This is a genomic window from Acinetobacter sp. ANC 5600 (assembly GCF_002018395.1).
Taxonomy (GTDB): domain Bacteria; phylum Pseudomonadota; class Gammaproteobacteria; order Pseudomonadales; family Moraxellaceae; genus Acinetobacter; species Acinetobacter amyesii.
Genome location: NZ_MVKW01000003.1, coordinates 230,685 through 288,355 on the forward strand (window position 1 = coordinate 230,685; position 57,671 = coordinate 288,355).

The 57,671-nt window shown below is 40.7% G+C and carries 51 protein-coding genes, 1 tRNA gene, 1 other RNA gene and 1 pseudogene (2 of these 54 cut by a window edge); 19 read left to right on the top strand and 35 right to left on the bottom strand.

All coding sequences use genetic code 11. The features are described from left to right. The 5 genes from B1201_RS07950 to B1201_RS07970 all read left to right on the top strand — a co-directional run. A protein-coding gene (locus B1201_RS07950; protein WP_078189974.1) for an amino acid permease crosses the window boundary here: on the top strand, positions 1-217 show its 3' portion. It extends 1,172 nt beyond the left edge of the window; only the last 217 of its 1,389 coding nucleotides appear in the window; the start codon falls outside the window, past its left edge; the stop codon is at positions 215-217. A 73-nt stretch (positions 218-290) separates the two neighbouring features. After that, positions 291-363, top strand: a tRNA-Arg gene (locus B1201_RS07955). Positions 364-913: 550 nt separating this feature from the next. Continuing rightward, positions 914-2,173 (top strand): OmpP1/FadL family transporter, encoded by a 1,260-nt coding sequence (locus tag B1201_RS07960; protein WP_078193051.1) that lies wholly within the window; start codon positions 914-916, stop codon positions 2,171-2,173. A 304-nt stretch (positions 2,174-2,477) separates the two neighbouring features. Continuing rightward, a complete protein-coding gene (locus tag B1201_RS07965; protein WP_078193052.1) occupies positions 2,478-3,698 on the top strand; it encodes an OmpP1/FadL family transporter in 1,221 nt (406 codons plus the stop codon). A 374-nt stretch (positions 3,699-4,072) separates the two neighbouring features. Beyond that, entirely contained in the window at positions 4,073-5,449 is a 1,377-nt protein-coding gene (locus B1201_RS07970; RefSeq protein WP_078193053.1) for an OmpP1/FadL family transporter, read from the top strand. A gap of 73 nt (positions 5,450-5,522) precedes the next feature. On the opposite strand, the gene thrH is transcribed toward B1201_RS07970, so the two are convergent. Continuing rightward, positions 5,523-6,140, bottom strand: a complete 618-nt coding sequence (thrH, locus tag B1201_RS07975) for a bifunctional phosphoserine phosphatase/homoserine phosphotransferase ThrH (RefSeq protein ID WP_078189978.1) — start codon at positions 6,138-6,140, stop codon at positions 5,523-5,525. A gap of 199 nt (positions 6,141-6,339) precedes the next feature. Between thrH and B1201_RS07980 the strand changes: the two genes are divergently transcribed. After that, on the top strand, positions 6,340-7,074 hold the full coding sequence (locus B1201_RS07980; protein ID WP_078193054.1) for a phosphoadenylyl-sulfate reductase: 735 nt from the start codon (positions 6,340-6,342) through the stop codon (positions 7,072-7,074). A 167-nt stretch (positions 7,075-7,241) separates the two neighbouring features. Beyond that, entirely contained in the window at positions 7,242-8,621 is a 1,380-nt protein-coding gene (locus B1201_RS07985) for a WS/DGAT/MGAT family O-acyltransferase (protein ID WP_078193055.1), read from the top strand. Positions 8,622-8,937: 316 nt separating this feature from the next. On the opposite strand, the gene B1201_RS16960 is transcribed toward B1201_RS07985, so the two are convergent. The 6 genes from B1201_RS16960 to B1201_RS08010 all read right to left on the bottom strand — a co-directional run bounded on the left by B1201_RS16960 (position 8,938) and on the right by B1201_RS08010 (position 13,703). Further along, positions 8,938-9,111, bottom strand: a complete 174-nt coding sequence (locus B1201_RS16960) for a PA1571 family protein (protein WP_168379036.1) — start codon at positions 9,109-9,111, stop codon at positions 8,938-8,940. A 142-nt stretch (positions 9,112-9,253) separates the two neighbouring features. Further along, positions 9,254-10,708 carry a ribonuclease G gene (gene rng, locus B1201_RS07990; RefSeq protein WP_078189981.1) on the bottom strand — a complete coding sequence of 485 codons (1,455 nt, stop codon included), beginning with the start codon at positions 10,706-10,708 and terminating at the stop codon, positions 9,254-9,256. A gap of 42 nt (positions 10,709-10,750) precedes the next feature. Continuing rightward, on the bottom strand, positions 10,751-11,317 hold the full coding sequence (locus B1201_RS07995) for a Maf-like protein (protein ID WP_078193056.1): 567 nt from the start codon (positions 11,315-11,317) through the stop codon (positions 10,751-10,753). Next, a complete protein-coding gene (gene mreD, locus B1201_RS08000) occupies positions 11,305-11,796 on the bottom strand; it encodes a rod shape-determining protein MreD (protein WP_078193057.1) in 492 nt (163 codons plus the stop codon). The genes B1201_RS07995 and mreD overlap by 13 nt, the downstream gene beginning before the upstream one ends. Next, positions 11,783-12,640: a rod shape-determining protein MreC gene (mreC, locus tag B1201_RS08005; protein WP_078193058.1), complete on the bottom strand. Its 858-nt coding sequence runs from the start codon at positions 12,638-12,640 to the stop codon at positions 11,783-11,785. Before mreC ends, mreD begins: the two co-directional genes overlap by 14 nt. A 16-nt stretch (positions 12,641-12,656) precedes the next feature. Further along, positions 12,657-13,703, bottom strand: a complete 1,047-nt coding sequence (locus tag B1201_RS08010; RefSeq protein ID WP_078193300.1) for a rod shape-determining protein — start codon at positions 13,701-13,703, stop codon at positions 12,657-12,659. Positions 13,704-13,836: 133 nt separating this feature from the next. Between B1201_RS08010 and gatC the strand changes: the two genes are divergently transcribed. The 3 genes from gatC to gatB are packed head-to-tail and all read left to right on the top strand — an operon-like array spanning position 13,837 to position 17,156. Beyond that, the gene (gatC, locus tag B1201_RS08015) at positions 13,837-14,151 is read left to right on the top strand and encodes an Asp-tRNA(Asn)/Glu-tRNA(Gln) amidotransferase subunit GatC (RefSeq protein WP_078189985.1); all 315 of its coding nucleotides are present in this window, start codon (positions 13,837-13,839) and stop codon (positions 14,149-14,151) included. Positions 14,152-14,202: 51 nt separating this feature from the next. Beyond that, a complete protein-coding gene (gene gatA / locus B1201_RS08020) occupies positions 14,203-15,681 on the top strand; it encodes an Asp-tRNA(Asn)/Glu-tRNA(Gln) amidotransferase subunit GatA (protein ID WP_078193059.1) in 1,479 nt (492 codons plus the stop codon). Further along, on the top strand, positions 15,681-17,156 hold the full coding sequence (gatB, locus tag B1201_RS08025; RefSeq protein ID WP_078193060.1) for an Asp-tRNA(Asn)/Glu-tRNA(Gln) amidotransferase subunit GatB: 1,476 nt from the start codon (positions 15,681-15,683) through the stop codon (positions 17,154-17,156). Before gatA ends, gatB begins: the two co-directional genes overlap by 1 nt. A gap of 27 nt (positions 17,157-17,183) precedes the next feature. Here the strand turns inward: gatB and B1201_RS08030 are convergent, their stop codons facing one another. After that, the gene (locus B1201_RS08030) at positions 17,184-18,041 is read right to left on the bottom strand and encodes a GIY-YIG nuclease family protein (protein WP_078193061.1); all 858 of its coding nucleotides are present in this window, start codon (positions 18,039-18,041) and stop codon (positions 17,184-17,186) included. A gap of 230 nt (positions 18,042-18,271) precedes the next feature. Between B1201_RS08030 and B1201_RS08035 the strand changes: the two genes are divergently transcribed. Together B1201_RS08035 and B1201_RS08040 are read left to right on the top strand one after the other, a co-directional pair. Then, on the top strand, positions 18,272-18,802 hold the full coding sequence (locus B1201_RS08035) for a hypothetical protein (protein WP_228144766.1): 531 nt from the start codon (positions 18,272-18,274) through the stop codon (positions 18,800-18,802). 347 nt (positions 18,803-19,149) lie between these two features. Continuing rightward, complete coding sequence (locus B1201_RS08040) at positions 19,150-19,728, top strand: DJ-1/PfpI family protein (protein WP_078193062.1); 579 nt, start codon at positions 19,150-19,152, stop codon at positions 19,726-19,728. Positions 19,729-19,836: 108 nt separating this feature from the next. Here B1201_RS08040 and B1201_RS08045 read toward each other — a convergent pair whose 3' ends face one another. From B1201_RS08045 to sbmA, 5 genes are all read right to left on the bottom strand, one after another. Further along, a complete protein-coding gene (locus B1201_RS08045; RefSeq protein ID WP_227591924.1) occupies positions 19,837-20,283 on the bottom strand; it encodes a hypothetical protein in 447 nt (148 codons plus the stop codon). Between the two features lie 147 nt (positions 20,284-20,430). Then, positions 20,431-21,225, bottom strand: coding sequence for a hypothetical protein (locus B1201_RS08050; protein WP_078193064.1), 795 nt, complete (start codon positions 21,223-21,225; stop codon positions 20,431-20,433). A gap of 145 nt (positions 21,226-21,370) precedes the next feature. Further along, positions 21,371-22,360, bottom strand: coding sequence for a hypothetical protein (locus B1201_RS08055; protein WP_143221680.1), 990 nt, complete (start codon positions 22,358-22,360; stop codon positions 21,371-21,373). A 250-nt stretch (positions 22,361-22,610) separates the two neighbouring features. Continuing rightward, positions 22,611-27,563, bottom strand: coding sequence for a BapA/Bap/LapF family large adhesin (locus B1201_RS16785; protein ID WP_143221681.1), 4,953 nt, complete (start codon positions 27,561-27,563; stop codon positions 22,611-22,613). Positions 27,564-28,062: 499 nt separating this feature from the next. Further along, positions 28,063-29,259: a peptide antibiotic transporter SbmA gene (gene sbmA, locus B1201_RS08065; RefSeq protein ID WP_078193066.1), complete on the bottom strand. Its 1,197-nt coding sequence runs from the start codon at positions 29,257-29,259 to the stop codon at positions 28,063-28,065. 459 nt (positions 29,260-29,718) lie between these two features. Here sbmA and B1201_RS08070 point away from each other — a divergent pair, with 459 nt between their 5' ends. Beyond that, positions 29,719-29,913 carry a hypothetical protein gene (locus B1201_RS08070; protein WP_078193067.1) on the top strand — a complete coding sequence of 65 codons (195 nt, stop codon included), beginning with the start codon at positions 29,719-29,721 and terminating at the stop codon, positions 29,911-29,913. A 294-nt stretch (positions 29,914-30,207) separates the two neighbouring features. Here the strand turns inward: B1201_RS08070 and B1201_RS08075 are convergent, their stop codons facing one another. From B1201_RS08075 to B1201_RS08140, 14 genes are all read right to left on the bottom strand, one after another. Next, positions 30,208-31,260, bottom strand: coding sequence for an AbrB family transcriptional regulator (locus B1201_RS08075; protein WP_078193068.1), 1,053 nt, complete (start codon positions 31,258-31,260; stop codon positions 30,208-30,210). Positions 31,261-31,306: 46 nt separating this feature from the next. Beyond that, positions 31,307-32,806 (bottom strand): tripartite tricarboxylate transporter permease, encoded by a 1,500-nt coding sequence (locus tag B1201_RS08080; protein WP_078193069.1) that lies wholly within the window; start codon positions 32,804-32,806, stop codon positions 31,307-31,309. A 13-nt stretch (positions 32,807-32,819) separates the two neighbouring features. Then, the gene (locus B1201_RS08085) at positions 32,820-33,266 is read right to left on the bottom strand and encodes a tripartite tricarboxylate transporter TctB family protein (RefSeq protein ID WP_143221682.1); all 447 of its coding nucleotides are present in this window, start codon (positions 33,264-33,266) and stop codon (positions 32,820-32,822) included. Between the two features lie 54 nt (positions 33,267-33,320). Beyond that, positions 33,321-34,376 carry a Bug family tripartite tricarboxylate transporter substrate binding protein gene (locus B1201_RS08090; RefSeq protein WP_078193071.1) on the bottom strand — a complete coding sequence of 352 codons (1,056 nt, stop codon included), beginning with the start codon at positions 34,374-34,376 and terminating at the stop codon, positions 33,321-33,323. A gap of 35 nt (positions 34,377-34,411) precedes the next feature. Further along, a complete protein-coding gene (gene tcuB / locus B1201_RS08095) occupies positions 34,412-35,563 on the bottom strand; it encodes a tricarballylate utilization 4Fe-4S protein TcuB (protein WP_078193072.1) in 1,152 nt (383 codons plus the stop codon). 3 nt (positions 35,564-35,566) lie between these two features. Beyond that, the gene (gene tcuA / locus B1201_RS08100; protein ID WP_078193073.1) at positions 35,567-36,961 is read right to left on the bottom strand and encodes an FAD-dependent tricarballylate dehydrogenase TcuA; all 1,395 of its coding nucleotides are present in this window, start codon (positions 36,959-36,961) and stop codon (positions 35,567-35,569) included. A 99-nt stretch (positions 36,962-37,060) separates the two neighbouring features. Next, on the bottom strand, positions 37,061-37,993 hold the full coding sequence (locus B1201_RS08105; protein WP_078193074.1) for a LysR family transcriptional regulator: 933 nt from the start codon (positions 37,991-37,993) through the stop codon (positions 37,061-37,063). 226 nt (positions 37,994-38,219) lie between these two features. Beyond that, the gene (locus B1201_RS16790; RefSeq protein WP_111886050.1) at positions 38,220-38,327 is read right to left on the bottom strand and encodes a DUF2474 family protein; all 108 of its coding nucleotides are present in this window, start codon (positions 38,325-38,327) and stop codon (positions 38,220-38,222) included. An 11-nt stretch (positions 38,328-38,338) separates the two neighbouring features. Continuing rightward, complete coding sequence (cydB, locus tag B1201_RS08115) at positions 38,339-39,343, bottom strand: cytochrome d ubiquinol oxidase subunit II (RefSeq protein ID WP_078193076.1); 1,005 nt, start codon at positions 39,341-39,343, stop codon at positions 38,339-38,341. Continuing rightward, complete coding sequence (locus tag B1201_RS08120; protein WP_078193077.1) at positions 39,336-40,766, bottom strand: cytochrome ubiquinol oxidase subunit I; 1,431 nt, start codon at positions 40,764-40,766, stop codon at positions 39,336-39,338. Before B1201_RS08120 ends, cydB begins: the two co-directional genes overlap by 8 nt. A gap of 259 nt (positions 40,767-41,025) precedes the next feature. Beyond that, the gene (locus B1201_RS17175) at positions 41,026-41,439 is read right to left on the bottom strand and encodes a DUF2946 domain-containing protein (RefSeq protein WP_078193302.1); all 414 of its coding nucleotides are present in this window, start codon (positions 41,437-41,439) and stop codon (positions 41,026-41,028) included. 205 nt (positions 41,440-41,644) lie between these two features. Further along, positions 41,645-42,517, bottom strand: coding sequence for an MBL fold metallo-hydrolase (locus tag B1201_RS08130; RefSeq protein WP_078193078.1), 873 nt, complete (start codon positions 42,515-42,517; stop codon positions 41,645-41,647). Between the two features lie 2 nt (positions 42,518-42,519). Beyond that, entirely contained in the window at positions 42,520-42,936 is a 417-nt protein-coding gene (locus B1201_RS08135; protein WP_078193079.1) for a DUF6691 family protein, read from the bottom strand. Between the two features lies 1 nt (position 42,937). Continuing rightward, complete coding sequence (locus tag B1201_RS08140; RefSeq protein WP_078193080.1) at positions 42,938-43,354, bottom strand: YeeE/YedE family protein; 417 nt, start codon at positions 43,352-43,354, stop codon at positions 42,938-42,940. Between the two features lie 126 nt (positions 43,355-43,480). Between B1201_RS08140 and B1201_RS08145 the strand changes: the two genes are divergently transcribed. Continuing rightward, complete coding sequence (locus tag B1201_RS08145; protein WP_078193081.1) at positions 43,481-43,792, top strand: ArsR/SmtB family transcription factor; 312 nt, start codon at positions 43,481-43,483, stop codon at positions 43,790-43,792. A gap of 40 nt (positions 43,793-43,832) precedes the next feature. On the opposite strand, the pseudogene B1201_RS08150 reads toward B1201_RS08145, so the two are convergent. From B1201_RS08150 to dsbD, 4 genes and pseudogenes are all read right to left on the bottom strand, one after another. Further along, a pseudogene (locus tag B1201_RS08150) lies at positions 43,833-44,195 on the bottom strand (YidH family protein). Between the two features lie 88 nt (positions 44,196-44,283). Next, positions 44,284-45,036 (bottom strand): thiol:disulfide interchange protein DsbG, encoded by a 753-nt coding sequence (gene dsbG, locus B1201_RS08155; RefSeq protein ID WP_078193082.1) that lies wholly within the window; start codon positions 45,034-45,036, stop codon positions 44,284-44,286. A 21-nt stretch (positions 45,037-45,057) separates the two neighbouring features. Continuing rightward, positions 45,058-45,900 carry a TlpA disulfide reductase family protein gene (locus B1201_RS08160; protein ID WP_078193083.1) on the bottom strand — a complete coding sequence of 281 codons (843 nt, stop codon included), beginning with the start codon at positions 45,898-45,900 and terminating at the stop codon, positions 45,058-45,060. Beyond that, on the bottom strand, positions 45,897-47,828 hold the full coding sequence (gene dsbD / locus B1201_RS08165) for a protein-disulfide reductase DsbD (RefSeq protein ID WP_228144767.1): 1,932 nt from the start codon (positions 47,826-47,828) through the stop codon (positions 45,897-45,899). The genes B1201_RS08160 and dsbD overlap by 4 nt, the downstream gene beginning before the upstream one ends. Positions 47,829-47,994: 166 nt before the next feature. On the opposite strand from dsbD, the gene B1201_RS08170 reads away from it, so the two are divergent. Next, a complete protein-coding gene (locus B1201_RS08170) occupies positions 47,995-48,684 on the top strand; it encodes a response regulator transcription factor (RefSeq protein WP_078193085.1) in 690 nt (229 codons plus the stop codon). After that, the gene (locus tag B1201_RS08175) at positions 48,663-50,024 is read left to right on the top strand and encodes an ATP-binding protein (protein ID WP_078193086.1); all 1,362 of its coding nucleotides are present in this window, start codon (positions 48,663-48,665) and stop codon (positions 50,022-50,024) included. The genes B1201_RS08170 and B1201_RS08175 overlap by 22 nt, the downstream gene beginning before the upstream one ends. Positions 50,025-50,520: 496 nt before the next feature. Here B1201_RS08175 and ssrA read toward each other — a convergent pair. After that, positions 50,521-50,880, bottom strand: a transfer-messenger RNA (tmRNA) gene (gene ssrA, locus B1201_RS08185). Between the two features lie 128 nt (positions 50,881-51,008). Here ssrA and glpK point away from each other — a divergent pair. Continuing rightward, on the top strand, positions 51,009-52,493 hold the full coding sequence (gene glpK / locus B1201_RS08190) for a glycerol kinase GlpK (RefSeq protein WP_078193087.1): 1,485 nt from the start codon (positions 51,009-51,011) through the stop codon (positions 52,491-52,493). A gap of 69 nt (positions 52,494-52,562) precedes the next feature. On the opposite strand, the gene B1201_RS08195 is transcribed toward glpK, so the two are convergent. From B1201_RS08195 to B1201_RS08205, 3 genes are all read right to left on the bottom strand, one after another. Further along, positions 52,563-54,089 carry a DHA2 family efflux MFS transporter permease subunit gene (locus B1201_RS08195; RefSeq protein ID WP_078193088.1) on the bottom strand — a complete coding sequence of 509 codons (1,527 nt, stop codon included), beginning with the start codon at positions 54,087-54,089 and terminating at the stop codon, positions 52,563-52,565. Between the two features lie 6 nt (positions 54,090-54,095). Next, positions 54,096-55,247: an efflux RND transporter periplasmic adaptor subunit gene (locus B1201_RS08200; protein WP_078193089.1), complete on the bottom strand. Its 1,152-nt coding sequence runs from the start codon at positions 55,245-55,247 to the stop codon at positions 54,096-54,098. Between the two features lie 262 nt (positions 55,248-55,509). Further along, positions 55,510-56,007, bottom strand: coding sequence for a thioesterase family protein (locus B1201_RS08205; protein WP_078193090.1), 498 nt, complete (start codon positions 56,005-56,007; stop codon positions 55,510-55,512). A gap of 107 nt (positions 56,008-56,114) precedes the next feature. Between B1201_RS08205 and hemB the strand changes: the two genes are divergently transcribed. Further along, entirely contained in the window at positions 56,115-57,128 is a 1,014-nt protein-coding gene (gene hemB / locus B1201_RS08210) for a porphobilinogen synthase (RefSeq protein WP_078193091.1), read from the top strand. Positions 57,129-57,265: 137 nt separating this feature from the next. Further along, on the top strand, positions 57,266-57,671 hold the beginning of the coding sequence (gene thiO, locus B1201_RS08215) for a glycine oxidase ThiO (protein ID WP_078193092.1). Its footprint extends 719 nt past the window's final position; the window shows 406 of its 1,125 coding nt (coding positions 1-406); it begins with the start codon at positions 57,266-57,268; its stop codon lies off the right edge, out of view.

Sequence of the window (57,671 nt, forward strand, 5' to 3'; positions counted from 1 at the left end):
GAATTTTACAACGTCTTATCCTGCACTTTGGGCACCAGTCAGCAACTACATCGTTCTGATCTTTATTGCTTTAGTTCTATTTATTATGTGGACTCAGGGCTTTATGGAATCAGTTCTAATGATCCCTGTTTGGATTACAGTCATGTTATTAATGTTTAACTATCTTAATCCTAAAGATTTGAGCGACATTGACCCCAATGAAGTTCATAAAGACTAAGTAATTTAAAAAGTTATTGTTTCGGCAATAACTTTTTTTTTAGCTAAAATAGGAGTACATTAGCCTCCGTCTTGCGCTCTTAGCTTAACCGGATAGAGCAGTTGCCTCCTAAGCGACCGACGTGGGTTCGAGTCCCGCAGAGCGCACAATTTTTTAGACACCTCACCTCTCTGATTTGTTCAACTCACATTTATCAATAAAACTAAATTCAGAATTCTTAAATCTAAATTACAAATTCAAAATTCATCTCTGAATTTTTTAACTTAATCTTTGTTTTTACTGATATTACTCTTGAGAGTTTGTTTTTTAAGAAGAATTGAATAGCACTTTTAAATTCCCTAATCATCTATTTGTCAATGCAAAAAACGACACATGGCGTGGTCTATAAGGCCAAAAAAATCAATTTATGACTGCCCATATCAAAATATTTTCAATTATTTTTAGGTTTAGAAAATAATGCAGTAACTAAAAATATTAAATAATAATCAAAATGTTATATGTATTAATTAGTACATTTACTCTAAATAGTTCGTTTTTCAATCATATTTTTTAATCTAGAGCATTTACTCTTATTTTAATTGTGCTATTTTTGTCACATGGAGTAACAATTAAGCCCAAGAGTATTAAAAAGTTTTCCATAACGAATATATGCAGTAACCATAAAAATCAAATTCGTATCTCAAGGAATGACGAAGAATGAAATTAAAAACTTTAGCTACAGCCATGATTCTTGCTTCAGTTCCAATGACAGGTGCTTTTGCAGCAGCACTAGATCGTTCAGGGCAATCTATTTCTGCATTTTTACAACCAGGGAACTATTTTGAAGCAGGTATTTCAGTTTTAGATCCGAATGTTTCTGGGAAGATGAACAGCACTGCTCCTGCAAGCAATCCAACATTAGGAGCTCTTGCTAATACATCACTAGATGACATGGCGGGTGATTACTATTTTCCACAAGCAGCATTAAAATTACAGCTAACTGATAATTTTTCTTTTGGTTTACTATATGATCAACCTTTTGGTGCAGAAGCTAAATATAGTGCAACAGATCAAACACTACCAGTTGCAGGTAACCCTGGCGCATTCCAATTAATGGGCGAAACAACGGAAGTCGAAGTTAACACTCAAAATATCTCGATGATATTAGGTTTTCAACCAATTGAAAATTTTAACATATACGGCGGTGGTGTTTATCAAACAGTAAAAGGTGATGTTCAACTACGCGGTATTGCATATGGAGCAAACCAAGCTCTCGGTTTATATAATGCAAATATGAAAGAAGATAGTGCCGTTGGTTGGTTAGCAGGATTAGCGTACCAAATCCCAGAAATTGCTTTAAAAGCATCTATTACTTACCGTTCTGAGATTGATCACGAAGCTGCAACCACTGAAACTGGAAGCAGTGCTCTACTAGGCGGTGCTTTTTCAACGCGTGCTGACACTAAGATCACCACACCGCAGTCTGTTAACCTTGATTTTCAAACTGGTATCATGGCCGACACTGTCGCATTTGCAAATGTACGTTGGGTAGATTGGTCAAATTTTGCAATTCGCCCAACCGCTTTTGGTAAAGCATCTGAAACATTAGGTGCCCTTGGTCGTGGTCCTGTTGGTGGATTTGACCTTGTTGCTTATTCTGACGATCAAATCAATGCTACAGTTGGTATAGGTCGTAAATTGAGTGAACAATGGGCTGGTAACGTTTCTGTAGGTTGGGATTCTGGTGCAGGCAACCCTGTATCAACACTTGGTCCTACTGAAGGCTACTGGAACGTTGGCTTAGGTTTACAATTCAGCCCAGCGCCTAACTACTTTATCGCAGGTGGTGTTAAATACTTCATGTTAGGTGATGCTGAAGCACAACCTGCATCAATGTTTGGTACAAATGAATCAGTAGCATCATTTGAAGATAACGATGCATGGGCTTACGGTCTAAAAATCGGTTACCGCTTCTAATTCTCGGTATTAGTAGATTGGAAATATATCCAATCTACTATTGTAAAAATAATTTAATTCAAATGTTCATAGATTGAGCATTTGAATTTTTTAAGTTCAAAGTTAAACATTAAGTTAAATACTCTATTTTTTTATTTATAAATCATAAACATAAATAACACCTTCTAGAATAATTACTCTAGCATTGCTTATTTTTTAACTTATACAGTTCATTTTTAGAGTAGCAACTCTTATTTACTGTTTTTCTATTTATGTTACTTTCACTCACCGAATTAACATCAAAAGTTACAAACAGGGATAATGTATGCAACTTAACAGTCTTACAAAAGCCATCATCATCAGTTTAATGCCTGCAACTACAGCGATTGCTGGTGGTTTAGACCGTTCAGGCCAATCAATTTCTGCATTCTTACAACCTGGTAACTATGCAGAAGCTGGTATTTCAATTCTAGATCCAAATGTATCAGGACAAGACACTGATAAAAACAGTGCTTCAGATATGGCGGGTGATTATTATTTTCCTCATGCAGCACTTAAAATCCAAGCGACAGATAAAATTTCAGTAGGTTTAATCTACGACCAACCCTTTGGTGCAGATGCAGAATATTCTGGCCAAAATAACTTTGTTGAAAACCGTCCATTGCCTTTTCAAGGAAATACATCTGTTGTTGTAGATACACAAAATCTAAGTTTATTGGTTGGCTATCAACCCAATGAGAACTGGAACGTATATGCAGGTGCTGTATATCAAACAGTAGATGGCACAGTACTTCTACGTGGTAAAACATATTCTGCTTTTAATGGATATGATTTTAGAACAGGTGAAGATGAATCCGTTGGTTGGTTAGCGGGTGTTGCATATCAAATTCCAGAAATTGCGCTTAAAGCCTCTGTAACTTATCGCTCTGAAATTGATCATGAAATGAATGCCTATGAGCGTTTTAATGCTGTAGGAATGACTGGAAATGACGCTTTAAATGGTGCAATGACTGTTATAAACTCTGCAAAAGGTGAAACTGAGCTAACGACTCCACAGTCTGTAAATATTGATTTCCAAACAGGTATTATGGAAAACACTGTTGCATTTGCAAATGTACGTTGGGTAGATTGGTCAAAATTTAAAGTACAACCTTACAAGTTTGGAAAACTTAGTGAAACACTCGGTCAATCTGGTATGGTTCCAACTAAGCCAAATGGTTTTAACTTAATTGATTATAAAGATGATCAAATTTCTGCAAACATTGGTGTTGGTCGTAAATTTACAGATCGTTGGGCTGCAAATGTATCTATCGGTTGGGACTCTGGAGCAGGCAACCCTGTGACAACATTAGGTCCAACTGAAGGTTATTGGAATATTGGTACAGGTGTACGCTTCTCTCCTGCTACAAATTACTTCATCGGTGCTGGTATAAAATATTTCTGGTTGGGTGATGCTGATGCTGTAACGGGCGCACATACCCCTGCAGGCAGATTCGCAGATAACCACGCAATTGCTTATGGTTTAAATGTCGGGTACAGCTTCTAATACAAGTTATATTTTGTAATATAAAAAAGCCCCATTTTGGGGCTTTTTTATATTCAACATGTGATGTATTTCACAATTTATTATATTTATTAAGCAATATATAGAGCGTTTTTTAGCCAAACAAACTATAAAAACTTTAATATTTAATTTAAAAGTATTTATTTGCATAACAGTAACTTAAATAAATATTTTAAAGTTTTAACTCTAAAATAAATAAAAACAATGACTTTTTTATACTATTAGTTCAATTTTAGAGTCTTTACTCTTTTTTTATTTATGATATTTTTCGCACATGGATATGATTAAAAATAATTTACATATCTCATATTTTTATTAACGCATTGACGCGTTTTTTATACTAGGAAAGTAGAAAAATGAACTTAAAAGCATTAACAAGTGCCATTTTATTTGCCAGCGTACCAATGACAGGGGCTTTTGCAGCAGCAATGGATCGCTCTGGGCAGTCAATTTCTGCATTTTTACAACCGGGTAATTATTTTGAAGCAGGGATTTCAGTTTTAGATGCCGATGTTTCTGGCAAATTAAAAGATAATTATACAGTTACAGGTGGTGGTGCAAATACAGCAAAATCAATTCAAGGTACTGAACTTGGTGATATGGCAGAGAGCTATCATTTCTACAATGCTGCATTAAAAGTACAAATGACAGATAATGTTTCATTTGGATTAATTTACGACCAGCCTTTTGGTGCTAAAGCAAAATATTCAACGAATGATAAACGTCAAACCGATAGTGTTTCACTCAAAACCAATGAAGTTGGCGCATTTACTGTCGGAGATGAAGCAACATCCGTTGATGTAAATACACAAAATTTATCATTTATTTTTGGATATCAACCAAATGAAAATTGGAATATTTATGCAGGTCCAGTTTATCAGACAGTTAAAGGTGATGTGACTTTACGTGGTTCTGCTTATGGTCCATTTGGAGGAGTTAATTGTCCGATTAGCGCTTGCAGTTTGAATTCCACAATTCAAGGTACTAAAGATAAATTTAATGGTTATGAAGCTCGTATAGCAGAAGATTCTTCTGTTGGTTGGCTTGCTGGCTTTGCTTTTCAAATACCGGAAATTGCACTTAAAGCATCTGTTACTTACCGCTCGGAGATTGAGCATAGTGTAACTCCTGATGAAGTTATGCCAGCTAACTCCCTGATGGGCGGCTTAGGTGGTATTAAACCTATGGTAGATGGTTATGAATTTAAAGAGGGTAAAACTGATGTAACCACACCACAGTCTGTAAATTTAGATTTTCAAACAGGGATTATGGCCAATACAGTAGCATTTGCTCAATTGCGTTGGGTAGATTGGTCGGAATTTAAAATACGCCCAAATAAATTTGGTCAATTAGCATCTGCTCTAACAAACAAAGTAATTGGTGACCCACGTGGCTTTGATTTAGTTGCCTACGAGAAGGATCAAATTTCGGCGAATGTGGGTGTCGGACGTAAGTTTAATGAACAATGGGCTGGCACAGTCATGGTCGGTTGGGACTCTGGGGCTGGTAACCCTGTATCGACTCTTGGCCCAACAGAGGGTTATTGGAGCCTCGGTTTAGGTGGACAATTTAGTCCAACACCACAAACATTTGTACAAGCCGGTGTTAAGTACTTCTGGCTAGGTGATGCAAAATCACAAGTTGCAAGTCATTTCGGTACAGATGAATATGCTGCAAACTTTAAAGATAACGATGCAATTGGTTATAGCTTGAAAATTGGTTACCGTTTCTAAGTTGCTTTAAAAACTTTGGATTAAACAAGAAAGGGCGCTATAAGCGCCCTTTTCTATAATTTGCTATTCAGAATTAAGCTGGAATATCACGCACTGAAGCATTACGAATGGCTTCTTTTAGTGCTGCATAGCCATGAATTGGTGGGAACTGTGGAAACTCCGCAATCACATTGTCAGGCGCATCAAATAAGAAACCCGCATCTGCTTCACCGAGCATCGTCGTATCGTTATAAGAATCACCTGCTGCAATCACTCGGAAGTTCAATCCATGTAATGCTTGAACGGCTTTACGTTTTTGATCAGGTTGACGAAGCTTATAAGCGCTAATCATGCCATTTTCATCAGTTTCTAACTTGTGACAGAAAATCGTTGGCCAACCAAGTTGTTGCATTAATGGATGTGCAAACTCATAGAAGGTATCTGAAAGAATAATCAATTGAAAATGAGTACGTACCCACTCCACAAACTCTTTTGCACCTTCAAATGGCCCCATATCTGCGATTACGTCTTGAATATCGTTTAAACCCAAACCGTGTTGTTTTAGGATATTTAAACGCTGAGTCATCAACACATCGTAATCTGGAATGTCACGAGTCGTTGCTTCAAGTTCTTTAATGCCTGTTTTTTTCGCAAAATTAATCCAAATTTCAGGTACTAAAACCCCTTCTAGATCTAAACAAACGACTTCCATGCACTCTACCCTCTGTTAAGTGAAAAAAATTTTCAATATCATAGCGGAAGAATAAAAAAATGCATTGTTCTTTTTTAAATCTATTTTTTTCATAAGTATCTATTTTTTAGTGATAAGTGTGTTTTAGCATTTCCATTAAAATAGTTCTGAAATAAATTAATATAGGTTTTAACGTTCCAAGCCTATAGCCAGGACATTCATGACTACCATCCCTACTATTGACCTTGTCGATGCACTTGCATCCGAATATGCAGATAAATCACCTTCTGAGATTATGAAACTTGCGCTAAGCCAGCAAGGTGAAGTTGCGATTTCCTTTTCTGGTGCAGAAGATGTTGTACTGATAGATCTTGCATCGAACTTAGGGATTCCATTTCGTGTATTTAGTTTAGATACCGGTCGCTTACACCCTGAAACTTACCAATTTTTAGATACTGTCCGTAAACATTATAAAATTGATATCGAAATCTGTTTCCCAGAAAGTGATGCCGTACAAAAACTGGTGACAGAAAAGGGCTTTTTTAGCTTTTATCAAGATGAACATAAAGAATGCTGTGGTATCCGCAAAGTACAACCTTTGCGTAAAAAACTAGCCACTTTAGATGGCTGGATCACTGGTCAACGTAAGGACCAAAGCCCTGGTACACGTAATGAAATTCCTGTAGTACAAGCTGACCCAGGTTTTTCAGGTCCGGGCAAGCATTTAATTAAATACAATCCTTTGGCAAACTGGTCTAGTGCTGATGTATGGAACTATATCCGTCTAATGGAAATTCCATATAATCCACTACACGAACGTGGCTTTATTTCGATAGGCTGTGAACCATGTACTCGACCTGTTTTACCGAATCAACACGAACGTGAAGGTCGCTGGTGGTGGGAAGATGCAACCCATAAAGAATGCGGCTTACACGCAGGCAACATGAAAAAATAAAGAGCACAAAACCACTGCATAGCAGTGGTTTTTTTCAACGCATCGATACACATAATTCCGTATCATTTCAACGTAAAAACGCTATACTGCAAATGACAATTTAATAATTCTAACAATGCTACTCATACATGAGCAGCTGTAGAAATTGCAGTGAGGCAATCAACGCTATGCGTCCATTACATCCTATTGATTTCATATTCTTAAATTTAGAGAAACGGCAACAACCGATGCACGTAGGTGGTCTATTTTTATTTCAGATCCCTGACAATGCACCAGATACTTTTATTCAAGATTTAGTCGCAGATATTCGTAATTCAAAATCCATTCCTATTCCTCCTTTTAACAATAAACTCAACGGCTTCTTTTGGGATGAAGACGAAGAGTTTGATTTAGATCATCACTTCCGCCATATCGCACTGCCGCATCCCGGTCGTATTCGTGAACTTTTGACTTATATTTCTCAAGAACACAGTGCGCTGATTGACCGTGCAAAACCGCTTTGGACTTGCCATATTATTGAAGGCATTGAAGGCAATCGTTTTGCCATGTACTTCAAAATCCACCACGCGATGGTCGATGGCATTGCAGGTATGCGTTTAGTTGAAAAATCACTTTCGCATGACCCAGATGCTAAAAGTATTGTGCCACCCTGGTGTGTTGAGGGCCCTCGTGCAAAACGCCTGAAGCAGCCTAAAGTCAGTCGCATGAAAGGTCTCCTATCGACCATTAAGGGACAACTTGACTCAACACCACGAGTTTTATATGAACTGTCACAAACTGTAATGAAAGATATGGGCCGTAACCCAGATTATGTATCTAGTTTCCAAGCGCCGAGTTCAATATTAAACCAACGGGTTAGTTCTTCACGTCGTTTCGCTGCTCAGTCTTTTGAATTTTCACGTTTGTCACATATTGCCAAGTCACTTGGTGTAACAATTAACGATATTGTGCTCGCAATTTGTTCAGGTGCATTACGTGAGTATTTAATTACACAAAATGCTTTACCTAAAAAGCCATTGATTGCCATGGTGCCTGCATCTGTTCGTACCGATGATTCAGATATGTCTAACCGTATTACCATGATTTTGGCAAACCTAGGGACCCATAAAGAAGATCCGCTAGAACGCTTGAAGATTGTGCGTCGTAGTGTGCTCAATGCCAAAGAACGCTTTAAGCGGATGAACTCGAATCAAATTTTAAACTACAGTGCCTTTGTCTACAGTGCAGCAGGTTTAAATATTGCATCAGGCTTTATGCCAAAACGTCAGGCCTTTAACTTGGTCATCTCAAATGTTCCCGGCCCACAAGAGCCGTTATATTGGAATGGCGCACGCTTAGAAGCGCTCTACCCTGCGTCCATAGTGTTAGATGGTCAAGCGCTTAATATCACTATGACTAGCTATTTAGATAAGCTTGAAGTGGGTCTAACTGCATGTCGTAATGCACTGCCAAAAATGCAAAATTTACTGTCGCATTTGGAAGAAGAAATTCAACAATTTGAAGCTATTGTGAATCAAGATTCCCCAAAGTTACAGGCGGTTAGCTAACCGCCTACTTCATATTTTTGTATCAATTCATAAGCATATTGAACCATACAAAAAAGATAAAAAAACCGTCTAAATTAAACAATCTAGACGGGTTTTTAGTATTTGAACTTTGATTAATTTTTTGGAGTAATTTATGTGTATAAGCTAAAATTTCGGTGAACAAATCCGTTGTTATTGTTTAATTACGACTTGTAGATACACACTGATAATTAAATTTATTTTCCATTCTTTATAAAATTTTAGCGCAATAAAAAATTTAGAATCGCGCGTTAGCACCTTAACCCTCTGGATTACATTATTATTTATATTTCAATATTTAAGCTTTAATTGCTCGGCACTGTTTAAGTAACTGATGACAAGCAGAGCGAATCATAGACGCTGTAATTTGAACTTCATTACCACGCTCATCCACGATATAACCTGAATGGATCGCTTTTGCTTCAACAACAGTTTTAAGACCACTTTTCATTACTGTTTTACTAACACCCATAATACACCTCTTTTTGCTAAGCCATTTTCAAGTTCATTACGGGAAAATGGCTTTGGCTATTTGATGTGTCTAGTATTCAAAATAACAGTTCAAAAGTAAAATCTCAGTTGTAACAAGTGTTTAACGATATTCTGTTACAATTTCAGCTCAGAATGATATCGTATTGCTCTTGCGTATATAAATTTTCCACTTGGAACTTGATCACACGGCTAATAAAGTGCTCTAAATCAGCTACCGCAGGTGCTTCAGCAGTTAACAATCGGTCAATCACCGACGGATGTGCCACCACAGTGAAACCACTTTGTGATTCATAAGCACGTGCATATCTCAAGATTTCACGGAAAATTTCATAGCAAACTGTTTCAGCCGTTTTCACATAACCACGCCCCTGACAGGTCGGGCAAGAATCACAAAGGAGATGCTCCAGAGATTCACGGGTGCGTTTACGCGTCATTTCCACCAAACCCAGCTCAGACACTTGAGTGATCTTTGTTTTTGCATGATCGCGCTCAAGCATTTTCTCAAACTGGCTCATCACTTCTTCACGATGATGTGCTTCTTGCATATCAATAAAGTCAATAATGATAATCCCGCCCAAGTTACGTAGACGGAGCTGACGTGCAATGACCTGTGTGGCTTCCATATTGGTTTTAAATACAGTGTCTTCAAGTGAACGACCACCAACATAGGAGCCAGTATTGACATCAATCGTGGTCATTGCTTCAGTTTGATCGATCATCAGATAACCGCCAGACTTAAGTGCTACACGTGTCTGTAAGGCTTTCTGAATATCTTCTTCGACATTGTACAAGTCAAAAATTGGACGCTCACCCGGATAATGCAGTAAGCGATTTTGCATACTCGGTACAAATTCTTGAACAAATTCTTGCAATTTACCATGCACTTCACGTGAGTCGACCTGAATTTTAGACGTATCTTCATTGGCCAAATCACGGATGACGCGTTGCGGTAAAGGTAGCTCTTCAAAAATCAATGAAGGCACAACAATACTGCGTTGTTTACGTTGAATGTATTCCCACAGTTTTGCTAAATAAGCCATGTCCTGCGCAATTTCACATTCAGGAATACCTTCGGCGGCAGTACGAACGATGACTGAACCCGGTAAGTTGTGTTCCTTTTGAATGCGTTCAATCATGCTACGCAAGCGATCACGTTCTTCTTCAGACTCAATGCGCTGTGAAACACCGGTATGACTGCCATATGGCATTAAAACGAGGTAACGGGAAGGAATAGAAAGATCAGTAGAAAGTCGTGCACCTTTGGTACCCAACATATCTTTCATGACTTGTACGGTGAGCACTTGTCCCGGTTGTAACAGCTCAAAAACGTTCGGGGTCGGTTGATTACGCTGCCAGACCATATCATTGATATGTAAAAAAGCCGTTCTCGACAATCCAATATCAATAAAAGCAGCCTGCATACCCGGAAGCACGCGAACAACTTTCCCTTTATAAATATTGCCCACTAACCCACGCTTCACGGTGCGCTCAACAAATAATTCATTGACCGTACCGTTTTGAATCAACGCCACCCGACATTCCATCGGTGTGACGTTAATCAACAACTCGTCAGACATATCAAAACTCAAAACATTATAAAAATTCTTGTGTTGCAGCAGTTAATTTAATGCCTTAACTGTCTGTAATAACTGTACGGTTTCATGCAAAGGCAGCCCAACTACATTGCTGTAGCTCCCTTCAATACAAGGAATATAGCGCGCAGCAATTCCTTGAATAGCATAGGCTCCCGCCTTGCCAATTGGTTCACCTGTTGCCCAATAGCTTTCCATGTCAGTTAGACTCAGCGTTTGAAATTCAACCTGTGTACGCACTACTATACTGTATATTTGATCTTTTGTACTGACACAAACACCTGAAAACACGTCATGTTTTCTCCCAGAGATCATTTCCCACATAGAAAAAGCATGTGCTTTCGATGCTGGCTTTCCTAAAATGTGCTCATCTACGCCTAAACTGGTATCGGCGGCAATAACGATAGCATCAGGGAATTGTTGTTGTACTGCGCAAGCTTTAGCACGTGCTAAACGCTCTACATAATCCGCCACAGGTTCTCCTTCCAACACGGACTCATCAATATCTGGACTGAAAATTTCAAATTCCAGACCTAATTGTTGCAAAAGTTCGCGTCGTCGAGGAGAACTCGAAGCTAAAATTATATGCGCCATTTTCTCAGGAAGTAATACATGATTGGCCAAATGAGTAAGCTAGTTACAATTGGCTGCCAATGGCGAGCAAACGAAAACTGTGCCCCACCCATCACTTGAACAATCCACACAAACAGTAAATGCGCGAAAATTGCCATTGCAGCAATAATCCATAAATTACCAAATGTGAGAATACGACGTTCACGGGTCAAAAAGCGTGTCACAAATGCAATGACCACAAAACTCAGTGCGTTCATGCCAAATGGCGCATCAGTCAATAAGTCGGTAAATAGACCTGTGGCAAATGCAAACCAAACACCGCACCATGTCGGCTGACAGAGTACCCAAAATAGCATGATCATCATCATGAATAATGGGCGCCAACCCGATAGGTCATAAGAAAGCGGATACACCATCAGCACGGATGCCAAAATGATGGAAATAATAATCGGAAATAATGGGTCGCGCTCTGTATGACGACTAAGCTTAGCGAGTGACATGCGGTTGCTCCATCGCTAAAGAATCGGAAAATAGCACAACCACATGATGACCACCTGCCAATTGGGCAGCAGGATTGATATCAATTTGGGCAAATTCACCACTATTGTGACGACTGACTTTCGACACGGTACCCACCAAATATCCTGCTGGGAAATGTGCCCCTAGACCTGAGCTATAGACTTTTTCACCGACTTTGATATTCGCACTGGTTGGAACATATTCCATCTTAAGTCGACCTAAGTCACCTGTACCCGTAACGATTGCGCGCATACCGGTATGCTCCATCCGCACGGATAAAGAGTGCTCTTTGTCTGAGAGCAACATGACACGGCTACTATGCGGGTAAACATTGATAATTTGCCCCATAATACCCTTGTCATCGAGTACAGTTTGTCCCACTTTAAGCTGACTGCTGGCTCCACGGTTAATCACAATAATATGACGTAAGGGATTAGCATCGGTACCAATGACTTCAGCAATCTCCATACGGCCATCAATAATGAGTGGTGTATCGAGCAGTCCACGCAGTCGAGTATTTTCAGCAGAAAGTTCAGAAAGTTTCTGTAAACGGACTTGAGCCTGAATTAACTCTGCTTGCATCGCGGTATTTTCACGACGTAATTGAGCTTCAGACTTGGTTTGTTGATTCAGCCATTCTCGCGATAACACTGGATAGCTTGCAAGTGCATAAATTGGATTATATGCCGCATACAAGACGTCTCTGGCCGGTTGAATTACATGCGGCATGCGCCAATCAAAGAAAAGCACCACCAAGCATGTAATCACCGCAATGATAAATGAGCGAAAAGATGGCGGTTGTCTTGAAAACAGTTGCGTTTGCACCCGCCGAGTCCTTTTCTTAGCCTACAAATAACATGTCATGATTAGGGTTATCGAAGAATTCGAGAACCTTACCGCCACCACGTGTAACACATGATAGTGGATCTTCTGCAACCACGACAGGAAGACCCGTTTCTTTTGCAAGAAGCTTATCAAGATTGCGAAGTAATGCACCGCCACCAGTCAACACAATACCGCGTTCTGCGATGTCTGAAGACAACTCAGGTGGCGTTTGCTCTAGTGCAGATTTAACCGCAGACACAATGTTTTGTAGTGGATCAGAAATCGCTTGAGTAACTTCGTCAGAAGTTACGGTAATCGCACGAGGTACACCTTCAGCCAAGTTACGACCACGGACTTCGATTTCCAAAGGTTTTGCACCTTCTTCTGGAAGCGCCATACCAACTTCTTTTTTGATGTTTTCTGCAGTGGTTTCACCAATCACACAACCATGTGCTTTACGCACGTAATTAATGATTTGTTCATCAAATACATCACCACCGATACGTAGTGAGTCTGCATAGACACAACCTTGAAGTGAAATGATCGCGATTTCAGTTGTACCACCACCAACATCGACAACCATCGAACCACAAGCTTGCTCAACAGGCATACCTGCACCAATTGCAGCAGCCATTGGCTCTTCAATTAAGCGAACTTCACGTGCACCTGCATTGTATACAGCTTCACGGATTGCACGGCGTTCCACCAACGTCGATTTACATGGCACACACACCACGACACGCGGTGCAGGTGGGAACAAACGTTTTTCGTGCACTTTGCCAATGAATTGATTCAACATCGTTTCAGTGACTTCAAAATCTGCAATCACACCATCTTTCATTGGGCGAATCGCAGAAATATTTGCAGGTGTACGACCTAGCATTTGCTTCGCGTCAAGACCTACTGCGGCAACGATTTTTTGTGAACCACTGTGGCGAATTGCCACCACCGTCGGTTCATTTAATATAATGCCTCGTCCTGGCGCATAGATAAGTGTATTTGCAGTGCCTAAATCAATGGCAAGATCCGGCGAAAACAAGCCAATTAGTCGTTTTAGAATCACGGGGACGTTCTCAGTTAAACTTTTATATGGACGCAAGGTGGCAACTTTAACTAAATGTGATGATTTGAACAAGTCAATCGCTTATTATAAGCCACGATATTTTGAATTTTTTTAATACTGATTAGGTAATGTTATGTCTACATCGGATGCACAGCATTCTGCAGATCTAAATGCACAAACAGTTTCAGCGATTGCCCATCTGGCTCGATTGTCGCTAGATGAAGCGCAATCTGCTGACTATGCTCAAAGTTTAAATAAAATTTTAGGCATGATGGAAACCCTGAAAGGCATCGATACTGACGGTGTTGAACCACTAAAAAGTCCATTCGACAATCCACAGCCCTTACGTGAAGACGTGGTATCTGAGACCAATCATCGCGAAGCATATCAAGCAGTTGCTCCTGCCGTACAGGATGGCTTGTACCTTGTTCCGCGTGTGATTGAATAATTTTTATTCAGATCAACATTTTTTCAAATTAAACGTAAAGAAATATTTCTCATGACAGATTTACATCGCTTATCAATTCGTGAATTGTCTGAAGGTTTGGCTGGCGCTAAATTTTCTTCACGCGAATTGACTGAACACTATTTAAAACGCATTGAAAAAATCGATGCTCAAGTCAAGTCATACGTGACCGTGACAGCTGAACAAGCACTTGCGCAAGCAGATGCAGCTGATTCTGCAATTAAAGCAGGCAATGCAACTGCGTTGACCGGTGTACCAATTGCACATAAAGATATTTTCTGTACCCAAGGCATTAAAACCACGGCTGGTTCTAAAATGCTGGACAATTTTATCTCTCCTTACGACGCGACCGTTGTAGCGAAAGGTAAAGCTGCGGGCCTTGTCACTTTAGGTAAAGTGAACATGGATGAATTCGCCATGGGTTCGACCTCTGAAAATTCATTTTATGGCGCGACTGCGAACCCGTGGAACTTAAACCATGTTCCCGGTGGTTCTTCAGGCGGTTCTGCTGCTGCGGTAGCGGCTGATCTTGCTCCGTTCGCAACAGGTACAGATACAGGCGGTTCAATCCGTCAGCCGGCGTCTTTTTGTGGTTTGACTGGTCTTAAACCGACTTACGGCCGTGTATCGCGCTTCGGTATGATCGCGTATGCATCATCTTTAGACCAAGGTGGCCCAATGGCACGTTCTGCTGAAGATTGTGCTTACCTCATGAACGTGATGGCAGGTCATGACGCGAAAGATTCAACTTCGGTTGAAAAAGACGTAGACAACTATGTTGCTAACCTAAACGGCACTTCTGTAAAAGGCTTACGCATCGGTATTCCGAAACAGTACTTTAATGTTGCTGGTTTAAATGCAGATGTGAAAGCACGTGTTGAAGAATCGTTGAAAAAGCTTGAAGAAATGGGCGCAATCTTGGTTGAGATTGACCTGAACATGACTGAAAGCTACGTACCAACGTATTACTTGATCGCACCTGCTGAAGCATCGTCTAACTTATCTCGTTTCGACGGTGTACGTTATGGTTACCGCTGTGAAAATCCTGTGGACTTAATGGACTTGTACAAACGTTCACGTTCAGAAGGTTTTGGTAAAGAAGTTCAACAACGTATTTTGATTGGTACTTACGCGCTTTCTGCGGGTTACTACGATGCTTATTATGTGAAAGCACAAAAAGTACGTCGTTTAATTCAACAAGATTTCTTAAAAGCATTTGAATCTGTAGACGTGATTGCTGCTCCTGCTGCACCAACGACTGCATATAAAATTGGTGCAAACCTGTCTCCTGTAGAAATGTACTTAGGCGACATCTACACCATCGCAGTGAACTTGGCAGGTCTGCCTGCGATTAACGCGCCTGTTGGTTTTGACAAAGACAACTTGCCTGTTGGCTTACAGCTGATTGGTAACTACTGGTCAGAATCTCAATTGTTGTCTGTGGTGCATCAGTACCAACAAGCAACCGATTGGCATACACAACGCGCTGCGATTGCTGAGGAGAATGCATAATGGCTAAGAACGCTGCTAAACCAAAATCTAACCTAATTGATGGTTGGGAAGTGGTGATTGGTATCGAGATTCACACTCAGCTTGCAACCAATACCAAAATTTTCTCAGGTTCATCTACTACATTTGGTCAATACCCAAATACACAAGCGAGCCTTGTAGATTTGGCAATGCCGGGCGTATTGCCAGTATTGAACAAAGAAGTGGTTGATCTAGCAATTCGCTTTGGTTTGGGTATCGATGCGTACATCGACCAAGCTTCTGTATTTGCACGTAAAAACTATTTCTATCCTGACTCGCCAAAAGGCTACCAAATCAGCCAAATGGACAACCCGATTGTGGGCTTGGGTCATATCGACATTCAACTTGAAGATGGTACGGTTAAGCGCATTGGCGTAACCCGTGCTCACCTTGAGGAAGATGCAGGTAAATCGATCCATGACCAATTTGAAGGTCAGTCTGGTATCGATTTAAACCGTGCAGGTACACCTTTACTTGAGATTGTCTCTGAACCGGATATGCGTTCGGTTGAAGAAGCAGTTGCCTACATTAAAGCGATTCACACTTTAGTGCGTTGGTTAGGCATTTCTGACGGTAACATGGCAGAAGGTTCGTTCCGTGCGGACTGTAACGTGTCACTTCGTCGTCCGGGCCAACCATTTGGTACGCGTTGTGAGTTGAAAAACTTGAACTCTTTCCGTTTCATTGAACAAGCGATCAATGTTGAAATTGAACGTCAAATGGAAATCTTGGAATGGGATGGCACCATCGACCAAGAAACACGTTTGTTCGACCCTGTGAAGATGGAAACGCGTTCTATGCGTTCAAAAGAAGAAGCGAACGATTACCGCTACTTCCCTGACCCTGACTTGTTGCCTGTGATCATTGCAGACGAGCAAATCGAAGCGATTAAAGCGACCATGCCTGAGCTTCCTGCTGCACGTCGTGCGCGTTTCGTGGCTGACTTTGGTGTGACTGAGTACGATGCGCACGTTCTTACGCTGACTCGTGAAATGTCAGAGTTTTATGAAGAAGTCGTAAAAGCTGCTGGCGGTGCTTCACAAGGTAAAGTGTCTGCTAACTGGGTGATGGGTGAATTCTCTGGTGCTTTAAACAAAGCAGGCCTAGAGCTTCATGACTCTCCTGTATCTGCTGAAAAACTTGGCGGTATGATCGCACGTATTGTGGACAACACCATTAACGGTAAGATTGCGAAACAAGTATTTGGCTTTATGTGGGAAGAAGGCAAAACTGCGGACGAAATTATTGCGGAAAAAGGCTTGAAACAGGAAACTGATACAGGCGCAATTGAAGCGATTATTAAGGAAGTTCTTGCTGCTAACGAGAAGATGGTTGAAGAGTATAAATCTGGTAAAGAGAAAGCTTTCAACGGTTTAGTTGGTCAAGTGATGAAAGCTGCGAAAGGTAAAGCTAACCCTGCGCAAGTCAATGAATTGATGAAGAAATTGATTGGTTAATCTGATCTTTTTAAAAGAAAACCCGCTTTAGAGCGGGTTTTTTTTATACCAAGAGGGAAAATAAATTGGTATATCCTCAATACTTCCTTTAGATTTTTGCGGTAATTTTGATAAAATTGGTTGTACCATTTCGATCCAAATTTCACGGAATGCTATAGGTATATATCGCCCTTTCTCTAAATCTAAAGGATTAGTTATTACCATTTGAAATGTTTTTTCATCAAAGCTGCTTGTATTCCAAGTGGAAAGATTAAACCCTCCTATACTCGTGTGACTACAAAAACTATATGAAAGTAGATCCCAAATCTTTTTAATCAAATTTTCAAATTGTTTTTCAGTCAAATTTTCATTAAGCTTCATTCTTAAAAAATATTCACCATTAACCAAATCATATTGAAAAATCATTCTCTCTTCGTATTTTTTTATAAATATTAATAATTTTGTTAGTTTAAATAGCTTTTTCACAGTATTTTCAAATGTTAAAAACATCTCATTATTAGTATGTTTTAACTTATCTTTCTTAAAATTTCTCTTTTTCTCGAATACTGTTAACTTCTCTTTAAAAACAACACCTTTTTTGATATTATAATCAGTTGAATTATTAAAAAAATGAATTATATCTTTCAAAATATCAATTTCAAAAAACTCTGTAGCACCATCTCCTTTACCTACTTTTTTATTAAATTTTGAGAATAAGATGTGTAAACTTTTTTCATATTTATAAACCTCTCCTGATGGTAAACTAACACAGTATGAATTATTTAAATCAGCATTACCCCAACACCTCCTTAATGATTGATATCTATTTTCGATATCATCAGCTTTTCCAATTTTTATCGCATTCACTTGAGGAAAATTGAGAAAATAAAGATTAGAATTGAGCATTAATTACAGCCATAACTTAAAAATATTATTAAAATTTTCGCATAAATTTATTTTAAGACCACCTATATACGACACAAATTGTCGTGCAAATAAGTTCTTTTAATACTTTGAGCTTAAACTTTACATTTAAATACAATGATTAATACCAAAAACAAAATGACCATCAAAAAAGTATCCTCTCTCGCCAAACTCGAAGACTTAGGTCGCGTTCAACTGTCAAAGTCTTTTTTATGCGTGATTTCCTCTATAGCGAAATCGCCAATTGGTACGGTGTACCTAACATCCCCGACCATCCTGAAAAAGCAATCTACACAGGTACACAACTATGCGAGCAACTGCTCGAACCATTACAAGAAAAGTTTGGACGAACTGCGATTTGTTCAGCATATCGCTCACCAAGCGTCAACCAACTTGGCAACGAAAAAGGACATAACTGCGCGAGTAATGAAAAAAACTTTGCGAGTCATATTTGGGACTACCCCGATGCAAATGGTTACGGTGCAACGGCATGTATCGTCATTCCATCATTTTTAAAACTTTATGAAAAAGACCAAAGCAATTGGCAACAACTCGCCTATTGGATTCATAACCATCTGAACTATAGCCATTTGCAATTTTTCCCAAAACTCTGTGCTTTTAACATTGGTTGGCATGAACAACCTGCACACGAAATTTATAGCTATATTCAGCCTAAAGGCTATTTATTGAGGGGTGAAACGGTGAATCCAGTATTTGAAAAGTTTTATCCTGATCTGCTGTGATTTATCCCTCTCCCAATGGGAGAGGGAGCTTTCAAAATGAATAAATACTTAAACGATTTTTTAGATATCCCCCCTCTCCTTTTAGGAGATAAGCAGCAGTGCTGCGCAAGGGAGAGGTAAATATTTAACTTTTTAAAACTTTGTGAAAAACACTAAAGTCATTAATAATTGATAACAGCTAGCCTACTAGACTCATCATAATTTGAACTATAACCATCCATAACTTTTTATAAATCTAAATAAAAATATACAACTAAAGAATTTACAGCCTGCTTAAAACTGTCATTCCAATATGCTAAGGTAAATGAAAAATTGATATAAATCATATTTCAACAGAGGGTTACATCATGTCAAAACAAATTCTTATGCTCGTGGGCGACTATGCTGAAGACTACGAAACAATGGTACCTTTTCAATTTTTAGTTGGTCTTGGTTATACTGTTCATGCCGTTTGCCCTGACAAAAAAGCCGGTGACAACATTGCCACAGCGATTCATGATTTTGAAGGTGAACAAACCTATAGCGAAAAACGCGGTCATAACTTTGCCATTAACTATGACTTTGATGCAGTTAACTCAGATAACTATGTCGGCTTAGTGATTCCGGGTGGTCGTGCACCTGAATATTTACGTATGAATGCACGTGTGATTGAAATCGTACGCGAATTTGACGCAGCGAAAAAACCGATTGCAGCGGTTTGTCATGGTGCGCAAATTTTGGCAGCAGCCAATGTACTGAAAGGCCGTACATGTTCCGCTTATCCTGCATGTGCCGCCGAAGTTAAACTGGCTGGCGGTCAGTATGCAGATATTGCAGTCACGGATGCAGTGACCGACGGTCATTTAGTTACTGCTCCTGCTTGGCCTGCTCACCCTGCGTGGATGGCGCAATTTGTTAAAGCATTAGGCGCGACGATTACCATTTAATGCTTGAGTCAGCAAACTAAAACGCATTGGATCATCATCCATTTAGGGTGAATCCATAAAAAATGCTCCTTGTATAAAAGGAGCATTTTTTATTTACTCAAAATAAAATTAACGAACCACACCTAACTTATTCCAAATTTCTGGGGTTAAAAATTTGGTCACCAATTTATTCAAATCGACATAACGCAGTACGCCTTGTAATTGTTGTTTAATTTCAGGCGTCTTTAATATTTCATCCCCCGTGATACTACCAAGCTCTTGAAAACTTTCGCCTACAGCCTGTAGACCGTCGGCTTTAATTACAGCCTGCGTTTGCGTAGAACATTGCTCCACCAAAATTCGCTGCATCACTTGAGCCAGATTTTTATCGAGTTGCGTTTTTTGCGCATCACTGACATTACTGTATTGTTTTAAATCTGGATGCGCTGCCAAGGCAGAAAAGGTCCATTGCAGCACCGCTGTTTTATCCGCAGCAGTGGTCGATTTCACTAAACATTGACTGAGCTGATCGACCGTCGGACTCGCCAAACTCACTTGCGTCGTCCCAAGCATCATGAGCGTCAATAAAGCCAAACCTGCTGGTCGTGAAAAACGTAGATGTAATTTTTTAGATAAACCGTAAGCCATAGACCAAACTCCCAAAACTTGAGTCACCTTTGTATCATGAAGTGCTGTATTTGCTGTTTGGTCTATGTAACTCAACTATTCATTTTTGCTAGTCGGTGCATAGATGAGAGGATGAATCGTTGGCCTTCTATTCCAATACCAGTAAAAATGTCCATTGGTATCGAGCAAACTATGGGTGGTCAATGTCGATTTATTGCTATCCCCTCGCCAACATGCAAGTGCTGCATTACGGTTATTATGTAGGTCAATAAACTCGGGATTTAAATATTTTGGTTTCGCTGGAATATATAAAGCATCTCCGGGATTGACCCATAAATCTGCCAAGTAAATCTTGCCTAGATTAGGAAAATATCGTCCTACTGAGATGACCAGAGGCAATTGATCCTGATCTGTCGCGCTAAAAATATGCGGAAAGTCATGATGTTCTAAATCAGTAATGACAAATGGCGTTAAAGTTTTACAGCCATTTAAATTTGATGTTGCATTTTCATAAGGCAAATAATGCCCTGCCATCATGCCGTATTCATAATGAATTTCTGACAGTCGTTTTTGATTTGAATGAATCTGAATCGCTTCACCTGCATGGACTAGGGTGATACCAAAAGCTGCCGCGGTTTCTTTGGTTGCCACCAATGGCATAAACTCGAAGTGTTGCCCTTCAAAATCAAGCTCCGTTTGCTCCCCCCAATTGGTAATTTTAGTCGAAATTTCAGAAGGAACCTCGTAGCCATTTCCCATCGTCATTTTCGCATTGGTGGCCGACTCGGTAATTAAATGAATCCCTGACCCAAATGATGCTAAATATGTTGGATGCCCACGATCATTCAAAAAGAACGGTGTTTGCTCGATATTGACTGTAATTTCTGTCAATTCTCGGTCAAATAATGGTGTATTAAAATAAGTTTCATTTACTTAAATCATTGTTTTTCCTTATTATTTTTAAAACTTTACTTGAGTACATCATTAGATCAGGATAAAAGCCTATTTCCCCAAATGGCTTTTATCCTGTTGAAGTTTATTTCATACGATTCAACATATTTTTTGCCCCTGCATGGTTATAGTTGGTCGCTAAGTTTTGTAAGATGCCTTTTGCTCTTGCATTGGCGTTTGGATAACTTTTGCTATATGCAGGCACTGAGGTTAAGCATTTTGCAACGAGCATACCTGATTCAGCATAGGCTCTATTGGCATTTGCACCATTTAATTTGCCATAGCTATAAGCGCGCTGTGCATTATTACAAGCGGTGACTTGATTTTTTCCGGCATTCAGGTCACGTCGTGCATTCACATATAAGCGCATTTGTATCTGTTGCGATGTTTCTGCAACTGGTTTCACTACAGGTTTTTTTTCAGGCTCTTTGGCTTTGGTTTCTTTTTTAGTCTCTACTTCTTTTTTAGTCTCTACTTCTTTTTTTGCTTCATCTTTCGCATTGCTTTTTGTTGTCGTTGCTTTTGCTTTGCTTGGTGTGGCTTTTTTAGCTACAGTTTCTTCTTGTTTATTATAGTTTTTGCGACGTTCTTCGGGTCCAATAATTGCTGTATACAAACTCACTAAGCGGGTTTCAGAACGGTCATTCGATTTACGCTCTGAAACGGGTTCAATAGCAACCATCCAACGTTGTCCATCTGCCTGACTACACTGAAACACACCTGTGCTCTGTTTTATACTGCTATAGGTCGCTAATAATTTACGACTCCATGCATTTTTGACTTGGTTCAAATTGCTTTTATTCAGTTGAATAAATTTGCCATTTTTGGCTTGGCAGTAACTGCTCATATTTTGCTTGGGTATGAGCGATTCTGCTTCCATATTTTTCTTTTGTGGTCCCCAATCATAGACGTATTCTTTCGCCTTGCCATTTGAGCTATTTAGCCCTTTTTGATTGATCACTTCTTGTGGTGATGCATAATGATTAAATGAATTTGGGTTTAAACTCTGCATGGTGGTACAACCATGTAATGCAAATCCAATACTCCCCACCCATAAAATTGCCTTTAAATTCACAGCAAAAATCTCAAAAAATTCACCTCTAAAAAATAGCGTAATTTAGTATCTTTCACAATTTTATAATCTTGATTTTATTTATTATTTTTATAGCCTTAATCACTAAAATCGCATACGTATGAGATGTATACACATGTTGTTCATTTTAATTTGATGAGTTTCACATTTTATTTGGATCTAGTGGTGTTTATGTAGAAAATAAAAAAGAGCCTCCGAGGAGGCTCTTTAATTAAGAGCTTAATTTTATTAATTAATAAATGAGATGATTTCCTTTTATGAGCTCTTCAAGGGTCGATGCTTCATTAATAGTCAATAAATCAACTTTACTATTGTACGTTGTACCAGCACCATCGCGGTCAATAGAAATAGTCGAAACGCCATTGCTAGTTGTAACGCTCACATAACTAGCAATGTTGGCTGCAGTCGCGCCGGAGAGTAATGAACTAATATCAATGACATCACCTTGCGATTTACTGAAATCACTCCAAGTATCGTGGCCATTACCACCCAGAGCATCTGTCGAATTCAATACATTAAATATCAATGTATCTTGACCTGTGCCTAAGGTGAATGTTTCTGCTCCACCCTGCGATACAGCAACATCATCTCCAGCCGTCCCACCTGTAGGATTTCCAATAAGTACAGACTCTTTACCAAGTGTAATGCTTAGAGTAGAACTTGCACTTGAACCATCTAGAGTCTCCACTTTATAAGTAAAGACATCTACCTTACCTAAGTCACTAATCTTACCATTTGCAAGGTAACTATAAGAACCGTCTGCATTGATTGTCAGTGTCCCATAGCTTCCGACAATTTGAGTTTCAGTTCCTACATTATAGCCAGCTGGTTCAGTTGTACCCGCTACAACTCCGAGTTTGAAACTGGAAGAATACAAGGTATCCGCACCAGCACTATCTGTACCTGTAATCACATTACCAGTAACCGCAGCTGCAGTATAAGTTGGCGCTTTAATATCTAAATTAATATTATTCACACCAAATTGTTTACCAACCGTAGCATCCCATGTGTATGTCAAGCTACCATCACTGCCAGAAACTTTTAATGAATACGTCGCATCAGATGTTCCGGTATTGGTGACTTTATAGTAATGAACGGTACCATTTTGAGCCGCATTGCTAGTCCAAGTCGCCAGAGTACCGCCAATTAAAACACCGTTTTGAGATAACGTAACCGTAGTTGTGTAGTTAGTGGTTTGATTATTAGTAACAAACGTACCAAAGTCCTGCGTTACATTGGCTGGAACAACTGTTGTAAACGCAATATACGCAGTTTGACCCGCAGCTACTGTGAATGTGCCGCTATCATCAGGAAGCGTTTGTGCAAGACCAGTACCTTGCGCAGTTGTCTGGATCGAACCTGCAGCATCACCCGCTCCATTTACAACTTTATTGTATTGATTAGCAAGTGTTGCTGCTGTCCCATCCACATCTGCGACCAGAACATTTGTAGCTTTCGTTGCCTCTTGTGCTCCAGTTTTTCCAGTCCAATCTAGATTCACTAGAGTCGAATCCAAACGAATATAAATATTTGCTACAGAACTATGTCCATCTCCATCCGCAATTGTATAACTAAATGTATCCACTTTACCTAATGCTGTTCCATCCGCAGTCATTTGATAGCTATATGTACCATCCGAATTAATCGTTAATGTGCCATATTGCCCCTCAATTACTGTAGGTGTTCCAGCAACTACACCTTGGTTGTCAGCACCATGTGTAACTGTGGTTACTTTGACATCAAGACCAACTGGGTTAATCACATCATTATCAAATACATTGCCTGTTACTGGGTCAGTATTGTTAATGGTTGCGATAACTGTGCCATTTGCATCCAAGTTCAATGAACCAAGTACATTCAACGATAATAGTTGCGTTAAAAGATTATTCTTTTCAGAACCATTTGGAGCAAGGACAAAACTATAATTACCAGCCTCGTTTAATGTAACAGCTGCACTGCCACTAGCAGTAAATGTAAGTAAGGCGTTATTTAATGTGTACACATTTTCAAGGACATTATAAACTTCATACTTACCCGCCCCATTGTCTTTTAATATCACGAGATCCATCGTGCCGTTAACACTTCCACCAGCCAGAAGGGCATCAACAAGTGCCCCCAATGCTCCTGCTGTTAGACCTGTTGATCCTGATGCCGTCAACGTAAAATTAAGTGTTTCATTGTTTGCAACTGTAATTTTTGGATTTGTTGAAGTGCTTAAATCAAGACTAATTATACCTCCAAGCACACCTGCATTCGCTAATGTGAAAATACTTCCTTCGATATCAGCTCTGCTCTCTGTTGTGCTTAACTCATAGTTTGTTGAATTTTGATCGTCATCTGCAGTGATATTATGAGTCACCGCTGGAATCACGATATCCGTTAACGCATCAATTCGTGTTTGGAAATCAGCTGCTTCTGTTGGGAAGTCGGCAACAATGCCATCTACCGCTGCTTGCGCTGCAGCTTTCGCCGCTTGAGCATCCGCTAAGTCTTGCGTTAAGGCATCCACTTCTGCTTGGCTGATTGAGTTATCCGCTTGCGCTGCCGTCAAGGCATCCGCCGCATCCTGATACGCTTGCTCTGCCGCTGCTACCAAGTCTTCTACCGCTGCAATTTCTGTTGCATCGTCAACACCGTTGTTGTTGCTGTCCGTCACCGCTGGAATCACGATATCCGTTAACGCATCAATACGGTCTTGGAAATCAGCTGCTTCTGCTGGGAAGTCGGCAACAATGCCATCTACCGCTGCTTGCGCTGCAGCTTTCGCCGCTTGAGCATCCGCTAAGTCTTGCGTTAAGGCATCCACTTCTGCTTGGCTGATTGAGTTATCCGCTTGCGCTGCCGTCAAGGCATCCGCCGCATCCTGATACGCTTGCTCTGCCGCTGCTACCAAGTCTTCTACCGCTGCAATTTCTGTTGCATCGTCAACACCGTTGTTGTTGCTGTCCGTCACCGCTGGAATCACGATATCCGTTAAGTTATCGAGACGATCTTGTAAGTCGTCTTTATCTGTTCCTGCTGGTAAGGCATCTACCGCATTTTGTGCAAGTTCTTTGGCATCTTGCGCATCTTTCAAGGCATCTTCTAAAGCAGCTTTTTCTTCAGGTGTGATTAAGCCATCTGTATTCGCATCAGTGAGTGCATCTTCTGCTGCTTGATACGCATCTTCTGCTGCTTCAACAAGATCTGTGGCTAAATCAACTGGATTTTCTGTGCTGTCATCAACTCCGTTTTCATTGGCATCGTTGACTGCTGGAATAGTAATATCCGTCAACGCATCAATACGGTCTTGGAAGCCATCTTTGGCATCTTGTACGGCTGCAGGTGCCGACGGTAAAGCATCGACCGCATCTTGCGCTACGTCTTTGGCGTCTTGTGCCGCTTTGAGGGCTTCTTCAAGTTCAGCTTTTTCGGTTGGGGTGATTAAGCCGTTTGCATTGGCTTCTTCTAATGCATCTTCTGCGGCTTGGTACGCATCTTCTGCTGCTTTTACTGCCGCTTCGGCATCGGCAATTTGTGCATCAACTGCATCATCAACACCGTTGTTGTTGCTGTCCGTCACCGCTGGAATGGTGATATCCGTCAACGCATCAATACGGTCTTGGAAACCATCTTTGGCATCTTGTACTGCTGCAGGCGCTGATGGCAAGGCATTCACCGCGTCTTGTGCCGCATCTTTGGCATCTTGTGCCGCTTTGAGTGCATCTTCAAGTTCGGCTTTTTCGGTTGGGGTAATTAAGCCGTTTGCATTGGCTTCTTCTAATGCATCTTCTGCTGCTTGGTACGCATCTTCCGCTGCTTTCACTGCTGCTTCTGCATCAGCAATTTGCGCATCCACCGCATCATCAATGCCATTACCATCTGCATCGGTCACAGGTGGAATCACGATATCCGTTAAGGCATCAATGCGATCTTGCAGTGCATCTTTGTCCGCGCTGTCTGGCAAGGCATCCACTGCATTTTGTGCTGCATCTTTAGCATCTTGCGCATCTTTTAAGGCATCTTCTAAAGCTGCTTTTTCTTCAGGTGTGATTAAGCCATCTGCATTCGCATCAGTGAGTGCATCTTCTGCTGCTTGATACGCATCTTCTGCTGCTTCAACAAGATCTGTGGCTAAATCAACTGGATTTTCTGTGCTGTCATCGACTCCGTTTTCATTCGCATCGTTGACCGCTGGAATGGTGATATCTGTCAACGCATCAATACGATCTTGGAAGCCATCTTTGGCATCTTGTACGGCTGCAGGTGCCGACGGTAAAGCATCGACCGCATCTTGCGCTGCATCTTTGGCGTCTTGTGCCGCTTTGAGGGCTTCTTCAAGTTCAGCTTTTTCGGTTGGGGTGATTAAGCCGTTTGCATTGGCTTCTTCTAATGCATCTTCTGCGGCTTGGTACGCATCTTCTGCGGCTTTTACTGCCGCTTCTGCATCGGCAATTTGCGCATCAACGGTATCATCAATGCCATTACCATCTGCATCAGTAACAGGTGGAATGACGATATCCGTTAAGTTATCTAGGCGATCTTGTAAGTCGTCTTTTTCAGTACTGTCTTTTAATGCGTCAACAGCTTTCTGAGCAGCATCTTCAGCAGCTTTGGCATCGGCAAGTGCTTGCTCAAGCTTGGTCTTTTCTTCAGGGGTAATTAATCCATCCGCTTGTGCATCGGTCAAAGCATCCTTTGCGGCTTTATTTGCATCTTCTGCTGCTTTTACCGCTTTTTCTGCCGCATCGAGTGCTTGATTTGAGTTGCCCGAACCCGATGAACTATCTGAATCATTATTTGCCCAAGCTAAAATGCCTCCAGCAGTAACTAAAGGAAATAACCACGTCCATAAACCAACTGTTGAATCTGAATAGAGTAAAGGATTAATTTCATCGATCGGATTATAGTTAATTTCAAATAATCCAGCTTCATTTGGATTTGTTTCTAATAGATATAATTTATCATCTTCTTCTAGTACAACATTGTTTTCATTTGGATTATCTGTAAAGTAATTCTCAATTATTAGTTGCTGTCCGTCTTTCATTTTTATAATTAAAGTATTTCCACTTCTCTCCATACTTAAAACATTTTCTTTTGAAGTATGTATAACAACAACAGAAGCCTCCTTTAATGAAATATTACTCGTTTGTATGTTTTCTAAAACAGAATGATGTTCTTTTGATACAACTTGGACTTGTAACATGATAATTACCCTCTGACTTATTTATAAATATATGTTTTAAATAATTTTTTAAATCACATGCTTTATCTAGCTAATAAAAAGGCATGTGAATGGACATATAACAGTTCAGCAAAGTTAAAAAAAATATTAAAGTTTTTTTCTTTATCGCATTGTTAAGATGCTTCACGCCAAACAGAAAGAATGAATTTGCACACAAACACACACCAACACCAAAAAATGTGATTTTGTTTGCACTTCAAATGTAAAAAAAAGCAAATAAAATGTGATAAAGTTCAACAAAAATGTAATTTTTATAAATTAATCATCGATATGGATACAATATACATACGTAAAATTACCAAAATTACATAATAAGTATTTTTATTTACATTTTTTTTATAAAATCATGAAATAAGATCTAACCTCTTTAATTTATTGATTTTATTTATTTGTAATTCTCATTAATTAAAACCATAAAAAAAACCTGTAATTAATTACAGGTCATTTTTAAGATTAAAAATTAATTATTAATTGTTTTTTCGAATGCTTTTAAACGTTTGTAAATAGAAATCAGTTCAATAATGGTTGTCCACGAGGAAATCAGGTATTGGAAAGAATCACGTACACGCCCAAAGACATTTAAAATTTGCATTAATATACCGAGCGTGATTGTTCCCGCTGCAATACTTGGAAACAATACAAAGAACCCATAAATATTATCAAGCTGCATATACCAAATACGAACGAGGTTGAAATAAGCATAGTGAAAATACAGTCTAAAATAATTAAATCGGACTTTACCAAATAATTCTTTTAATGTGAGAGGGTCTGCTCGATCTGCATGATCTTCACCATAAACTAATTCTTTACGATATGCTGCTTCGACTTTTTGATTATTAAACTCCAAACCCGGTAGTTTATAACCCACAAGCATTAAAATAACCGTCCCTAATACTGCCCAAAGGACTGCCGCCCAAACCAATGCATAGGTGATTTCCCCCACGACAGGTAATTTCTTTACATGTGTTGATAAAGTTAACAACACAGGTAGAAATGCAATTAAGGTCATCACCGATTCAACCAAGCTAACCCCAAGTCCTTCTGTGGTTCTCGCAAAACGCATCGTGTCTTCTTGAATACGTTGTGAGGCACCTTCGATGGTTCTCAGTTTTTTCCAATGCGCTGTATAAAAGTCATTCATCGCGGTACGCCAACGAAAAACATAATGACTGACGAAAAACAGGTTCAATACCGCCAGTGTGACATACACCATGGCCACATAGAGAAAAGTCAGCGTCTCTGAATATAGCGTCGCCACTTCGCCCCCACCACCTGAAAGCATCTTCTGGATCAGATCATAGAATGGGTTATACCAAGCATTGATTACGACATTACATTCCACACTAAACCAAACATTAAACAGGATAAATGCGGTTCCCCACACAGACCATCGTTGCCAAGGATTATCTGATTTAATCTTCCAAAAGGCTGCAAAGAGTGCCGTTGCTACAAAAAACCAAGCATAGAACCATAAAAATTTGGGGCTCCAAAATCGGCTAATACCAATAGGCAGCTCTGCTTGATGATAATTTGCAGGTAAACCAAACATCGTCCCCCAACTATTGCCACCGCTATACCACAAGACAATATTGATCACGAACCATATAAGGAATGATCCAAAAAACCATTTTGGATTTGGAAAAAAAGATTTAAACATTGGTCCTACATTTCCCTGAATCTTTGTTTTTAGATTGAGTTGCTGATAATAAGTTTTATTTCATTAATTTTCTTGTTCAGATTGAAGATTTAACGCTGTTTAATCTGAAATTTAACAATCAAATACAAGACGACACATCTTTCGGTTAGCTTAAGGATGAAAACTGAAGTTCACCTTAAATTCATTATTGATCATGCCCTTTTGATGATCTGGTCATTGTTTGTGGAACAAAAAACACATCTTAGGACATATAATTACTGTTAAAAAGTTTGTCATATTTTAAAATTTTTTTTGATATCAACAGATTAAAAAACCATAATTTATTTAACCATTATTTAAACTTAAGTTATGGAAATCTCTAAAATATTTTCTGCGATGGAGCTCACGTCATTTACAAAACCTGTTTCTTCACCAATAATATGCTAAGTTCAATTAACAACCTATGCTTGGGGAAGTAAAATGGAAAGTGCAATTGTTGAATTACTCAAACCAATTACATTAAATAAAGAAAATTGCAGTCCTTTGGTTTTTGAAACTGGTACCGTTCTGAAAGTGATTATGCAAACGCCAGAAGGTCTTTTGGTAAGTAATGATGATAAATTTAACTTTATGATTTCATTCAAAGATAAGAATGATGTTTGGCGCGAAATTTAATTTTGACGTTAAATCTTTAAATCTTTAAATCTTCGAATTTTGCATAATAATGAAATTTAAAATTTACTGATCTAAAACGGCATTAAAATAATAAGGGACTGACGAGAGCAGTCCTGAATCAAATTGATCCCTCTTGCTCATCTTCACTTTCAAACCATCATTTAAGACCCTTTTCTCAACTATCTTTCATTAATCTCATTTTTTTCTAACTTCTACTCCACTTTATTTCAAATGCAATCTATAGAAAGTGTTCTATTTAATTCATCTGAATCAAAGATCGAATTGAGTGGACGATTAAGGCTTATCTGTTGTTTTAAAAAATATTTTTTTGCTCAATTGATAGAAATAATTGGTGGTCAATATCACAAAAATCAGGCGTGATAGTTGAAACGCAACCACGATAGGCACAGCTAATCCAAGGGCTTTTGCCATTAAAGACATTTCTGCAATGCCGCCGGGAGATAAGCCTAAAACTAAAATTTTTCCATTGGCGTGACTGATATACACCAAGAACAATGCAAACAGGATGGATAATCCTAATGCCAACAAATTTAAAATGGTCGTGATGGCGATGAATTTTTTATGGCTTTTTAAAAAGCCAAAAGGAAACTTTGTGCCTAATGACCAACCTATACATATTTGTCCAAAGGCCGTAAACCACGTCGGGAATTTTAATTCCAATGCTCCGAAAAATGAAAGAAATCCCACCATAACTAATGGTCCGAGAACCCACGCATTTAATACATTGAATTTTTGAAATATTTTCGCTATCAAACAGGCCAAAGCAAATAAAAGAAGAATTTGGACAATTCCAAAGTGATCAATGATGTGTGGGTCTAGACTCACCCAATGAATATCAAATAATGCTGCTAAAACGATTGGTACAAGCACCACAAGTGCCACGATTCTCAAACTATGCGCAGCAACAACTTTATCCACTTGCGCATGATGATGTTCTGCGATATTCACCATTTCACTGGCACTGCCGATTGCAGAAGAAAACCACGCCGTTGCCCAATCTAAACCATTGATACGATATTGTAATCCTGCGATAAGTGTTCCCAAAATCAATGACCATAAGATGCCGAGTACGATAAATATCCAATAGGCAGAAATAGCATGGACTAGCGCTGGAGTAAAATATAGTCCCAAAACCATACCAATAATGACTTGTCCCACTTTACGCCAATGCGGTGAACATGTGAGTGGTTGGCCTATACAACCAAACAATAAAGCCGCGAGTAATGGCCCGAGCAACCACGGTAAAGGGAGATGAAGTAAATTTGCGATGAGCGCACCGATCAGTGCGCATACCAATCCTTTGGCATTTAATTTTATGATTTCCATATGATCTAACAGCAATGGTCAGACTCGCTGACCATTGCTTCTCCATTTAAGCTTTTTGCTTCTTAATGAATAGATATTTACGGACGATTGGCAAGATCAACAACAGTGCTGACATGACCCATAGTCCCATACTGATGTTACTGCTCCACAGAATACTGAGCTCACCTTGAGAAATGGAGAGTGCACGTCGTAGATTTGACTCCATCAATTCACCCAGTACAAAACCAAGAATCAGAGGTGCCAATGGAAAATCAAATTTTCGAAGGATATATCCAACAATACCGAGCCCCATACAAAGCACAAGATCGAAAACAGTGCTATGAATTGCAAATACCCCAACAAAGCTGACGGTTGCAATAATAGGAATCAAAATATAACTTGGAATCGAAAGTAAACGCGCAAAGAAGCCAACTAAGGGTAAGTTCAATACCAATAAGATAATATTCCCCACCATTAAGGATGCAATCAATGCCCAAACCAGTACAGGCTGCTCTGTAAATAACTGCGGACCTGGGGTAATGTTATACATGGTCAAAGCACCCATCATGACTGCAGTTGTTCCAGAACCCGGCACACCTAAAGTCAACATTGGGACAAAAGAACCACATGCTGCTGCATTATTAGAACTTTCTGGCGCGGCCAAACCACGTAGATCACCTTTACCAAATTTACTACTGTCACCCGCCATTTTCCGTTCAGTGGTATACGCCATGGCACTCGCCACACTGGCACCCGCACCCGGTAAAATCCCTGAGAAAAACCCAATCAAGGATCCACGAATCATGGTGGCTAAAGCACTCAGAAACTCTTTGACATTAAATAATGAGCGTTTTCCTTGTTCTAAAACCACTTTGCCCATCGTGGTCCGTTCAAGCAGCAGTAAAATTTCACTGATACTAAATAAACCAATCACCACAGTTGTAAAGGCAATGCCGTCACTTAAACCCACACTATCAAATGTAAAACGATAAACACCAGTAATCGCATCCATACCCACGGTCGAAATTGCCAGACCGATCAGCGCCATGATTAACGTTTTAAATGGTTGCGTACTCACTAAACCGGTCAAGCACACAATTGCAAAAACCATCAAGGCAAAGTATTCCGCTGGTCCAAAGGAAACCGCCCATCGCGCCAAAATCGGAGCAAATAAAACAATCCCTATAAAAGCAATCGTACTACCTATAAATGAGCTAACAGATGAAAGGGATAAAGCAATACCTGCCTTACCTTGCTGAGCCAAAGGATAACCATCTAAAGTGGTCATAATTGCACCCGCATCGCCCGGCACATTCAGCAAAATTGCGGAAATTCGTCCACCATATTCACAACCGAGATAAACAGCTGCCAATAAAATTAAGGCACTATCAACGGGTAATCCTAAGGCATAGGCAAAAGGTAATAAGATGGCAACACCATTGATTGGACCCAATCCCGGCAACAGTCCGACAATCGTTCCAATAAATGCACCAATAAAAGCAATGAGTAAGTTTTGTGGTTGTAAGGCAACTTCAAAACCTGTCATTAAGAAATTAAATATGTCCATGTCGTTGTCATCCCTAACCCAAGAAGCCTAGTGGCAATGGCACATCCAAAACACGGTCAAACAGATAGTAGGTACTCATACTCAGCACCAAACCCGTAATAACAACTGGTATTGTTTTCCCGTTAAAAAGTTTCCCAACCGCGATGGTCATCAGTAGCGTTGCTGCGATAAATCCCAACCATTCGAAGCAAAGCGCATACAGTGACAATGCCAATGTACATAGAACAAGTTTGCCGATTAAATGCTTAGTCCAACCTAGTTCAACAGGCTCGAACATCATGGCTGGGCGCACGGTTAAATAAATGGCACTCACTGTAATTAAACCCATCAGTAAAATTGGAAAGGCTTTCGGTCCTACAGGATCGTAGGAAATCGGCGCTTCAAAATTGCATGCGTAAATTAATAAGAAAAAGCCGCAGACCGCAATGATGGCCGTAAGAATCCGTTCAGATTTCATCATCTATCCTCGAAAACAAAAAACTGAGTTAAAAATGCATTCAACTCAGCGTATTTGTTATTTTGATAATTTATATTCTTCTGATAATTGGCGCATTTCAGCCGTTTGCTTATAGACATAAGCACTAATTTCTTCACCTGTTAATTCAAATGGCAACAGATCCTGATTTTCTCGAACGGCATCAAATTTCTGATTGGTCATCATTTTATCAAAGGCATTTTTCCACCAAGCATATGCCTCATCACTGACCTTTGGTCCCATGTAGAAACCACGAATCACAGGCCATTCCAAGTCGTAGCCTTGTTCCTTCGCAGTTAATAACTTAGAAAATTTACCCGCTAAACGTTTATCAGAAAACACTGCTAGAACACGGATATTACCCGCTTCGAGATGCGAGCCAATTTCACTCACATTCCCCACGCCCACTTGAATATGTTGACCTAACAAGGCTGTTAATACTTCGCCACCGCCTTCGAGAGCTACAAAACTCAAGTTGGCAGGATTTACCCCAGCCTTTTTAGCCAAAATTGCCGTTTGCATCCAATCTTGACCACCCACACTGCCAGCACCACCAAAACTGATCCCTTTTGGATTTTCTTTTAGCGCCTTCATCAGATCCTCCAGTGTTTTTAATGGCGAATCCTTATGCACTGCCACTAAACCGTAATCAACAGCTACACCCGAAAGCCACTTCACATCCTTCTCAGTAAAATTACCAAATTTACCTTGAGCCAAATTCAGTAAAGAACCAGTTGAAAATGCGATGACCGCATTGTTATTAGCTGGATCATTATTCACAATTTTATTGTAAGCAACGGCCCCAACGCCGCCTGGCATATAGGTCACACGCATCGGATCTTTTAATACTTCTGTTTCTTTAAAGCCGGATTGGATCAGCTTACAGGTCATATCAAAACCACCACCCGGCTTTGCAGGTGCAATACATTCTGCACGTTTTGGATGACCAGGATCTTTTGAGGCATTGCCTGTGCCGCAGCCAACGACTGCAATACTGGTGCAAGCGACGGCTAACCATTTTAATTTCTTCATTGTTAAAATATCCTTATAACGTTGTAGTCCATTTAAAAATTCAATTTTCTTACCTATAGCCATCATCGACCTCCATGGTCCGGTTGTGGTTTGGGTGCTTACTTGGTTTTTGAATTCGTTTTAAGTTTTGCGACACGTTCTTCGACGGCAAATTTTAGTAATGCGGCACTTCGGTAAAAGCCGTGCGCAAACTTACCAAAAGGGATCGTCAAGAAGAAAGTCATAACGGTTGCAAGATGAACAATCAGCAAGAGAGCCATTGCGGAACTATCGCGAAATACCAATAACGCCAGACCTGTAATGCTGATCAGCAATAAAAGGAAGATAAAACCACGGTCCATAGGTTTTTGTTTTGCATCACCATGCATCGGATGTCGTTTAATATTGAGATGTAGCAGCCCGATCGGTCCAATGATCAGACCAATACCGCCCAATGTACCTAAAATCACCGGTAAACTGGTGTAGGCATACGGTGCTTCTAAGCCTAAAAAGTAGTGATACATCGTCGCGACACTGGTTGCCATAAAGCAAAGTAAAAATCCATACATCGTAAAGTGATGGAAAACTCGGCGAATTTGCGTATAACGATCATCTTCCTCATTACAACCTTTACCATGTCCACCATCTAAATATTTTAAGGTCAGGACATTTTTTGACGCTTGAAAAATATCAGGTTGTGCAACGCCCTCTGGAATAATTTTTGAGGTTTGTTTCCAAAATTTTGCAATTCCCAAACCCAAAAGTACAAAAGCCAAAATAAACACAGAGCCAAACAACACGGCAAGAAAGTTATGCGGAAAAATTGCATAAAAATCCCCTTGATATTGACCAAAGATATTGGTGCCATTGAGCCAAACACCCAAGAGCATCAGTAATGCAAAAAATACTGACATCGCCGAAACCAAAGGAATTCCGGTCTTTTTATAAATCGCACCAAAAGATGCAGGAACTGCAAATTCTTGATAGGTTTCTAGGCGAACTTGTGCCATGGCTTGAGGAATATTGACGCCAAATTCATGCGGAGGCGCATACTGACAGGCATGTAAACATGCGCCACAGTTGTGACATAAATTTGCCATGTAATGAATATCGGCTTGAGTAAACTCTAGTCTTTTGGTCATTGCAGGGAAAACCGCACAGAATGTTTCGCAGTAACGACATGCATTACAAATCTGTAAAGCCTGTTTTACTTGCTGTTCATGATCCGTGAGCTGTACAACTGGAATTAAGTTTTTAACATTTGCATTCATTCTTTAAACTCCCAGTTTAAACGCAGCTTGAGCCGCATTTTTTCCTGCAATTCGACCAAATGTCGTTCCAATCGACATACCTACACCGGCTGTATAGCCTTGCCCAAGTACATTGCCAGCCATCATTTCGCCTGCAACAAATAGATTTGGACTCGCGACATTTTCAAAGCGCACAGCGGCATCATCTTCGACTTTTAAGCCTAGATAGGTGAAAGTAATGCCTGGACGTAAAGCGTAGGCATAATATGGCGGTTGGTTTAAAGGAACAGCCCAATGTGTTTTTGCGGGCGTTAAATTTTCGGTATGGCAATTATCCAGTACCGTGTGATTAAACTCACCCGCCACACAGGCTTGGTTATAGTCCTTCACTGTTTGAACTAAAGTCGCAACATCTAGATTTAATTTTTCTGCCAATTCTTCGATCGTATCTGCCCTAGTACCTTCAAAGACTGGTGGCATAAAACGCCCAACCGATTTTGAATCAATAATTGAATACGCAATCTGACTGGGCTGTTTTGCAACTAAACGCCCCCAAATGGCATAACGTTTCGGCCAGAAATCTTCGCCTTCATCATAAAAACGTTGCGCATTTTTATTGACCACGATGCCGAGTGAAACACAGTCAATACGGGTGCAAATGCCACCATCGTAGAGAGGTGCGCGGGCATCAACTGCGACACAATGTGATTGAGATGGGTCGCCAATAATATCTGCCCCCTGATCAATCATGAACTTTAATAAATTGCCTTGGTTAAATCGTGTACCTCGGATAATGAAATGATCTGCAGGCCATTCGCCATTTTCATTTTGTCCCCACGCTTCTTTTAACCATTCGCGATTGGATTCAAATCCACCTGCAGCTAATACACATGAAGCGCCGTCAAAACGCGTGCCATCTTCAGCAATTGCAGCAATAAATGTCCCATCTTCAATAATCAGTTCATTGATTTTTGTGTTGTAGCGAATCTCGACCCCTAAATCTTTTGCACTTCTAAAATAGGCATTCACCAAAGCTTTACCACCGCCCATAAAAAAAGCATTGGTCCGTGCAACATGTAATGCACCAGATAAAGGTGGTTGAAAATTTACCCCATGTTGACGCATCCAATTACGGCAAGTTGCCGTGGTGCGAATCACTAAACGGGCTAAATGCTCATTGGTTTTACCTGCAGTTACTTTGAGTAAGTCCTGCCAATATTCTTCTTCTGGATAGGCATCGACTAATACATCTTGAGGTTCATCATGCATACAACGCAGGTTACGGGTATGTTGTGAATTTCCACCGCGCCATTCCTTTGGTGCTGCTTCTAGCAATAAAACTGAAGCCCCAGCCTCCCTTGCTGTCAATGCTGCACATAAAGCGGCATTCCCACCGCCAATTACAATTACATCATGCATTCGATGTCTTCCCTTTCGAATTTGATGTAATTTAAGACCAAAACTGCCTAGCGCTGTGATAGGCAACTTTTAAATAGGTGTTTAATAAAATTAAATAGGCTAAAAGTCTAATAGCTCTGCACTTGACCATAATCCTTTATTGATCAGCTGCTTAACACAAATTTTAATTGCTACTTTGGTCGCGAGACTTGCAGGAGAAAGCTCTTCTTCAGCAATACTAATAAGATAATTAATTCGATCCAGCACTGGTTCGACTACTTTGAGTAAACAAATATCTGATTTGAGATAATCAAAATGTGCACTGACAGGTTGAATGGTCGCCATATTTAAGTTGCTGACACAGTTCATGAGTAAGTGTAAACCATCAACTTCATAATTTACGTCCAGCCCCTCAACCTTTTGATCTATGAATTTACGTAGTCCATGTCGTTGGCTTGGTAATACCAGAGGCAAACGATTCACATTTTCTAAATCAATTTTTCCATTTTCAATGCAGTGTTCAAAGCCATACTCTTTCAGTAAAGAACGATTTGCCATAAGAAACATTTGTTCTTTTAATAAGGGCTGTACAGCCCAATTGACATCCACATCTTGTGTGAAAATGATCGCGATATCTAATTGTCTCGAATTTACTAAATTGGTGAGGTTGCCAGATAAACTCTCTACAAGGTGGATTTTTATATCTGGATAACGCTGTGACATCAGCTGCATAAAGGGAATACCCAGAACTGACGCTATACTGGGTGAAAATCCAACGCTGACATGACCCGTCAGACGAGATGAGTGCGCCGCCTCAATGGCATATTGCACATGACGTAGAGAAAGTTGAGCTTGCTTAAAAAATGCTAAACCCGCTGGCGTGGGCGTCACACCTGTAGAATTTCGCTGTAATAAGCGTGTGCAAAGTTCATCTTCAAGTTTTGCAATTTGTTGACTGAGTGCCGATGTGCCAACCTCAAGTTTTTGTGCAGCTTTGCCTAAACTTCCAGATTCTACAATGGTGATGAAATATTTGAGCTGTTTAAGTTCCACTCACGCTCCTTAAGATTTTTTCAATGCATCATGTTAGTTTTAACAATATAGAAGCTAAAAAAACAGAAAAATCATTCAAAATAAGTATTGAATATAAAAAAATATATTTTATGTATTTCGACACTTTAAATTGCCATATTCTACCTACTCAATTCACCTTTAGTCCCTCAAAAAAATCCACTATCTTACCCGGCAAGATAGTGGATTCAGATTTAAGGAATAGGTTCTAGTAAGCCCACTGCACCAGCAGTCTAAAGAACCCTGCGACAAGCGCCAAACTCAAGACACCACCAAGCCATAGCACAATAAACCAGCCTGCTTGATTCAGTTTCATGATGATTCTCCTTAATGATAGCCATCATCGCCGACACGAACTTTGTCACGGAACACCCAATACGACAATGCGGTATAGAACAAAATAATCGGTATCAGCACCAATGCTCCAATCAAGGCGAACAATTGACTGCTTTGCGGTGCTGCTGCCTGCCAAATGGTGACGGATGGTGGGATGATATTTGGCCATAGACTGATTAAGAACCCTGTATATGCCAACACAACTAAGACAAGTGTATAAATAAATGGCGCAAATTCCTGACGTCTTTTACAGGCACGTAAAGCCAATAATGTGAAGATCAATACTAAAATCGGCACAGGACTAAAATAGTACAGTTGCGGCAAGCTAAACCAACGATTTGCAATCTCTGCATGTACCAATGGGGTGTAAATACTCACTGCAGCAAAAATCACAAATAAGGCGATAATCAGTTTGGGCATGAGGCTAAACATATGATTTTGAACACGTGCATCAGTTTTAAAAATCAACCATCCGCAGCCCAAGGTGGCATATAGCACCACTACAGCAATCCCAGTAAAAATTGAAAATGGGGTCAGCCAATCCAATCCGCCACCACTATAAATACCATTGGTGGTTTCAATCCCTTGGATATAAGCACCTAAAATCATACCTTGGAAGAATGATGCCAAGATCGAGCCCCAAATAAACGCTTGATCCCATAAATGTTTGGTGCGGTTCGCTTTAAAACGAAATTCAAAGGCGACTCCACGGAAAATCAGCGAGATGACCATTAAGATAATCGGCATATACAGCGCAGAGAGTACAGTCGAATACACCAATGGAAATGCCGCAAATAAGCCTGCACCACCTAAAACCATCCATGTTTCATTGCCATCCCAAACTGGTGCGACTGTATTCATCATCACATCGCGTTCTTGGCGATCTTTTACTAAAGGAAAAAGGATACCAATCCCTAAATCAAAGCCATCGAGTACCACATAAATCAGCACACCTACAGCAATGATTACTACCCAAATTAAGGATAAATCAATCATGGTTTTTCTCCTGTGGTTGTACTTCAAGCGACTCATCAATCGTACTCATTGGACGATTTGATGCACGAATGACCTCACCATCGCTATGGGCTTGAGAATGAATGAACTGTGGTCCTTTAACCATCAATTTGAGCATGTAATAAATCCCAATACCAAATACGATGCAGTACACGATCACAAAGATTATTAATGTTAAACCGACTTGTTCTGCCGATACTGGTGACAAGGCGTCTTTGGTACGCAGTACGCCATACACGACCCAAGGTTGACGACCGACTTCTGTGGTAAACCAACCAGCAAGCAAGGCAATAAAGCCTGAAGGTCCCATACATAAGGCAAATTTGTGGAGCCATTTTGACTCATAAAATTTCCCAGTTTTACGCAACCATGCACCCATCAGAGCAAGTAAAATCATCAAGACTCCCATACCGACCATAATGCGGAAGCTCCAAAATACTATGGGCGAGTTTGGTCGATCTTCAGGGGCAAATTCTTTTAAGCCTTTCACCTCTCCCTCTAAGGTGTGCGTCATGATCAGACTACCGAGGTTCGGAATGCCAATTGCATACTTGGTTTCTTCCGCCTCCATATCAGGAATACCGAACAAATATAACGGCATGCCATGATCTTTATTAGTTTCCCAATGTCCTTCAATTGCAGCAAGTTTCGCAGGTTGATGTTCTAAAGTATTTAGACCATGCATATCCCCCACAAATACCTGTAAAGGTGCAAGTGCGAGAATCATCCACATCGCCATAGAAAATGATTTTTTTACTAAGGCATCACGGCGACCTTTGAGTAAGTGCCATGCTGCAGTAGCAGCGACCAATAAGCCAGATACAAGGAATGCTGCTAGAGCCATATGCGCTAAGCGATATGGGAATGATGGGTTAAAAACGATAGCAAACCAATCTTGCGGCACTATAATGCCATTTTCAAAGCTGAAGCCTTGTGGAGTTTGCATCCAGCTATTGGAAGATAAAATCCAAAACATGGAAATACAGGTGCCAATTGCCACCATCAGCGTGGCAAAGAAATGGGTTTTAGGACCCACTCTTCCCCACCCAAACAGCATAATGCCTAGGAAACCCGCTTCTAAGAAGAAGGCACTCAAGACCTCATAACTGAGTAAGGGGCCAGTGACACTACCCGCAATACGAGAGAATTCACTCCAGTTGGTGCCAAATTGGTAGCTCATGACTACCCCTGAAACCACTCCCATTCCGAAAGACAATGCAAACACCTTGATCCAAAATTGGAACAGATCTCGGTAAACGGGATCTTGTGTTTTAAGCCAACGCCATTCTAAGACCGCAAGAAAACTTGCTAGCCCAATGGAAATTGCAGGGAAAATAATATGAAAAGAAACTGTAAAAGCGAATTGAATTCGCGCCAATTCAAGTGCTGTCAAACCTAAATCCATGTCTATCACCTTATTGTGGAATTATGCGGTGAACCACTAACGGCCCATAATTTCGGGACTGCTTTAGGAAAGATAGATCAGTACGATGACGCAGACTGTTGTGAATCTGTTGGGATTTGATCAATTGTTTTAGCCTAATGATATAGGCGAACCGATTCTGTTCGCATCCGCTAAACGGTTCAAAAATATAAAGTTTCATAAAATCACTCTTTAAATACCGAGGTAAATCAACAATTCAAATTGTTGGTCTGATTAGGATTTAAAGTGTGTGTGGAGGTGCCCTACCTTGTGGAAGTAAGTAAAGCCTTTGCAGTGAGAAATATACATGTCGGAAAGCATCTTTATAGAAACTTAGACGGACTTGAATCTTATCGATGATTTCAACTATCTCAAAATCAAAAGGTAGGACAACATCACCATAGACGGTACAGTATTGGCATTGATGGTTATGTCCATTGTGATCGTCGTGATTATGATCGTGGGTCAGATGATGAACAAGTTCGTTATACGTCTCATGTACGTGTTTGTGCTTTTCTGGGGACAGTAAATTATGTGTAATAGAGAGACATACCGGAGCAATTTGAAATTCTTCGGGTAATAGTGGTTGTAAATATACTGCGATTTGCAAAACTAAAGTTAAAATTGCAAAAAACAGTCCACTCTGTCTTAGCAACATATTCTCTCAACAGATGCCAACGAAAGCAAAAATACTTAAAAAGCCGTGCTTCCTTGAAATCCGATCATACAAGTCAGCTTTATAGAATAAATATACCTAAAATACCAAGATCTTTAAAGTGAATATTCACTTTAAAGATATAAATATTAATTTTTAAGATAAAGACATAAATAAGTCTTTAATAATTTGAAATACAATATTTTTAGGTTTTAAAAAAATTAAGCGGTAACTTTAAATACGACACCCCATTTTCTTCAGGTTCGGGAAATTGGCCCGCTTTCATATTGATTTGAATCGACGGCAAAATCAGTTTAGGCATACTTAATGTTGCATCCCGCTCATGACGCATCTGCACAAATTCAGATTTTGTAGTTCCCTCATGAATATGAATATTGTGCTCTTTTTGCGTTTGAATATCGGTTTGGCAGTGATATTCATCACGCGTTTTTGGCAAATAGTCATGGCACAAGAACACCCGGGTGGACGCTGGCAATTGATACAGTTTTTGCACCGAATCAAATAAGGTATCTGCACTACCACGCGGAAAATCACAACGTGCTGTGCCATAATCTGGCATAAATAAAGTATCACCGACAAAAACTGCATCACCCACTACATAACTTAAACATGCAGGCGTATGACCTGGTGTCGGGATGTTATATGCCTCTAGCTCACCAATATGAAAATGCTCATGATCATCAAATAAATAATCAAATGGTTGTTGAGCATTAAACTGCTTGATATCTAAATTATAAATGGCACTAAAGGTTTCTTGCACCAAGGCAATGTGATGACTCATGGCAATTTTGCCACCGAGTACAGATTTTAAATACTGTGCTGCAGTCAAATGATCGGCATGCACATGGGTTTCCAAAATCCAATCTACTTTTAAATCTTGTACTTTGACATATGCAATGATTGCATCAGCATGGGTGGTCGAGGTGGTTGCCGAAGCCGCATCATAGTCCAAAACACTGTCAATGATAGCGCAGCGCTTGGTTACCGGATCACTCACCACATAACTAAATGTATTGGTCGCTTGATCAAAAAAATCCTGAACAATCGGTTGTTGCATAGTTAAGCTCCTGACCATTTACGGTGAATCAACACGCCTGCAAGCATCGCCACTATAAAATATAAAACTTGATAATGCCCTAAGCCAATTAAGGTGAAACTTGGCGCTGGGCAAATGCCGGCAATCCCCCATCCTGCACCAAATATTAAGGCACCGATAATAAGCTTTGAATCAATTTTATTGTTACTTGGTAAATCAATCTGCTCATTAAATACTGTGGTTGGTGCACTGCTACGTACCGCTTTTTGGAATGGAATAAATGCCACAGCAATTGCCCCCATCATTACAAAGGCAAGGCTTGCATCCCAATTACCAAATATGTCTAAAAAATCGATCACTTTTTGCGGATTAGACATGCCAGAGAACATCAAACCTACTGAAAAAAGCGAACCAAATACAAAAGCTAAAAAGTTTTTCATTTTAGAATGCTCCAATCCAGTGACGAACGACATATACAGCAATAAAGCCCGCAAACATAAAGGTCATAGTTGCAATGATGGAACGTTTAGATAATCGGCTGATCCCACAAATACCGTGACCACTGGTACAACCAGAACCTAAGCGGGTACCAAAACCCACCAGTAAACCAGCAATAATCATCATTAATGGGCTAGCAGACACGATAATCTCTGGTTGTACAAAAAGACCATAAATAAATGGCGTGATGATCAAGCCTGAAAGAAACCACACTGCAGGCGTTTTAAAAATCGTCTGTGGATTCAGTACCTGCGCAATCAAGCCACTGATGCCTGCAATACGCCCATGGACATACAAATAACCCACCACTGCTATACCCAACAGAGCACCACCAAGAAACGCTGTCACAAAATCATGCATAGTTAATGCGCCACAAAACAATATTTAAACTTATATTATATATCTTTATATATTAATCAAGCCATTTTATGTTATTATCTCGACATACTTTGCTCCTTTTGCTTTTTATGATTCAGGTTAGACGTTATGAACATCGCATTCGATAACTTAAAAATTGAATTTACGCAGGTTGATACCGTTTCCAATTGTTTGAAAGTGTTATCAAATCCGGACCGTTTAAAAATTTTATGTGTGTTGATCAATGGCGAATTAAATGTTCAGCAAATTGAGGAATGTACCGATATTCATCAGCCGACCCTATCGCAACAATTGACCGTTTTACGGAACAATAAAATTGTTTCGACACGTCGCGAAGGCAAACAAATTTTTTATCAATTGGCAGACCCTAAAGTGCTGGGTATTATGCAAACGCTGTATCAATTGTACTGTCAGGAATAAACATTTTTGTTCATGCTTTTGTATGGAAGCTCAGCCAAGCTTAGTAAATCCAAAATGAGATGATCAGTAAAAACCCTGTCAGCATGGTCAATAAATTCAGCCACACGGGATGTTGGGTATGATAATCCTCAATAAATTCCTGTTCGGTTAATGAGCTCAATCCTCGACGATATTGCAAAATTGAGGCAAAGTTCACCAATAAACCAAACACAATCACGGCAATGCCAAGCCACTGTCCATAGATAATTTTGTGCTGATATTCCTCAGGGCGCAGTAGTTGTAGCAATACATTTGATTTTTCAATCACAAAACCAAAGGCTATCAGGGCTAAACCACTGCGGTTTCATGCCAATGCTGTACGTTCCAAAGCGAACAATACGCGTGGATCTTGTAAATTTGACATTGCGCCCCCTGATGTTTAAGTCGTTGACGTTGAGCTTAGCATGATCGTAGACGGGCTGTTGTGTTGGCTTGGTGAGCATCTATTTTCCTTATTTTTCAAATATTTCTTTGAGATCACTCGGCATCCCTTGTGCAGACAGGAAGTTCCCCTTGCTGTCACGCCAAGCAATGGATGGTGTTGAGAAGAAACCATATTTGCCCATTAAGCTTTGGTTAAAATCAATTTTTTCTGCAATCTCTAAAGGAATATTTTCTGCTGGTTTAAGACGCTTTTTGCCACGATTGATATTAATGTCATTAAATACGGCTGTTGGATTTTTTGACATCAGCAAAGTTGCCACCTGAGCACGACTTTCTTCACGAATAATGCCGACCTGAATATGACGTAATTGTACCTTAGCTGACTCTACCCAAGGACGTGCTTCTTCCCAAAATTTATGGCAATACGGGCAATTGGGATCTGAGAATACATAGACAATACGTGGCGCATCGGTTTTGCCATCTTGAATCCATGTTGAATCTTCTAATGTTTTCCATACATCATCCAAAATGGCTTTTTTCATATGCGTTTCAATTTGGGTGTTTGAAAGATTATTGCCTTGGGCATCAAACAACTCACCTTTTATATAATATTTACCATCTTTAGAAATAAAAATGGTATTGGAATATTGATCTTCATGTCCTACCCAACCTGTTAAACCTTCGGGTGCAGGAATTGGTTTGACAAATTGAAAGCCTTCTTTTTCTAGTTGTTTTTTAATGGCATTCGGATTAGCACTGACACCACATGCCACCGTCAACAGTGTTCCGATAACTAAACTGGTTTTAAGTAAAGTATTCATGACACATATCCTATGATTAATTTATGGGTTAATTTTCTTGAGATATTGTTGCAACATCGCTTGACTGATTTCGCCTTGATGACGCGCAATCAACTGACCTTGTGCATTGAAAAATAAGGTAGTGGGTAAACCTAAACTGTTCACTGCTTGTGGCATTTCACCCTGCACATCTAGCAGAACGTGTTTAAAACCGAAGTGATGTTTTGTGAGATAAGCACGGACGGTATCGACCTCCTCCCCTTGATTGAGCATGACAAAATGCACCTCAGGATATTGATCCTGCGCACGCTGTAATACAGGCATTTCACGATGACACGGAGGGCACCAACTCGCCCATAAATTCATAACCGTGGGCTGACCTTGAAATTGTTTTAGCGCAATGATTTCTGACGGATCTTGATGGGTAAGATTCAGACTCGGAAAACTCAAACTTGGATAATGGCTGTCTTGATGCGTGATTTTTTGTACTGTCCATCCCGCCCCCACGAGCATGACAAAGATCAGCAATAATGTGGCCTTTGCTTTGTTCGCAATGGCTGAATTTCGCCACCAAAACCATGCACTTCCTATAATTATTCCGCCACTCAGATGAAACCCTTTGTCTTGAATTTTCAGCATATCAATTGGCGATGCGAGATAAGATTCCAGATTTAATCCAATAAAAACTAGGCGTGCACCTATTAATCCGATCCAAACACTGTTCCAAATCGAATCTTGGAAACGCTGTTGAATCTCGGCTGACCACTGTGCTTTTTGCCCGACTTTTCGTCCAATCATGGCGCTGACCAGCAAAGCCAACACCAAACACAACAGTCCCCAAGGCAACATGAATGGTCCAAGATGCAAGGCTTCATTCGAAATCATCGCTGTGCTCCAACCTTAAGTCGGTTCAAGAGTTGCGCTGCACTAAAGGTACCCGTCAAACGTAGATTGCGCTGCTCTTGATGCTGTACATCTAAGAAAATCATGGTTGGAGGTCCTAAAATCTGCCAGTCTTTCAGCACAATATCTTGACTTGCTTCATATTCGGTTAAATCGAGTTTGATTCGAGCAACAGTATCTAAAGCTGTTTGTACATCGGCACGAGGCAACACCTCTTTTTCAATCGGCTGACAAGCCACACACCAATCAGCATACACATCGATGAGTACTGCTTGTCCTTTGACTTGATTCAGTGCTTGTTCAAGCTCGGTTTGGGTACGTACTTTTTGCCATGCGACTAATGATGTGGCTTGTGTTGTACTCAGTTGTGACCATGCTTGCGTGATATACCATCCACCCGATATTGCAGTAGCTAAGCTCATAGCAATCAACAGCAGTTGCATCGGCATCTGCGAAATATGCGGACGTATCTTCCATAAAATGTAAACCGTGATACTGATGAATAAGAGTCCCATCAACGTCAAATAAACCACACTCGGCAGTAAAGGACGCAGGAAATACACCGCCAACAACAGCATGACAAAACCGAAAGTGAATTTCAGACGATCCATCCACACGCCCGGTTTGGGTAAGTACTGTGCACCAAACACACAGGCAATCAACAATGGTAAGCCCACACCTAGACCTAGAATAAACAGGTAACTAGCCCCCATCCACGGTTCAGGCAATTGCGCAACAAACAGCAAAGCCCCTGCCAATGGCGCACTCATACAGGGTCCGACAATTAGCGCAGAGATCATGCCCATAATGAATGAACCCCATAAGGTTCCACCTTTTTGTCGTTGTTGCCATTGATCTAAACGCTGTAATACACCTTGTGGTAAAGACAACTGGAATACACCAAATAAATTCAGTGCAAACAGCACAAACATGACCGCAAATAACCCAATAAAGATGGGACTTTGTAACCAACGTTGGAAGTTATTGCCAAGTCCTGCCACAGCTAAACCCATCAAGGCATAAATCAATGCCATTCCGACCACAAAGACACCTGCAATCATGCCAGCACGATAGCCACGATGACGTTGTACCAAAATACTGGATAAGATCGGAATCAGTGGTAAGGAACATGGTAAGAATGCGAGCAATACACCTAAACCTAAAAAAATGATCAGATTCAGTGCAATATTGTCTGTTGAAAGTAAGTGAAAGAAGTACTGATCATTGTTCCAATCGGCCTGCTTCGTGCACTGTTCAGCATTCGTTGTAGTCACAGATTCAGAACTTGCCTGCATCATCAAGGCATCGTCTAGCTCTGGCGCACTGGCTTCGCTAGGTTCTGTTAAAGCAGTCACTTCAGAAGAGGGATTTAAGCCATTTTCATCCTCTTTGACTTCTGCTTTATTTTTTTTGGCTTGAGTTTCAAATGTTGCAGTTCCAGTGTTTTTCGCCTGTGGTTCTACAGGTACTGCAGTATTGGGTAATGACGACGATGTGACTGCATCTAATAATTTCTTTTGCGTTGTGCTTTGCTGACTCAGCTTGCTTGCCGGGAGTAATCCATCTGCATCGGTTTGAATGGTGGTGCGCTGAACTGGATAACATAAGCCACTTTCGGCACAGCCTTGCCATTCAATTTTATAGCTTTGCTTCGGTTGCATGGCGACAGTTGCTTGCACTTGTCCATAATGCACGTCGGTCATGCCGAAATTGGGGTCATCTTTTTGCTGTGGACGAGGCAGTTGCAGTGATAATGCTTTGCCATTTTCAATGACTTTAAGCTGATCATGATACAGATAATAGCCATCAGCAATACGCCACGTGAAGATGGCTTTGTCTTGCGCTGTCGATACAGCCTGAAAAGCAAATGCTTGATCAGGGGGTAAAAAATCAGCGGATGCTGTTTGCATACTCAAAATGCTGAATATTCCACACAACCCTACTAACCCTATACGCATAGATGACTTTAATACCCGACATAAATCTATTTTGGTTGATTATGCAAAAGCATAAATTAAGGGAGCATTAACAAGATAAATCATTTATAAAATACAGGCAGGAAGTCAGGAAAACGCTATGTTTGTTGTTTTGGTTGAAGATGATCCATATATTGCCTCAAGTATTTGTGCCACATTGGATTTTTTAAATATTTCAGTAGAACATGTGAGTCATGCGCGTGATGCAGATTATTTTATCCGCCACAGTGCGGTCGATCTATGTTTGCTGGATTTAGGCTTACCTGACCAAGATGGTTTAGACTTACTGCGATCATGGCGCAGAGATCAGATTCATGTCCCTGTTTTGGTTTTAACTGCACGGTTACAGACCCAGCAATGTGTTGAGGCATTAAATGTCGGTGCCGATGACTATTTAACCAAGCCTTTTGAACTGGATGAACTGATTGCACGGGTTCATGCACTCACCAGACGTCACCGCGGTTTTTCATCGAATGTCATTCAATTTGACCACTTAAAGCTCAATAAAGACACTCAAGAAGTCCATTATCAAGATCAAATGATTCAGCTTTCACGACGTGAATACAGTTTGCTTGAAACTTTGATGAGCCATCCAAATCAAGTGCTCAAAAATGAAGTTTTGCTAGATAAGTTATACGGCTTCCAAGACAGTATCGAAAGCAATGCTCTGAATGTCCATATTTATCACTTAAGGCAAAAATTGAATGCGGACTATATTCAAACCATTCGTGGCGTCGGTTATATGTTTAAAATTCCTGAGTCAATGCCATGCAAAAATCACACAGCTTAAAATGGCGCTTGGTCAGTAGTCTTTTAGCTGTGATGATCGGCTTATGGAGTGTGGTATTTGTTTGGCTGTATCTCGACTTACAAAAACGTCTACAGGACACCCTAGATCAACGTCTACATGCTTCCGCACAAATGGTGGCACGACTGATTCAACAATTACCACTGCAAAGCTTGGATGAGTCTGCCTTAGCTCAACAACTTCATTCAACAGACCAAGAACAATTGATCGCGTGCGAAGTATCATTATTTAGCTCTGACATCAGTGTAGGACAGCATGTGATTGCCAAAACACGCGGTGCACCGAAAGATTTAAGTCATCAAGCGGTTGGTTTTAGTACTTGGCAACAAGGTGAGACGCAATGGCGCAGTTATGTGTTACGCCGTGGTGAGATTCAAGTGGTGGCTGCAGAGCGTATGTTTTTGCGGGAGTCTTTGCTAAAACAGATTTTGCAATCGGTCTTAATTCCGCTGATCTTGTCATTATTGTTGTGTATCGGCTTAATTGTTTTAATTGTTCGTCGAGAATTTAAAGCTTTGGATCAGGTTGCAAGCGATTTAAGCCAGTCAAATTTATCGCTCAATGAAGCAAGCCAATATTTAACGAGCTTAGATGCCAATACCATGCCCTCAGAGGTCTACCCTTTTGTGCAAAATGCGAATCGCTTAGTCCATAAACTGCATCAAAGTCTTGAAAATGAAAAAGTCTTTAGTGCATACGCGGCGCATGAATTACGAAGTCCTTTAACCGCAATTAAAACCAATGTGCAATTGGCACAACTGATGGCAAAAACGGACGGCAATATGAAATTGCAATATAGCTTGGATCAAGCAAATCAAAGTGTCCGTCGCTATGCTGATTTACTTGAGCAATTACTGATGTTGTCGAATACTGATCAATCTATTGAACAGATCAAAGCAAGCATTCAGGTACAGCCCATTATTGCAAAAGTACTCGATGATTTAGCACTGATTTATCCTAAAGTAATAGCTAAAATTCAGGTCGATTGGCACAGTCTTGGTGATTTGGCATTACCTCAATTTGTCTTGTATTCTGTTCTTAAAAACCTGCTTGAAAATGCACTATTACATGCAAATGCTGATGTGATTAACGTGAGTATGCAGAAAAACACTTTACACATTCAAGATAACGGTCCACATTTAAATGCCGAAGACATTCGTTACTTAGGGCAACGTTTTTGGCGTAAATCGGCTCAGCAGAAAGGTCATGGACTGGGCTTATCTTTGGTCAAAATAATGCTGCAACAATATGCTTATACCATCCAATTTGAACCGAATTTTCCTAAGGGATTAAAGATTATACTGTTGTCTCAAAAGAGTTGAATAAAGCAGATTATCATTTTTAGATCATGACTATTTATTCTTTGATTCTTAAACCATGTCTCAACGACCAATTTAAAAATAGCTTGATATGTTTGTATTAGACTGACCTGTAATACAAGTATTTCAGTTCAAGGGCAAGCTCTCTTGCTTTCTTTAAATTCCCTCTCAGGATATAGACTGAGTGACTCCGACTTACGTTCACCATGAACGGTATAGCATACATTTCTTTATTTTTGTTCAATGGGTATGATTAATAGTGATGAGCCATTTTCATCTGAAAGGCGGTAATACTTATCTTGGGGCTGTGCTTTTCTGCATCTCGTATCTATGAGTTAATCTATATACCCATTATCTAGACTAAAAATTAAATGGATAACTTGTTCAAATAATTACCCTTAAAAGGCAAAAATTGGGTCACACAGCTTAGGACAAGGTCGGACAATACAGCCAATAAAAAAGCCTTTAAACATTGAGTTTAAAGGCTTTTTTAGGAATTTGGTGGAGATGGCGGGAGTTGAACCCGCGTCCGCCAGCACTACGCTCGAGAATACTACATGCTTAGATATCGTCTATTGATTTAGCTCTTTGTGACCCGACGAACAGGGTACAAATCGCGATCCTTTAAGATTTAGTATAAGACCCCAAGGCTTGATCTTATACGGACTTGTGTGCGTTCGCTTCAGTCGGGACCCCTAACCACAAGTATTCAGGGATGCGGACAAGCTGCCCTTAGGCAGCTAGAGCGTAAGTTTCGTCGTTTGCGACTAAAATATGCAAATTTGATTTACGAGAGAAAATGCGCTCTCGACATGCATCTATGAGTTTCATCACCAGCGTCGAAGCCAGAAACATCCCCAAAGTAGCGTCATCATAGCATAACTTCAAAAAATTGCGATGCAATTTCGAAACAATTACACATTGATCTGCGCTTAATTACATAATTGCGTTAATATTTTATTTTTCAAGACCGCAAAAGAAAAATATATGAGCTTTTTATTGGCACTCGATCAAGGAACGACTTCAAGTCGTGCGATCATTTTTAACGAACATGGACAAGTTCAAGCTACAGCTCAACGGGAAACCCATATTCAAACCCCGCATTCGGGTTGGGTGGAGCAAGATGCTCAAGAAATTTGGAGTACACAAATTGCCGTCGTGCAACAAGCACTCGCTTCTGCTCGTATCCTCGCAAAAGATATTAAAGCCATTGGACTGACCAATCAGCGTGAAACCACTGTTGTTTGGGATAAACGCACAGGTCAACCGCTTGCTCCTGCAATTGTCTGGCAAGATCGCCGTGCAACCGAGTGGTGTGGGCAACTGATTCAACAAAACCTCAATGACCTCATTCACAAAAAGACCGGTTTACGTATTGACCCCTATTTTAGTGCTGGCAAATTGGTTTGGTTATTAGAGCACACTCAAGGTCTACGTGAACTCGCAGAGCAAGGTCATGTGGCTTTTGGCACGATTGACAGTTGGTTGGTGTGGAACCTGACGCAAGGTGCAGAGCATGTGATTGAAGCCAGCAATGCCTCACGAACCATGCTAATGAACTTACAGCAACAAGCTTGGGATGAAGAACTCTTAGAATTATTCGATATTCCCCTGTCGGTCCTTCCTAAAATCATCAGTTCAGATGAATATATTGCAGATACCGCTACAGGTTTACTTGGCGCAAACATTCCCATTACCGGCATCTTAGGTGACCAGCAATCTGCGCTATTTGGACAGTCATGCTTTGACGCAGGAACAGCAAAAAATACCTATGGTACCGGCTGTTTCATGCTCTTTAACACCGGCACCGAAGTTCAATATAGCCATAATAAATTACTCTCGACCCTTGCATGGCAAGCTCAAGGTCAAACCCATTATGCACTTGAAGGCAGTGTATTTATGGCTGGCGCAATCGTGCAATGGCTAAGAGACGGTTTAGGGATTATTCAAAAAAGCAGTGATGTTGAAAAACTCGCGTGCCAAGTGGAGCATACCGATGGCGTGGTTTTGGTTCCTGCCTTTACTGGGCTAGGCGCTCCGCATTGGGATAGTGATGCACGTGCCCTCCTCTGTGGAATGTCACGTGGTACAAATAAATCCCACATAGCTCGTGCCGCCTTAGAGGCCATTGCCTTTCAAGTGTCGGATGTATTGACCGCCATGCAGTCAGACCTGTCTAGTCCACTTAAAGAACTCCGGGTCGATGGCGGTGCCAGTAGCAATGATATGCTGATGCAATTTCAGGCCGATATCTTAAATGTGCCTGTACTGCGTCCTAAACTTTTAGAATCAACAGCATGGGGCGCTGCCGCAATGGCCGGACTCAAAGCGGGTGTGTTTTCAAATCTTGATGAAATTGCCGCATCATGGCAATTAGAACGTGCTTTTGAACCAAAAATGAATGCTGATCAACGTGAATTTCATTTGGCTCAGTGGCAATCTGCACTTAAACGGGCGCGCTCGGACCTTTAATTTTTTCCAATCAACGCCGTATGCAATAAAAAACCGCTCGAATGAGCGGTTTTTTATACTTGATGTTATTTAATGTGCATGACCGCCACCCACACCTGCTTTAGGTCGCGGACAGAGCCAAATGATCAGTGCGGCGAATATAAAGACACCGGCCAGTACTAAAAACACATGATTGGCTGAAAGCGTTAAGGCTTCTTTATCCACCAAACTGGAGATGTAACCCAGAGCAGCTTCTGAACTCATTCCATGATTCACCAAGGTATTTTGTACCTCAGTAACATGTAAATTACCGACCATTTCACTGCGTGCGACTTTGGTGTGATCATCCCAAATGGTTACTGCAATCGAGGCTCCAATTGCCCCTGCCATGGTTCTTAAGAAGTTCATCAAACCTGCTGCAGATGCCATGTCTTGTGGCAGTACAGATGCTAAGGCCATATTTGACAAGGGAATAAAGAAAAATGGCACGGCAAAACCTTGTAATATCTGCGGTAAAGCCAATGCCATAAAGTCCGCATCCGTGGTCCAAAAGGCGCGCATAAGGGTTACACCGCCCAAAATACTTAAACCAAAACTCGACAAAGCACGTTGATCGTACTTGGTTGCAAGCTTCGCAACAATTGGCGACATGGTCAGACTACCGACGCCCATCGTTGCCGTGAGATAACCTGCCCACGTTGCGGTATAGCCCAAGTTGATCTGTAACCACTGCGGAATCAGGACAATACTGCCAAAAAAGGCACCAAAACCAAAGGCCAAAGCCAAAACCGAAATGGTAAAACTTCTGTACTTAAACAGCAGTATATTCACCACTGGATGTCGCTCAGTCAGCTCCCAAATCGTAAAAACGATCAACCCGACAAATGCCGTCAGTGCCAGCACCACGATAAATGGATTATTGAACCAATCTCGTTCATGGCCCAAGTCCAACATCAATTGCAAGGCACCGATCCACAACACCAACAGCAGTAAACCACCGCGGTCAATTTTCAATTTCTGTGTAGGTGTTTCAGCCGTTTTCAGTAAGCGCATCGCTGCGATTGCACAACCTATTCCGACAGGAATATTGATAAAGAAAATCCAATGCCAAGATAAATTATCACTGATCGTACCACCCAAAATTGGACCTAAAATGGGGCCAACAACAGTGGTCATTGCCCACATCCCCATGGCTTGGGATTGCTTTTCAGGAGGGAAAATGCGCATTAACAACGTTTGGCTCAGTGGCATAATCGGGCCACCAAATAAGCCTTGCCCAATTCGGCAAAACACCAACATTTCCAAACTGGTCGACAAACCACACAGTATCGAAAATACAGTAAAGCCAAACAGGCTGATCACAAAAACCCGTACAGAACCAAAGCGCCCAGCGAGCCAACCGGTTAATGGCACACAAATCGCTTCTGCCACAGCATAGGAGGTAATGACCCATGTCCCTTGGGATGCCGATACTGCAAGGCTACCGGTAATATGCGGCACAGATACATTGGCAATGGTCATGTCGAGCACAACCATAAAGTTCGCCAATGCCAAGACCAAGGCAGCGAGAATCAGACGACCACCTTTCAGGTCAGTCATTTGCATTTGCTGATTCATAGGCAATTACTTCGATTTCAGGTCAATCGTCGCTTCCATAGACAGCCCCACACGTAGTGGGTGTTCTGCCAACTCTTTTGGATCCAAACGGATCCTTACAGGTAAACGCTGAACCACTTTAATCCAGTTTCCTGTGGCATTTTGTGCTGGAATCAAGGCAAATGCTGAACCTGTGCCACCAGAAAAACCGGTCACTGTGCCATTAAATTTAACTTTGTCACCATACAGATCAGACGTCAGTTCAACTTTTTGACCCGCTTGCACCCCTGCCAATTGGCTTTCTTTAAAGTTGGCATCGACATATAACTGAGAGACAGGCACCACCATCATTAATGACGTTCCCGGTGCAATGCGTTGCCCAACTTGAATATTGCGACGTGTCACTACACCATCAAAGGGTGCTTTAATTTGTGTACGTTCTAAGTCCAACTGAGCTTGTTGTAGACGTGCTTGCGCAACTAAAACATCTGGGGTTGAGTTTTCATTGCTGTCTTGAATTAATGCATCATTTGCAGCTTTATTACTTTGTGCCGCTTTTTGACTAGATTTGGCTTGAGCGAGTCCTGCTTGTGCCACATCAAAACTGGCTTTAGCAGTATTCACAGCACTCTGCGCTGTGCTTAATTCTTCTTTAGAAATCGCACCCGAAGCAGCCAATTGTTGACGACGTTGTAATTCATCTTGTGCTTTATTCAGATCGGCTTGTGCCTTGGCGACTTGTGCGCTTGCACTATGAATTGCATCATCACTGACAAAGATTTGTGAGTTTAAAGAACTACTATTCGCCGCAGTTTGTTTGTATTGGCGTTTTGCTTTAAGTAATTCAGCCTGTGCCTGAGCTAAGGCAATTTCAGCATCACGAGCATCAATGCGAACAAGCACATCGCCTTTTTTCACTTGCTGCGTATCACTCACCAAAACCTCTGCCACTTGCCCCGTGACCATCGAGGTAATCGACGCTGTTTCTGCACCGACATAGGCATTATCGGTACTGACGTAATGATTTAGAAATATTGACCAAATCAAATACATCACCAAAGCAATCACGATCAATACAGCCACTATACCAAGGCCTTTTTTTCTGCGTGCTTTTAATTCCTGATCGGTGGGCTGCTCTGTAGATGGGGTTTCTGGCAGGTTACTAACGGTATCTGTCATAGATTTGTCCTAAATCTAGCAGACTTGGTCATGGCATCATGAGCTTTGCAAAGCATGTCAACTTTGCTGTCAGATAATGGTGTCGTGAGAAAGTCTATCTTCTTCAATTTTCCGGCATTTTAAAGCTAAAAAATCATATCCTGAGAATAGAAAATGTAACTCGTCAGTCTTTTTTTCGTCGGCAACAGGATAAAATCATGCCCTGCTGCCAATACTGGACTTTATTTTTTCATCATTTTGAATGTGTTAACTTAAAAATGGCTTAATAAGCATACGATGCTATCGCCGTTGCAATCGCTTTACCTTCATCATTGACCATGGTCATACGCATAGTGCAACCCTTACGGCCTAAACGTAAGGTTTCTGCTCGTGCAACGAAATACTGTCCACGTCCTGGCGCCAAATAATCCACACGCATATCGACGGTCGCTAAGCGAGATACCTTTTTACTAGTTTCTACTATATCTTCAGCTGTGGCCTTTTTATACAATTCTGCCATCGCAGAGATACCACCGATACTGTCGAGTAGGGTTGCCGCGACGCCACCATGTAAAATTTGGAATGCGACATTTCCAATTAGATTACTGGCCATGTCGACACGTGCTTCGATCTGACCATCAATCACCGTCATTTTCATGGCATTGTGTACAAAAAATGGGGAGCTGTTAAATGCTTGAGCAATGTTATTTAATAAAGTATCGATTTCATTCTTCGAGTTTAGGTCAATATTACCGGTCCAACTCTTATTTACATCTGTCATAGCCTACTCGAATCGCTGTCATTGAATAAAAAAATAATACGGGGTGCGCCAAACCCTCATTATGCGTCTACAATAGTCAAAGTTTAATACTGATCAATGAGATTGTTATGACCTATACGTTCAATCGTCCAGCTTTTCCTGCCACTCGCATGCGTCGCATTCGTAAAAATGACCAGCTTCGCGCTATGGTGCGTGAAACTCAACTGACGACTGATCATCTCATTTATCCAGTATTTGTGTTGCCAGGCCAGCAACAAACTCAAGATATTCCAAGCATGCCAAACGTACAGCGTCTATCTGCTGACTTGTTACTAAAAAAGGCAGAACGTTTACTCGAATTGGGTGTTTCAAAATTAGCTTTGTTCCCAGTTACACCACAGGAAGATAAAAGTTTAACGGCTGAAGCAGCTTGGCATGAAGATGGCTTAGTCCAAAGCACCATCCGCTTATTAAAAAAAGAACTACCAGAAATGGTTCTCATCACTGATGGTGCGCTCGACCCATACACCACACATGGTCAAGACGGTATCATTGATGATACCGGCTATGTACTGAATGATGAAACCGTTGAATGCTTAATTAAACAAGCACTCAGCCATGCTGAAGCGGGTGCAGATGTGGTTGCACCAAGTGACATGATGGATGGTCGTATCGGTGCAATTCGCCAAGCCCTTGAAGCCAATGGCCATATCTATACCAACATCATGGCCTATTCTGCAAAATATGCGTCGAGCTTTTACGGGCCATTCCGTGATGCGGTAGGTTCTTCAAGCAACCTCAAAGGTGGCAATAAATACAATTACCAAATGGACATCGGTAACCGTGCTGAAGCTTTACATGAAATAGCACTCGATATTCAAGAAGGCGCCGACATGGTGATTGTAAAACCGGGTATGCCGTATTTAGATATCGTCCGTGAAGTCAAAGATAATTTCGGTGTTCCAACATTTGTCTATCAAGTGAGTGGCGAATACGCCATGTTGGCAGGTGCCATTCAAAATGGTTGGTTGTCTGATAGCGTGATTATCGAATCGCTGATGAGTTGCCGCCGTGCAGGTGCAGATGGGATCTGGACTTACTTTGCTGAAGATGCAGCACTCATGTTGAAAGACATGAAATAACCTGCAAAGCCTTCCTGAAATGGTAACGTTCAGGAAGGCTTTTTTATATCTGTAAAATTTAAAAAACAGTCTTGGAAGAAAAACTTCGGCGTTGCTGAAGTTAAGATCAAACTCATACATTCATCGGTTAAAAGAACATGAATATTGCCATTATTGGGGCGGGTATTAGTGGTTTACTCAGCGCATTGGAACTCGTTGAACGCGGTTGTACGGTGACGATTTTCGACCAACAACGCACAGGTTCTGCCGCATCTTGGGCTGGTGGTGGCATCCTCTCCCCGATGTATCCTTGGCGATATCCCAATGAAGTCAATGCGCTCGCACGTTATGGCAAGCAGAGCTACCAAAAATGGAATGAAAAATTAAAACCTATGACTGGGATTGATTTTGAAATTCATGAAACTGGCATGTTGATTTTTGATGAAGATGATTTTGAAATTGGCTTAGATTATGCGCGTTTGCACCAAGACCCAATGCAACAGGCGGAATATTTACAATCCGAGCAAATTGAGCAGATTAATCCTCACATTTCAGCACGCTTTG

Bases quoted from the DNA above. Each gene is read 5' to 3' on its own strand.
- B1201_RS08195 (WP_078193088.1), bottom strand. From the start codon at position 54,089: ATGAATCAGCAAATGCAAATGACTGACCTGAAAGGTGGTCGTCTGATT.
- dsbD (WP_228144767.1), bottom strand. From the start codon at position 47,828: ATGCAAACAGCATCCGCTGATTTTTTACCCCCTGATCAAGCATTTGCT.
- tcuB (WP_078193072.1), bottom strand. From the start codon at position 35,563: ATGAATGCAAATGTTAAAAACTTAATTCCAGTTGTACAGCTCACGGAT.
- mreD (WP_078193057.1), bottom strand. From the start codon at position 11,796: ATGTCACTCGCTAAGCTTAGTCGTCATACAGAGCGCGACCCATTATTT.
- B1201_RS08075 (WP_078193068.1), bottom strand. From the start codon at position 31,260: ATGGAAATCATAAAATTAAATGCCAAAGGATTGGTATGCGCACTGATC.
- B1201_RS07995 (WP_078193056.1), bottom strand. From the start codon at position 11,317: ATGGCGCATATAATTTTAGCTTCGAGTTCTCCTCGACGACGCGAACTT.
- B1201_RS07985 (WP_078193055.1), top strand. From the start codon at position 7,242: ATGCGTCCATTACATCCTATTGATTTCATATTCTTAAATTTAGAGAAA.
- B1201_RS08175 (WP_078193086.1), top strand. From the start codon at position 48,663: ATGCAAAAATCACACAGCTTAAAATGGCGCTTGGTCAGTAGTCTTTTA.
- B1201_RS08090 (WP_078193071.1), bottom strand. From the start codon at position 34,376: ATGGCTATAGGTAAGAAAATTGAATTTTTAAATGGACTACAACGTTAT.
- B1201_RS07970 (WP_078193053.1), top strand. From the start codon at position 4,073: ATGAACTTAAAAGCATTAACAAGTGCCATTTTATTTGCCAGCGTACCA.
- thrH (WP_078189978.1), bottom strand. From the start codon at position 6,140: ATGGAAGTCGTTTGTTTAGATCTAGAAGGGGTTTTAGTACCTGAAATT.
- B1201_RS08205 (WP_078193090.1), bottom strand. From the start codon at position 56,007: ATGACAGATGTAAATAAGAGTTGGACCGGTAATATTGACCTAAACTCG.
- B1201_RS08170 (WP_078193085.1), top strand. From the start codon at position 47,995: ATGTTTGTTGTTTTGGTTGAAGATGATCCATATATTGCCTCAAGTATT.
- B1201_RS16785 (WP_143221681.1), bottom strand. From the start codon at position 27,563: ATGTTACAAGTCCAAGTTGTATCAAAAGAACATCATTCTGTTTTAGAA.
- gatA (WP_078193059.1), top strand. From the start codon at position 14,203: ATGACAGATTTACATCGCTTATCAATTCGTGAATTGTCTGAAGGTTTG.
- B1201_RS16790 (WP_111886050.1), bottom strand. From the start codon at position 38,327: ATGAAACTGAATCAAGCAGGCTGGTTTATTGTGCTATGGCTTGGTGGT.
- glpK (WP_078193087.1), top strand. From the start codon at position 51,009: ATGAGCTTTTTATTGGCACTCGATCAAGGAACGACTTCAAGTCGTGCG.
- B1201_RS07960 (WP_078193051.1), top strand. From the start codon at position 914: ATGAAATTAAAAACTTTAGCTACAGCCATGATTCTTGCTTCAGTTCCA.
- B1201_RS08160 (WP_078193083.1), bottom strand. From the start codon at position 45,900: ATGATTTCGAATGAAGCCTTGCATCTTGGACCATTCATGTTGCCTTGG.
- gatC (WP_078189985.1), top strand. From the start codon at position 13,837: ATGTCTACATCGGATGCACAGCATTCTGCAGATCTAAATGCACAAACA.
- B1201_RS08120 (WP_078193077.1), bottom strand. From the start codon at position 40,766: ATGGATTTAGGTTTGACAGCACTTGAATTGGCGCGAATTCAATTCGCT.
- cydB (WP_078193076.1), bottom strand. From the start codon at position 39,343: ATGATTGATTTATCCTTAATTTGGGTAGTAATCATTGCTGTAGGTGTG.
- B1201_RS08135 (WP_078193079.1), bottom strand. From the start codon at position 42,936: ATGAAAAACTTTTTAGCTTTTGTATTTGGTTCGCTTTTTTCAGTAGGT.
- B1201_RS07965 (WP_078193052.1), top strand. From the start codon at position 2,478: ATGCAACTTAACAGTCTTACAAAAGCCATCATCATCAGTTTAATGCCT.
- tcuA (WP_078193073.1), bottom strand. From the start codon at position 36,961: ATGCATGATGTAATTGTAATTGGCGGTGGGAATGCCGCTTTATGTGCA.
- gatB (WP_078193060.1), top strand. From the start codon at position 15,681: ATGGCTAAGAACGCTGCTAAACCAAAATCTAACCTAATTGATGGTTGG.
- sbmA (WP_078193066.1), bottom strand. From the start codon at position 29,259: ATGTTTAAATCTTTTTTTCCAAATCCAAAATGGTTTTTTGGATCATTC.
- B1201_RS08030 (WP_078193061.1), bottom strand. From the start codon at position 18,041: ATGCTCAATTCTAATCTTTATTTTCTCAATTTTCCTCAAGTGAATGCG.
- B1201_RS08085 (WP_143221682.1), bottom strand. From the start codon at position 33,266: ATGATGAAATCTGAACGGATTCTTACGGCCATCATTGCGGTCTGCGGC.
- dsbG (WP_078193082.1), bottom strand. From the start codon at position 45,036: ATGAATACTTTACTTAAAACCAGTTTAGTTATCGGAACACTGTTGACG.
- B1201_RS08040 (WP_078193062.1), top strand. From the start codon at position 19,150: ATGTCAAAACAAATTCTTATGCTCGTGGGCGACTATGCTGAAGACTAC.
- B1201_RS07980 (WP_078193054.1), top strand. From the start codon at position 6,340: ATGACTACCATCCCTACTATTGACCTTGTCGATGCACTTGCATCCGAA.
- B1201_RS16960 (WP_168379036.1), bottom strand. From the start codon at position 9,111: ATGGGTGTTAGTAAAACAGTAATGAAAAGTGGTCTTAAAACTGTTGTT.
- B1201_RS08200 (WP_078193089.1), bottom strand. From the start codon at position 55,247: ATGACAGATACCGTTAGTAACCTGCCAGAAACCCCATCTACAGAGCAG.
- B1201_RS08070 (WP_078193067.1), top strand. From the start codon at position 29,719: ATGGAAAGTGCAATTGTTGAATTACTCAAACCAATTACATTAAATAAA.
- hemB (WP_078193091.1), top strand. From the start codon at position 56,115: ATGACCTATACGTTCAATCGTCCAGCTTTTCCTGCCACTCGCATGCGT.
- B1201_RS08140 (WP_078193080.1), bottom strand. From the start codon at position 43,354: ATGCATGATTTTGTGACAGCGTTTCTTGGTGGTGCTCTGTTGGGTATA.
- rng (WP_078189981.1), bottom strand. From the start codon at position 10,708: ATGTCTGACGAGTTGTTGATTAACGTCACACCGATGGAATGTCGGGTG.
- B1201_RS08080 (WP_078193069.1), bottom strand. From the start codon at position 32,806: ATGGACATATTTAATTTCTTAATGACAGGTTTTGAAGTTGCCTTACAA.
- B1201_RS08130 (WP_078193078.1), bottom strand. From the start codon at position 42,517: ATGCAACAACCGATTGTTCAGGATTTTTTTGATCAAGCGACCAATACA.
- B1201_RS08035 (WP_228144766.1), top strand. From the start codon at position 18,272: ATGCGTGATTTCCTCTATAGCGAAATCGCCAATTGGTACGGTGTACCT.
- B1201_RS08045 (WP_227591924.1), bottom strand. From the start codon at position 20,283: ATGATGCTTGGGACGACGCAAGTGAGTTTGGCGAGTCCGACGGTCGAT.
- B1201_RS08145 (WP_078193081.1), top strand. From the start codon at position 43,481: ATGAACATCGCATTCGATAACTTAAAAATTGAATTTACGCAGGTTGAT.